This window comes from Saccharopolyspora antibiotica, assembly GCF_047200635.1.
Classification (GTDB): Bacteria; Actinomycetota; Actinomycetes; order Mycobacteriales; family Pseudonocardiaceae; genus Saccharopolyspora_C.
Map to the genome: position 1 here is coordinate 1 of NZ_JBJZOI010000016.1, position 56,218 is coordinate 56,218.

At 72.6% G+C, this 56,218-nt stretch carries 53 protein-coding genes and 1 tRNA gene (1 of these 54 cut by a window edge); 19 read left to right on the plus strand and 35 right to left on the minus strand.

Translation table 11 applies throughout. The features are described 5' to 3' along the window. The 5 genes from ACL03H_RS14780 to ACL03H_RS14800 form a co-directional block, all read right to left on the minus strand. Window positions 1-691: Hsp70 family protein (locus ACL03H_RS14780; protein ID WP_412811798.1), on the minus strand; the 691-nt coding region annotated here is incomplete at its 3' end. Between the two features lie 195 nt (window positions 692-886). Next, window positions 887-1,657, minus strand: a complete 771-nt coding sequence (locus tag ACL03H_RS14785) for a DUF4097 family beta strand repeat-containing protein (protein WP_412811799.1) — start codon at window positions 1,655-1,657, stop codon at window positions 887-889. An 80-nt stretch (window positions 1,658-1,737) separates the two neighbouring features. Then, window positions 1,738-2,325 (minus strand): TetR/AcrR family transcriptional regulator, encoded by a 588-nt coding sequence (locus ACL03H_RS14790; RefSeq protein WP_412811915.1) that lies wholly within the window; start codon window positions 2,323-2,325, stop codon window positions 1,738-1,740. Then, a complete protein-coding gene (locus ACL03H_RS14795) occupies window positions 2,322-2,645 on the minus strand; it encodes a DMT family transporter (protein ID WP_412811800.1) in 324 nt (107 codons plus the stop codon). Before ACL03H_RS14795 ends, ACL03H_RS14790 begins: the two co-directional genes overlap by 4 nt. Before the next feature lie 85 nt (window positions 2,646-2,730). Further along, entirely contained in the window at window positions 2,731-3,171 is a 441-nt protein-coding gene (locus tag ACL03H_RS14800; RefSeq protein ID WP_412811801.1) for a DUF1707 SHOCT-like domain-containing protein, read from the minus strand. Between the two features lie 438 nt (window positions 3,172-3,609). On the opposite strand from ACL03H_RS14800, the gene ACL03H_RS14805 reads away from it, so the two are divergent. Beyond that, window positions 3,610-5,946: a (Fe-S)-binding protein gene (locus ACL03H_RS14805; protein ID WP_412811802.1), complete on the plus strand. Its 2,337-nt coding sequence runs from the start codon at window positions 3,610-3,612 to the stop codon at window positions 5,944-5,946. A 68-nt stretch (window positions 5,947-6,014) separates the two neighbouring features. Here ACL03H_RS14805 and ACL03H_RS14810 read toward each other — a convergent pair whose 3' ends face one another. From ACL03H_RS14810 to dcd, 4 genes are all read right to left on the minus strand, one after another. Next, complete coding sequence (locus ACL03H_RS14810; protein ID WP_412811803.1) at window positions 6,015-6,425, minus strand: MerR family transcriptional regulator; 411 nt, start codon at window positions 6,423-6,425, stop codon at window positions 6,015-6,017. 80 nt (window positions 6,426-6,505) lie between these two features. Beyond that, on the minus strand, window positions 6,506-6,745 hold the full coding sequence (locus ACL03H_RS14815; protein WP_412811804.1) for a hypothetical protein: 240 nt from the start codon (window positions 6,743-6,745) through the stop codon (window positions 6,506-6,508). A gap of 335 nt (window positions 6,746-7,080) precedes the next feature. Continuing rightward, complete coding sequence (locus ACL03H_RS14820) at window positions 7,081-8,481, minus strand: sugar porter family MFS transporter (RefSeq protein WP_412811805.1); 1,401 nt, start codon at window positions 8,479-8,481, stop codon at window positions 7,081-7,083. Window positions 8,482-8,717: 236 nt separating this feature from the next. Next, window positions 8,718-9,302: a dCTP deaminase gene (gene dcd / locus ACL03H_RS14825; protein ID WP_412811806.1), complete on the minus strand. Its 585-nt coding sequence runs from the start codon at window positions 9,300-9,302 to the stop codon at window positions 8,718-8,720. 77 nt (window positions 9,303-9,379) lie between these two features. On the opposite strand from dcd, the gene ACL03H_RS14830 reads away from it, so the two are divergent. After that, a tRNA-Gly gene (locus ACL03H_RS14830) sits at window positions 9,380-9,450 on the plus strand. 70 nt (window positions 9,451-9,520) lie between these two features. Here ACL03H_RS14830 and ACL03H_RS14835 read toward each other — a convergent pair. From ACL03H_RS14835 to ACL03H_RS14855, 5 genes are all read right to left on the minus strand, one after another. Further along, on the minus strand, window positions 9,521-10,099 hold the full coding sequence (locus ACL03H_RS14835; RefSeq protein WP_412811807.1) for a flavoprotein: 579 nt from the start codon (window positions 10,097-10,099) through the stop codon (window positions 9,521-9,523). 24 nt (window positions 10,100-10,123) lie between these two features. After that, window positions 10,124-10,729 (minus strand): HdeD family acid-resistance protein, encoded by a 606-nt coding sequence (locus tag ACL03H_RS14840; RefSeq protein WP_412811808.1) that lies wholly within the window; start codon window positions 10,727-10,729, stop codon window positions 10,124-10,126. Window positions 10,730-10,833: 104 nt separating this feature from the next. Beyond that, entirely contained in the window at window positions 10,834-12,165 is a 1,332-nt protein-coding gene (locus tag ACL03H_RS14845) for an amidohydrolase family protein (RefSeq protein WP_412811809.1), read from the minus strand. Between the two features lie 153 nt (window positions 12,166-12,318). Beyond that, window positions 12,319-12,978: a response regulator transcription factor gene (locus ACL03H_RS14850; RefSeq protein WP_412811916.1), complete on the minus strand. Its 660-nt coding sequence runs from the start codon at window positions 12,976-12,978 to the stop codon at window positions 12,319-12,321. A 31-nt stretch (window positions 12,979-13,009) separates the two neighbouring features. After that, window positions 13,010-14,734, minus strand: a complete 1,725-nt coding sequence (locus ACL03H_RS14855) for a sensor histidine kinase (protein ID WP_412811810.1) — start codon at window positions 14,732-14,734, stop codon at window positions 13,010-13,012. 169 nt (window positions 14,735-14,903) lie between these two features. Between ACL03H_RS14855 and ACL03H_RS14860 the strand changes: the two genes are divergently transcribed. Next, window positions 14,904-15,641, plus strand: coding sequence for an ATP-binding cassette domain-containing protein (locus ACL03H_RS14860; RefSeq protein ID WP_412811811.1), 738 nt, complete (start codon window positions 14,904-14,906; stop codon window positions 15,639-15,641). Between the two features lie 215 nt (window positions 15,642-15,856). Here ACL03H_RS14860 and trmB read toward each other — a convergent pair whose 3' ends face one another. After that, a complete protein-coding gene (trmB, locus tag ACL03H_RS14865) occupies window positions 15,857-16,501 on the minus strand; it encodes a tRNA (guanosine(46)-N7)-methyltransferase TrmB (protein ID WP_412811917.1) in 645 nt (214 codons plus the stop codon). A gap of 105 nt (window positions 16,502-16,606) precedes the next feature. Further along, window positions 16,607-17,176 carry a hypothetical protein gene (locus ACL03H_RS14870; RefSeq protein WP_412811812.1) on the minus strand — a complete coding sequence of 190 codons (570 nt, stop codon included), beginning with the start codon at window positions 17,174-17,176 and terminating at the stop codon, window positions 16,607-16,609. 219 nt (window positions 17,177-17,395) lie between these two features. On the opposite strand from ACL03H_RS14870, the gene ACL03H_RS14875 reads away from it, so the two are divergent. Continuing rightward, window positions 17,396-17,860, plus strand: a complete 465-nt coding sequence (locus ACL03H_RS14875) for a universal stress protein (RefSeq protein WP_412811813.1) — start codon at window positions 17,396-17,398, stop codon at window positions 17,858-17,860. Between the two features lie 597 nt (window positions 17,861-18,457). On the opposite strand, the gene ACL03H_RS14880 is transcribed toward ACL03H_RS14875, so the two are convergent. From ACL03H_RS14880 to ACL03H_RS14895, 4 genes are all read right to left on the minus strand, one after another. Continuing rightward, entirely contained in the window at window positions 18,458-19,189 is a 732-nt protein-coding gene (locus tag ACL03H_RS14880; protein WP_412811814.1) for a hypothetical protein, read from the minus strand. Further along, on the minus strand, window positions 19,186-20,136 hold the full coding sequence (locus tag ACL03H_RS14885) for an ABC transporter ATP-binding protein (RefSeq protein WP_412811815.1): 951 nt from the start codon (window positions 20,134-20,136) through the stop codon (window positions 19,186-19,188). The genes ACL03H_RS14880 and ACL03H_RS14885 overlap by 4 nt, the downstream gene beginning before the upstream one ends. A gap of 245 nt (window positions 20,137-20,381) precedes the next feature. Beyond that, window positions 20,382-21,182 (minus strand): HAD family hydrolase, encoded by an 801-nt coding sequence (locus ACL03H_RS14890; RefSeq protein WP_412811816.1) that lies wholly within the window; start codon window positions 21,180-21,182, stop codon window positions 20,382-20,384. 59 nt (window positions 21,183-21,241) lie between these two features. Next, on the minus strand, window positions 21,242-21,643 hold the full coding sequence (locus ACL03H_RS14895) for a hypothetical protein (protein ID WP_412811817.1): 402 nt from the start codon (window positions 21,641-21,643) through the stop codon (window positions 21,242-21,244). A gap of 152 nt (window positions 21,644-21,795) precedes the next feature. Between ACL03H_RS14895 and ACL03H_RS14900 the strand changes: the two genes are divergently transcribed. The 6 genes from ACL03H_RS14900 (at window position 21,796) to ACL03H_RS14925 (ending at window position 29,272) form a co-directional block, all read left to right on the plus strand. Continuing rightward, entirely contained in the window at window positions 21,796-23,373 is a 1,578-nt protein-coding gene (locus tag ACL03H_RS14900; protein WP_412811818.1) for a dynamin family protein, read from the plus strand. Window positions 23,374-23,401: 28 nt separating this feature from the next. Next, window positions 23,402-23,848, plus strand: a complete 447-nt coding sequence (gene grpE, locus ACL03H_RS14905) for a nucleotide exchange factor GrpE (RefSeq protein WP_412811819.1) — start codon at window positions 23,402-23,404, stop codon at window positions 23,846-23,848. A 194-nt stretch (window positions 23,849-24,042) separates the two neighbouring features. Continuing rightward, the gene (locus ACL03H_RS14910; protein ID WP_412811820.1) at window positions 24,043-25,911 is read left to right on the plus strand and encodes a dynamin family protein; all 1,869 of its coding nucleotides are present in this window, start codon (window positions 24,043-24,045) and stop codon (window positions 25,909-25,911) included. Between the two features lie 85 nt (window positions 25,912-25,996). Continuing rightward, complete coding sequence (locus ACL03H_RS14915; protein WP_412811821.1) at window positions 25,997-26,716, plus strand: DUF6802 family protein; 720 nt, start codon at window positions 25,997-25,999, stop codon at window positions 26,714-26,716. A gap of 412 nt (window positions 26,717-27,128) precedes the next feature. Next, window positions 27,129-28,949 carry a phosphoenolpyruvate carboxykinase (GTP) gene (locus ACL03H_RS14920; RefSeq protein ID WP_412811822.1) on the plus strand — a complete coding sequence of 607 codons (1,821 nt, stop codon included), beginning with the start codon at window positions 27,129-27,131 and terminating at the stop codon, window positions 28,947-28,949. A 152-nt stretch (window positions 28,950-29,101) separates the two neighbouring features. After that, window positions 29,102-29,272 (plus strand): hypothetical protein, encoded by a 171-nt coding sequence (locus ACL03H_RS14925; RefSeq protein ID WP_412811823.1) that lies wholly within the window; start codon window positions 29,102-29,104, stop codon window positions 29,270-29,272. A 75-nt stretch (window positions 29,273-29,347) separates the two neighbouring features. Here the strand turns inward: ACL03H_RS14925 and ACL03H_RS14930 are convergent, their stop codons facing one another. Genes ACL03H_RS14930 through ACL03H_RS14940 form a run of 3 tightly spaced genes read right to left on the minus strand, consistent with a single transcriptional unit; the run spans window position 29,348 to window position 32,369 of the window. Next, complete coding sequence (locus tag ACL03H_RS14930) at window positions 29,348-30,166, minus strand: carbohydrate ABC transporter permease (RefSeq protein ID WP_412811824.1); 819 nt, start codon at window positions 30,164-30,166, stop codon at window positions 29,348-29,350. Continuing rightward, window positions 30,163-31,050 carry a carbohydrate ABC transporter permease gene (locus ACL03H_RS14935; protein WP_412811825.1) on the minus strand — a complete coding sequence of 296 codons (888 nt, stop codon included), beginning with the start codon at window positions 31,048-31,050 and terminating at the stop codon, window positions 30,163-30,165. The genes ACL03H_RS14930 and ACL03H_RS14935 overlap by 4 nt, the downstream gene beginning before the upstream one ends. Beyond that, on the minus strand, window positions 31,050-32,369 hold the full coding sequence (locus tag ACL03H_RS14940; protein WP_412811826.1) for an extracellular solute-binding protein: 1,320 nt from the start codon (window positions 32,367-32,369) through the stop codon (window positions 31,050-31,052). Before ACL03H_RS14940 ends, ACL03H_RS14935 begins: the two co-directional genes overlap by 1 nt. 190 nt (window positions 32,370-32,559) lie before the next feature. Between ACL03H_RS14940 and ACL03H_RS14945 the strand changes: the two genes are divergently transcribed. Next, on the plus strand, window positions 32,560-33,774 hold the full coding sequence (locus ACL03H_RS14945) for an ROK family transcriptional regulator (RefSeq protein WP_412811827.1): 1,215 nt from the start codon (window positions 32,560-32,562) through the stop codon (window positions 33,772-33,774). Window positions 33,775-33,859: 85 nt separating this feature from the next. Here the strand turns inward: ACL03H_RS14945 and ACL03H_RS14950 are convergent, their stop codons facing one another. The 5 genes from ACL03H_RS14950 to ACL03H_RS14970 form a co-directional block, all read right to left on the minus strand. Beyond that, complete coding sequence (locus ACL03H_RS14950; RefSeq protein WP_412811828.1) at window positions 33,860-34,807, minus strand: SGNH/GDSL hydrolase family protein; 948 nt, start codon at window positions 34,805-34,807, stop codon at window positions 33,860-33,862. Between the two features lie 137 nt (window positions 34,808-34,944). Next, window positions 34,945-37,221 (minus strand): polymer-forming cytoskeletal protein, encoded by a 2,277-nt coding sequence (locus ACL03H_RS14955; RefSeq protein ID WP_412811829.1) that lies wholly within the window; start codon window positions 37,219-37,221, stop codon window positions 34,945-34,947. Window positions 37,222-37,429: 208 nt separating this feature from the next. Next, window positions 37,430-38,188 (minus strand): amino acid ABC transporter ATP-binding protein, encoded by a 759-nt coding sequence (locus ACL03H_RS14960; RefSeq protein WP_412811830.1) that lies wholly within the window; start codon window positions 38,186-38,188, stop codon window positions 37,430-37,432. A gap of 50 nt (window positions 38,189-38,238) precedes the next feature. Next, the gene (locus tag ACL03H_RS14965; RefSeq protein WP_412811918.1) at window positions 38,239-39,030 is read right to left on the minus strand and encodes an amino acid ABC transporter permease; all 792 of its coding nucleotides are present in this window, start codon (window positions 39,028-39,030) and stop codon (window positions 38,239-38,241) included. A 172-nt stretch (window positions 39,031-39,202) separates the two neighbouring features. Then, on the minus strand, window positions 39,203-40,027 hold the full coding sequence (locus tag ACL03H_RS14970; RefSeq protein ID WP_412811831.1) for a basic amino acid ABC transporter substrate-binding protein: 825 nt from the start codon (window positions 40,025-40,027) through the stop codon (window positions 39,203-39,205). A gap of 547 nt (window positions 40,028-40,574) precedes the next feature. Between ACL03H_RS14970 and ACL03H_RS14975 the strand changes: the two genes are divergently transcribed. Next, window positions 40,575-40,751: a PspC domain-containing protein gene (locus ACL03H_RS14975; RefSeq protein WP_412811832.1), complete on the plus strand. Its 177-nt coding sequence runs from the start codon at window positions 40,575-40,577 to the stop codon at window positions 40,749-40,751. A gap of 46 nt (window positions 40,752-40,797) precedes the next feature. Here ACL03H_RS14975 and ACL03H_RS14980 read toward each other — a convergent pair whose 3' ends face one another. Together ACL03H_RS14980 and ACL03H_RS14985 are read right to left on the minus strand one after the other, a co-directional pair. After that, window positions 40,798-42,219, minus strand: a complete 1,422-nt coding sequence (locus ACL03H_RS14980) for a M20/M25/M40 family metallo-hydrolase (protein WP_412811833.1) — start codon at window positions 42,217-42,219, stop codon at window positions 40,798-40,800. Between the two features lie 23 nt (window positions 42,220-42,242). Then, the gene (locus tag ACL03H_RS14985; RefSeq protein WP_412811834.1) at window positions 42,243-42,908 is read right to left on the minus strand and encodes a GOLPH3/VPS74 family protein; all 666 of its coding nucleotides are present in this window, start codon (window positions 42,906-42,908) and stop codon (window positions 42,243-42,245) included. Window positions 42,909-43,287: 379 nt separating this feature from the next. Between ACL03H_RS14985 and pdhA the strand changes: the two genes are divergently transcribed. From pdhA to ACL03H_RS15000, 3 genes are read left to right on the plus strand one after another with little or no spacing between them, the layout of a single operon-like run. Then, window positions 43,288-44,514 (plus strand): pyruvate dehydrogenase (acetyl-transferring) E1 component subunit alpha, encoded by a 1,227-nt coding sequence (pdhA, locus tag ACL03H_RS14990; RefSeq protein WP_412811835.1) that lies wholly within the window; start codon window positions 43,288-43,290, stop codon window positions 44,512-44,514. Continuing rightward, the gene (locus ACL03H_RS14995; protein WP_412811836.1) at window positions 44,514-45,545 is read left to right on the plus strand and encodes an alpha-ketoacid dehydrogenase subunit beta; all 1,032 of its coding nucleotides are present in this window, start codon (window positions 44,514-44,516) and stop codon (window positions 45,543-45,545) included. Before pdhA ends, ACL03H_RS14995 begins: the two co-directional genes overlap by 1 nt. A gap of 10 nt (window positions 45,546-45,555) precedes the next feature. After that, a complete protein-coding gene (locus tag ACL03H_RS15000; protein WP_412811837.1) occupies window positions 45,556-46,950 on the plus strand; it encodes a dihydrolipoamide acetyltransferase family protein in 1,395 nt (464 codons plus the stop codon). A 92-nt stretch (window positions 46,951-47,042) separates the two neighbouring features. Here ACL03H_RS15000 and ACL03H_RS15005 read toward each other — a convergent pair whose 3' ends face one another. Continuing rightward, window positions 47,043-47,237 (minus strand): hypothetical protein, encoded by a 195-nt coding sequence (locus ACL03H_RS15005; protein ID WP_412811838.1) that lies wholly within the window; start codon window positions 47,235-47,237, stop codon window positions 47,043-47,045. A 467-nt stretch (window positions 47,238-47,704) separates the two neighbouring features. Between ACL03H_RS15005 and ACL03H_RS15010 the strand changes: the two genes are divergently transcribed. After that, a complete protein-coding gene (locus ACL03H_RS15010; protein WP_412811839.1) occupies window positions 47,705-48,262 on the plus strand; it encodes a DUF4232 domain-containing protein in 558 nt (185 codons plus the stop codon). Between the two features lie 66 nt (window positions 48,263-48,328). Here ACL03H_RS15010 and ACL03H_RS15015 read toward each other — a convergent pair whose 3' ends face one another. Both ACL03H_RS15015 and ACL03H_RS15020 read right to left on the minus strand, forming a co-directional pair. After that, a complete protein-coding gene (locus tag ACL03H_RS15015; RefSeq protein ID WP_412811840.1) occupies window positions 48,329-49,540 on the minus strand; it encodes an acyl-CoA dehydrogenase family protein in 1,212 nt (403 codons plus the stop codon). A 128-nt stretch (window positions 49,541-49,668) separates the two neighbouring features. Further along, a complete protein-coding gene (locus ACL03H_RS15020; protein ID WP_412811841.1) occupies window positions 49,669-50,220 on the minus strand; it encodes an SCP2 sterol-binding domain-containing protein in 552 nt (183 codons plus the stop codon). A gap of 174 nt (window positions 50,221-50,394) precedes the next feature. Between ACL03H_RS15020 and ACL03H_RS15025 the strand changes: the two genes are divergently transcribed. Then, complete coding sequence (locus ACL03H_RS15025; protein WP_412811842.1) at window positions 50,395-51,102, plus strand: TetR/AcrR family transcriptional regulator; 708 nt, start codon at window positions 50,395-50,397, stop codon at window positions 51,100-51,102. A gap of 130 nt (window positions 51,103-51,232) precedes the next feature. Here ACL03H_RS15025 and ACL03H_RS15030 read toward each other — a convergent pair whose 3' ends face one another. Then, on the minus strand, window positions 51,233-52,078 hold the full coding sequence (locus ACL03H_RS15030) for a MaoC family dehydratase (RefSeq protein ID WP_412811843.1): 846 nt from the start codon (window positions 52,076-52,078) through the stop codon (window positions 51,233-51,235). After that, on the minus strand, window positions 52,075-53,412 hold the full coding sequence (locus ACL03H_RS15035; protein WP_412811844.1) for a 3-oxoacyl-ACP reductase: 1,338 nt from the start codon (window positions 53,410-53,412) through the stop codon (window positions 52,075-52,077). Before ACL03H_RS15035 ends, ACL03H_RS15030 begins: the two co-directional genes overlap by 4 nt. 212 nt (window positions 53,413-53,624) lie before the next feature. On the opposite strand from ACL03H_RS15035, the gene ACL03H_RS15040 reads away from it, so the two are divergent. Next, window positions 53,625-54,902: an acetyl-CoA C-acetyltransferase gene (locus tag ACL03H_RS15040; RefSeq protein WP_412811845.1), complete on the plus strand. Its 1,278-nt coding sequence runs from the start codon at window positions 53,625-53,627 to the stop codon at window positions 54,900-54,902. 300 nt (window positions 54,903-55,202) lie between these two features. Beyond that, window positions 55,203-56,218, plus strand: partial view of an NHL domain-containing thioredoxin family protein gene (locus tag ACL03H_RS15045; protein ID WP_412811846.1) — the 5' portion only. Its footprint extends 913 nt past the window's final position; 1,016 of the gene's 1,929 nt are visible here — the first part of the coding sequence; it begins with the start codon at window positions 55,203-55,205; the stop codon falls past the right edge of the window.

Below are 56,218 nucleotides of genomic sequence, written 5' to 3' on the forward strand. Positions count from 1 at the left end.
AGGCCATCTTGTCCTTGGTCAGATCGATGCCGTTGGAGTTCTTGAACTTCTCGACCAGCCAGTCGACGATCCGCTCGTCCCAGTCGTCGCCGCCCAGGTGGTTGTCACCGCTGGTGGCGCGGACCTCGACGACGCCCTCCCCGATCTCCAGCAGGGACACGTCGAACGTGCCGCCACCGAGGTCGAAGACCAGGATCGTCTGCTCCTTCTCGCCCTTGTCGAGGCCGTAGGCCAGCGCCGCGGCCGTCGGCTCGTTGACGATGCGCAGCACGTTGAGGCCCGCGATCTGGCCGGCCTCCTTGGTGGCCTGCCGCTGGGCGTCCTCGAAGTAGGCCGGAACGGTGATCACCGCGTCGGTGACGTCGTCACCCAGGTACGCCTCGGCGTCGCGCTTGAGCTTCATCAGCACCCGGGCGCTGATCTCCTGCGGCGTGTACGCCTTGTCGTCGATCGTGGTCTTCCAGTCGGTGCCCATGTGGCGCTTGACCGACCGGATGGTGCGATCGACGTTGGTGACCGCCTGGTTCTTCGCGGGTTGCCCGGTGAGGATCTCGCCGTTCTTCGCGAAGGCGACGATGGACGGCGTCGTCCGCGAGCCCTCGGAGTTGGCGATGACCGTCGATTCACCGCCCTCGAGGACGGAAACGACGGAGTTGGTCGTCCCCAGGTCGATGCCGACCGCTCGCGCCATGGATGGTTCCTCCTGCTCCTGCTCTTGCGCCCAGGACCCGATAGTCCGTTGAGCCTTGCCGACTCAAGTTTTACGCGACGGCTCCGCGGCCGTCAAACCGGGTTGAGCGCGGTCCGCTCAATGTTTCTGCCTGGACAACGCCTGAGCAGCGCGGAGAGTTCCCGAGCGAGGCCCGGTGATCGGGCGAGCGAGGCCTCAGCGGGCCTCGACCTCGATGGACCCGGTGCCGGTCCGCAGGTCCAGGAGGCGGGGCGAGGACGGATCGGTGGTCACCTCGACGTCCCGCGAGCCGGTCCCGGTCGCGGCCCGCACGCGGTAGCCCCCGTCCGGCACCCGCAGCTCGACGCCACCGGTACCGGTCTCGGCCCGGACCTCGCGGGGCGCGGTGAGCTCCAGCTCGACGGACCCGGCCCGGGTGCGGGCCGCGACCACCTGGCCGCCCAGGTCCTCGCCGGAGATGCCACCGCTGCCCGTGGCCACGTCGACGTCGCCGCCGAGGCCGCGCAGCTCGATGCCGCCGCTGGTCCCGCGCACCCGCACCGGGCCCGCCACGTCCTCGACGCGCACCGCCCCGGCGGAGACCCGCACCGCCACGGAGGCCATTCCGATCACGTCCAGCTCACCGGCCGAGCTCTCGCCCAGCACGGGGACCGGCTCGGGCAGGGTGATCGCGTAGTCGATCGAGCAGCCGTCGCCGCAGCCGGGCAGCACGAGGGCGCCGCCCTCCAGCCGGTGCCGAGGCCCGTCGCCCTCCCCGCCGCGGATCCGCTCGCGCACCTCGGCCCGCGCGCCCGGCCGGTGCTCGACCTCGACCTTCCCGACGGCCCCGGCGAGCCGGACCTCCGCGACGGCGGGCAGCGCCGTCACCTCGGATCGCTCGCCCCGCTCGCCCCAGGTCCAGCTCACGATCGTCCCGGCTGCCAGCAGGCAGGCCGCTCCGGCGACCGCCAACCCCGTGCGCACCATGTCGTCCCCCTAGCTCGGCACCGCTCCCGCACGGTAGCGGCAGCTCCCGACCGGGGGACCCAGGACGTCGCAGGCGCCGCTCAGCCGTCGTCCGCGAGCACCGGCCGGAGCAGGTGGCGCAGCGCGGGCTCGAAGTCGTCGGCTCCCGGCGGGTGCTCGGCGATGAGGGCCTGCAGCAGCAGCCCGTCGATCGCGGCGAGCACCGCCTTGATCGCGGCCGGGTCGACGTCGACGGCCCGGTCGACCTCGCCGGTGGCGATCTCGAACCAGCGCCGCGCGGCCGGGCGCAGCGCGGGCCTGCGGGCGGCGAGCAGGTAGAGCTCGTACTCGGCGATGGTCCGGGCCCGCCGCTCGTCGATCATCATCGCCAGGTTCTCGGCGATCGTCCGGACCCAGGCGCGCCCCTCCGGCGGGGTGCGCTCGCGCATCCGCGCGATGTCCCCGACGAGCAGGTCCGCGCTCTCCACCAGCGTCGCCACCAGCAGCTCGTCGATGCCCGCGAAGTAGTAGGCGATCGAGGCCGGGGGCACCCCCGCCTCGCGCGCGATGGCGCGGTGGCTGACCCCGGCCACCCCGTCGCGCTCGACGACGCGGAGCGCGGCGTCCAGGATCGCGCGGCGCCGCCGCTCGCCCTTGAGCCGCCGGCCGTCGGCGCGCTCGGGGCTCAGTGCGCACCGCCGAGCTGCAGCGCGATGACCCCGCCGATGACCAGCGCGAGCCCGCCGACCTGCACCGCGGTGATGCTCTCGTCGAGGAACACCGCGCCGATGAGCGCGATGAGCGCAACCCCGGCACCGGACCAGATCGCGTAGACCACGCCGACCGGCAGCCCCATCTTGAGCACCACGCCTAGCGCGGCGAACGCGGCGCCGTAGCCGAGCACGACCAGCACCGACGGCAGCGGCCTGCTGAAGCCCTCGGAGAACTTGAGCGAGACGGTGCCCACCACTTCGGAGCAGATCGCCAGCGCCAGCATCAGGTACACCACCCGGGCCTCCCGACCAGAAAGCTGAACGAATGTTCTGGTTGTTTCAGCCAGGCTACCCCCGGGGCGCGCGGCCCCGTCGGGCCGTTCAGCCCTCCAGCTCGCGCTTCTCGTCCTTCTCGTCCTTCTCGTCGTCCCCGAACATGGTCTGCGCGCCGAGCACGACGGCCCAGATGCCCATCGGGAGGATCGGGAAGAAGAAGATCGGACCGCCGCTCACGATCGAGATCACCAGCCAGATCCCGACCAGCATGAACGAGACCTGCGCCCACTCCCGCCACTCCTTGCCCAGCCGAGGCGCGCGGGACCGCTTCGCGACGGGCGCGCCCGCGGGCTCCGCGGCGGCGGGCAGGTCAGCGGTGAGGGGCACCAGGTCGGCGCGGGTGACGGCCGCGTAGGCGTTCCGCACCCGCTCGTCGTACTCGACCAGGCCCAATCGCCCTTCGTCGAAGGCGACCCGCAGCCGTCCGGCGACCTGTTCGCGGTCGGCGTCGGACGCGCGCAGCTCGACGCGGTCGGCGTCGTCCATCGTCTCTCCCCAGGTTCGATGCGGTGGCGACCAGCCGATCGTCGGTCATCCGGGGCTCTGAGAGTACGCGCCGAGCACCCGCCGGCGGCACCGTTCGATCACGAGGGCCGGTCTCCGGCGGTAAGTGGTGAACATCGCACCGCTCCACACCTCCGGTGGCGGCGGCGACCGCGCCGCCGGGCCCCGGGCGGCGGCCCGCGCCCAGCAGCGACGACCCGCGGCCGCGCGCCGACGACCCGCGCCCCGGCGCCTGGTCGCGGCGCCCCCGAAGGAAAGCTGCGCGATCGCCCAACTAGTTTTTCGGCAGGGGGTTGCGCAGAATCACCCCCTGTTCCCACCACTGCCCCGTTCCTGCCACGGGGAGCCCCGCTGGTTACCGATCGGTAATAAGGCGTACGCTCCTCAAACGGACAAACCCCGAACATGGAGGCCGCGAGCATGGGTGCTCTGCAGCTCGTCCTGGGCCTGATCTGCCTGGCCGTCACGGCCGTCGCGGTGGTCATGGTCGTCAGGACCGTGCGGCGGATGATCTCGTCCATCCGTCTCGGACAACCGGACCCGACGAGACGCGGCCCGTTCGGGGCCCGGTTCGGGAACATGCTCAAGGAGGTCCTCGGGCACACCAAGATGCTCAAGTGGGGCCACGTCGGCGTGGCGCACTGGTTCGTCATGGTCGGCTTCGGCGGACTGAGCCTGAGCGTGCTGGAGGCCTACTTCGAGGTCTTCGTCCCCACCTTCGAGACACCGCTGCTGAGCTGGTTCGGCCCGTGGAACCTCATCGTCGAGCTGCTCGGCATCACCACCGTGCTCGGCGGGTTCTGGCTGATCGGCGTGCGCCAGCTGAACCACCCGCGCCGCGCGGGCCGGCTCTCCCGGTTCGAGGGCTCGAACTTCGGGCAGGCCTACTTCGTCGAGGCGGTCGTGGTCCTGGAGGGCTTCGGCATCATGGGGCTGCGGGCGTTCAAGCAGGCCTCCGGGCTGTTCGAGGCGCCGCTCTGGTCCTCCCCGCTGACCTACGCGCTCGGCGGGATCCTGCCGTCGAGCACCGCCGCCATCTCGATCTTCGCCGGGTTCAAGATCCTGTCCGCGATGATCTGGGTGATCGTGATCGCCTCGAACATCACGATGGGCGTGGCCTGGCACCGGTTCACCGCGTTCTTCAACATCTACTTCAAGCGCGAGATCGGCGACGGGCGGGCGCTCGGCGCGCTGCAGCCGATGATGTCCGGCGGCAAGGAGCTCGACTTCGAGGAGGCCGATCCCGACGAGGACGTGTTCGGCGTCGGGAAGGTCGAGGACTTCACGTGGAAGGGCTGGCTGGACTTCACGACCTGCACCGAGTGCGGTCGCTGCCAGTCCCAGTGCCCCGCGTGGAACACCGCGAAGCCGCTGTCGCCGAAGCTGCTGATCACCTCGCTGCGCGACCACGCGCACGCCAAGGCCCCCTACCTGCTGGCCGGTGGCCGCAAGGACATGGCCGGGGACGAGGTCGGCATCACCGGTGACGGCGCCGAGGAGAAGCTCGCGGGCATCGACGCCCTGGCCCTCGCCGAGTCGGAGCGCCCGCTGATCGGCGGCCCCGAGGAGATGGGGGTCATCGACCCCGAGGTGCTGTGGGCCTGCACCTCCTGCGGCGCCTGCGTCGAGCAGTGCCCGGTGGACATCGAGCACGTGGACCACATCGTCGACATGCGCCGCTACCAGGTGCTGATCGAGTCGAACTTCCCCACCGAGCTGGGCGGGATGTTCAAGAACCTGGAGAACAAGGGCAACCCCTGGGGCCAGAACTCGAAGGACCGGCTGGCCTGGACCGAGGACCTGGACTTCGAGGTCCCGGTGTTCGACGGGGAGCTCGCCGAGGACACCGAGTACGTGTTCTGGGTCGGCTGCGCCGGCGCCTTCGAGGACCGCGCGAAGAAGACCACCCGCGCCGTGGCCGAGCTGCTGCACATGGCCGGGGTGAACTACACCGTCCTCGGCGGCGAGGAGACCTGCACCGGCGACCCGGCGCGGCGCGCGGGCAACGAGTTCCTGTTCCAGATGCTCGCCCAGCAGAACGTCGAGGTGCTGAACTCGGTGTTCGAGGGCCGCGAGCCGGGCAAGCGCAAGATCGTCGCGACCTGCGCGCACTGCTTCAACAGCCTCGCCAACGAGTACTCGCAGCTCGGCGGCCACTTCGAGGTCGTGCACCACACCCAGCTGCTGAACAAGCTGGTCCGCGAGAAGCGCCTCACCCCGGTGGCCCCGGTCGCCGAGGACGTCACCTACCACGACCCCTGCTACCTGGGGCGGCACAACAAGGTCTACACGCCGCCGCGCGACCTGGTCGGCGCCTCGGGCGCGAACTTCCGCGAGATGCCGCGGCACGGCGACCGCTCGATGTGCTGCGGCGCGGGCGGGGCCCGCATGTGGATGGAGGAGCGCACCGGCAAGCGCATCAACGTCGAGCGCGTGGACGAGGCGCTGGGCACCGCGCCCCAGAAGATCGCCACCGGCTGCCCGTTCTGCCGCGTGATGCTCAACGACGGCCTCACCGCCCGCCAGAACGAAGGGGCGGCTTCGGAGGACGTCGAGGTCGTGGACGTGGCGCAGCTGCTGCTGTCCTCGGTCAAGCGCGGCGGCGACGGCGCCTCCGCCCCGGTCGCCGACAGCTCCGCGGACACCGGTGGTGCTGAAACCGGTGGCGAAGCCGAAGCCAACGGCAAGGCCGACGTCCCCACCGACGCCGAGCCGACCGGCACCCCCCTCCCGGACCAGGACAAGTCCGAGAACTGACCCGCACCGAGCACAAGGGGCAGGCCCGCGATGGGCCTGCCCCTTCTCGTCTCAGCACCGCCCGAAGTTCACATCGCCCGCAACGCGGCCGTCGATTCCACCAGCCCGTCGCGCCCCGACCTGCTGTCGATCTCCCCGGCCTCCAGCAGCCCGACCGGGAACGGACGCGAGACGTTGAGCATCTCCGCCGCCTGCTGCGTGGTCAGCTCGGCGTGGGACGGCACGACGGACACGCCGGTACCCGCTGCCCTGTGGGCGAGCGCGCGGGCCAGCAGTTCGACAGCGCCACGGGGGACGATCAACGTTTCGCCCCCGTCGTCCTCCACGACGAGCGGGATGCGGCGCTGGTCCTGATGCCTGCCGAGGTAACCCTTGATCCGTTGCAGCGCCTCGTCGGCGACGGCCGCATCGGCCCCGTCAGGTCGGATCGGGTCGAGCGCCGAACAGTCCGGACCCCACGCAGTCCGCGACGAACGCAACACCCGAACCGAGCAGGAGGGGCAGGCCCGCACCGGGCCTGCCCCTCCTGGTTTCCCACCGCCCCCGCGGGGGCGCGTCGTCAGTGAGCGACCTTGATCGCGACGAAGTCGCTGACCGACATGCCCTTGTGCCAGCCCGCCTTGTGGTTGCCGTTGCCGACGCCGTTGCCGTTCACCCCGCTGAGGTGCACCCCGACGTTGCTGCCGTCCTGGTTGTTGGTGACGTACCCGTCGGCGAGCGCCGCGGGGGCGGCGAGGGCGCTCATGCCGAGCATGATCCCGGCGGTGGCTGCGGTCTTCGCGAACTTCGAGAGCTGCATGACTACCTCTCCGTCGTCCTGTCGGTGCGGCGTCGAACTGCGTCGATCGCCGAGATCAGTCCTACGGGGTGAAGGTCGACTCAGCTCGCCCCAGCGGCCAATGCCACCCGTCCCGGTGGCGCTTAATCGCGAGAACAGGCGGACTTCACCACCGCTGCCCACGTGGCGTAATCACGCCGACCCGAGTCGCGGGCATCCGGCTTGGCGACGCCGGCGAAGGGTCCGGGCCCGCCGAGCCCGCCCCGCCGGACGGGGGTGGCAGGCGGGGCGGGGCCGGACGCGCGAAGGCGCCCCGGGCCAACGACCCGGGGCGCCTTCGAGGACGGGGAGCGGGATCAGCTGCCCATCTCCTCCAGGGAGCGGCCGTTGGTCTCCTTGAGGTAGCGCAGCACGAAGACCAGCGAGATCAGCGCGAACAGGGCGTACATGAAGTACGTGGCGGGCAGGTTCCAGTCCCGCATGCTCGGGAAGCTGACCGTCACCAGCCAGTTCGCCACCCAGTTCGTCATGGTGCCGACCGCCAGCGCGGCAGCGCGGATGCGCGGCGGGAACATCTCGCCGAGCAGCACCCACATCACCACGCCCCAGGACGAGGCGAAGAACAGCACGAACGCGCTCGCCGAGATCAGCGCGACCACGCCCCAGCCCGGGGGCAGCACCGCGTCCTCACCGACGACCTGGGCGAAGCTGAACGCCCAGCCGGTGACGGCCAGCGAGACGGCCATGCCGATGGAGCCGATGACCAGCAGCGGCTTGCGCCCGATCCTGTCGACCAGCGCGATGGCGATGAAGGTGCCGACGATGTTCACGATCGAGGTGAACAGGCTCAGCAGCAGGGAGCTGCTCTCCTCGATGCCGACGGACTGCCACAGCGAGGACGAGTAGTAGAAGATCACGTTGATGCCGACGAACTGCTGCAACGCCGCGATCGCCATGCCGACCCAGACGATCGGCAGCACGCCGAAGCGGCCGCGCAGCTCGGACAGCCGCGGCTTGTGCTCGCCCAGCGCGGCCCGGATGTTGGCGATCTTCGCGTCCACGTCCCCGGGCTCGATCCGCGCGAGCACCCCGCGCGCCTCGTCGTCCCGCCCGGCCGCGACCAGGTAGCGGGGCGACTCCGGGATCATCGAGGAGACGACCAGGTAGACCAGCGCGGGGACCGCGGCCACCGCGAGCATCCACTGCCAGGCCTGCATCGGCCCCAGCTCGGCCGAGGCGCTACCGCCCGCCGCCGCCGCGAGTCCGTAGTTGACCAGCTGGGACAACGCGATGCCCAGCACGATCGCCAGCTGCTGCAGGGAGGTGAGCCTGCCCCGGTACTCGGCGGGCGCGACCTCCGCGATGTAGGCGGGGGCGATCACCGAGGCGATGCCGATGGCGATGCCGCCGACGATCCGCCAGATCGCCAGGTCCCAGATGGCGAACGGGAGGGCCGACCCGATGGCGCTGATGACGAACAGCACCGCGGCCAGCTGCATGACCCGGATCCGGCCGATGCGATCGGCCAGGCCGCCGGCGATGGCCGCGCCGACCGCCGACCCCAGCAGCGCCGAGGAGACGACCAGTCCGGTCATGGCCGATCCGACCTGGAAGTGGTCCTGGATGGCGTCGACACCGCCGTTGATCACTGACGTGTCGTAGCCGAAGAGGAAACCGCCGAGCGCCGCCGCGCTCGCGATCATCACTACGTGCCCCAGGTGACCCGTCCGGGCACCGGGCGACTGCGTTACCGACATCGGAGTTCTCCTGTGCCCGCTCGCCGGTCTGCCTCCTTGCACACCTGGGGAGAGCGCCGGGCCCCGGGGAACTCTAGGGTCTGAACCACTTCTTTCTTCCACGATTCAGGGTGAGGATGCTCACCGTGGTGACTGAATCGTTCACGTGGTAAACGATCGCGCACGCAGCACCCCTGAACAGGGGCGATCCCGTCAAACCGGCCGATCGACGGAGAGCGCTCGGCCGCGGGCGGGAGTCAGTCGCGGCGCGTCTCGACGCGCTGGAAGTTCAGGTGCGCGCGCGACGGGGTCGGCCCGCGCTGGCCCTGGTAGCGGGATCCCGCGCGGGTGGTGCCGTACGGGTGCTCGGCGGGACTGGAGAGCCGGAACAGGCACAGCTGGCCGATCTTCATGCCCGGCCACAGCGTGATCGGCAGGTTGGCCACGTTGGACAGCTCCAGCGTGATGTGCCCGGTGAACCCGGGGTCGATGAAGCCCGCGGTCGAGTGCGTGAGCAGCCCGAGCCGCCCCAGCGAGGACTTGCCCTCCAGCCGGCCGGCCAGGTCCTCGGGCAGCCGCACGCACTCGTAGGTGGACCCGAGCACGAACTCGCCCGGGTGCAGGACGAACGGGTCGTCCCCGGTGACCTCGACGGCAGAGGTGAGCTCGTCCTGCTGCTGGGCGGGGTCGATGTGGGTGTACTTCGAGTTGTCGAAGACCCGGAAGAACCGGTCCAGCCGCACGTCGATGCTCGACGGCTGGATCATGGCGACGTCGAACGGATCGAGTTCGAGTCGGCCCTCGTCGAGCTCTTTGCGCAGGTCCCGGTCACTCAGCAGCACGAGCACAGCGTATCGGGAGGACCCCGGGCGATCTTCGTCCCCCGCCGTGTTAGAGTTGGCTCGCCGGAGACGGCGCTGCGGATGTAGTTCAATGGTAGAACATCAGCTTCCCAAGCTGAATACGCGGGTTCGATTCCCGTCATCCGCTCAGTTCACGAAGGCCCAGGTCAGAAGCGCATCGCTTCGCCTGGGCCTTCGTCGTTCCCGGGGCCCGAAGATCAGTCCGAAGTGGACTCGCGCGGCGGGACCAGGGTGTCGAGGTGATCGAGGACTCGGGTCCAGGGGATCGCGTCGCCGAGCGTGGTGCGGGGTTCGCGCAGCGGCCACCAGTGATCGCCGGTGAGCAGGTGCACGCCCGCCTCGGCGAGCGCCGCCGCGTGCCACTTCCAGGCCGGGTGGCGGACGTGCGCGGCGTTGATGGTGGGGAACACGACCACGGGGGCGCGCTGCTCGCCGACCGCCTCGACCGCCGTGGTGAGCGCCTGGCTGTCGCCGAGGCCGAGGGCGAGCTTGGCGACCGTGTTCGCCGTGGCGGGGCACAGCAGGAAGCAGTCGATCTCCGGGTGCGGGCTCGGCTCGGCCGGGGTGCGCGGCGCGGTGCGGCAGGGGAGCCCGGTGAGCTCGGCGATCCGGTCGAGCTCACCGAGCGGTCCCAGCCACTCCCCGGCCGAGGGGGTCAGGGTCACCGCGACCCGCCAGCCGCGTGCCACGGCGGGTTCCACCAGCCGGGTGCGCAGGTGCTCCGTGCCCCCCGCGGCCGAGGCGATCAGACCCAGGGTGCGTCGCTCGTCGATCATCGAGCCATCATGGCCGATCCGAGGTCAGGCCGGTGCGGCTCCCATCGGGGGCGTCGAGGTGGCCGCCTCGGCGCGCGGCCGGGCGACCAGCGCGCGGCCCGCGGTGAGCACGCCGTAGAGGACCAACCAGATCCCGAGCAGGAGCACCCCGAGGATCAGGCCCAGACCCGGGAACGCCAGCAGGGCCACGCCCGCCACGATGGCGAGCACCCCGGTTCCGACGGCCCAGCCGCGCGCCCCCACCTCCGGGTGGGTGATCGCGTGGAAGGTCTCCACGACACCGCTCACCGTCCAGAACAGGCCCAGCGCCACCGGAAGCACGAAGGCGCTCTGCACCGGGTAGCGCAGCACCACGACACCGGCCAGGATGCCCAGCACCGCGAGCACGATCCTGGCCGCGAGGCCCTGCTCCCCGGACGCCAGCGCGCTGCCGAACCAGAAGACCCCGCCGATCACCAGCTGCACGCCCAGGACGAGGGCGATGAACAGCAGCGTCGCTCCGGGCCAGAGCAGCACCGCGAGACCGGCCAGCAACGAGAGCACCCCGTAGGCCAGCATCCAGACCCAGGAACCGCCCACCTTCCCCAGCGATTCGTGGACCGCGTTCGGACTCGCCGTCGACCAGGCCATCGAACTCACCCCCTGAGAACGCCAACGGGCTCACCGTGCCTCCGCCGCCGCACCCCGCCCAGGGGACAAGGTCCCGCCCGGGACCCGTCGCTCGATCCCGGAGCTCAGCCCCGGACGTGCTGGGCGGCGGTGCGGGCCGCGGCCTGCACCGCGCGGCGGTCCACCCGGGTGGGCTCGCGGTCGCGCAGCACCTCCTCGCCCGCCACCCAGACGTCGCGCACGCAGCGCGATCCCGCCGCCCACACCAGGTTCGCCAGCAGCTGCTCGTCGGAGGTGTCCAGGCCGGTGGCGAACGCGGGGTTGTCCACGTCGAGGTGCACGACGTCGGCCCAGCGGCCGGGCTCCAGGGCGCCGATGTCGGAGCGCTGCATCGCCGCCGCACCGCCGCGGGTGGCCGCGAGCAGCGCGCGCGGCGCGGCCAGCGCGGTGGCGTCCCCCGTCGACAGCCGGGCGAACATGCCCGCGAGCTGCACCTCCTCCCAGAGGTCCAGGTCGTCGTTGCTGGACGGTCCGTCCGTGCCCAGGCCCACCGGGATCCCGGCGGCGAGCATGTCGACGAGCCGGGCGGTGCCGGAGGCGAGCTTCGCGTTCGAACCGGGGCAGTGCGCGACACCGGTCCCGCGCGCGGCGAACAGCTCGATGTCCGCGTCGGACAGGTGCACGCAGTGCGCGGCCAGCACCCGCCCGTCCAGCACGCCCAGCGAGTCCAGCAGCGCGGGCACCGAGCCGTGCGCCTCGCGCTGCGCCAGGTCCTCGTCGGCGGCCTCCGCCACGTGCGTCTGCACCAGCGCACCGCGCTCCCGCGCCGATTCCCCGATGGTGCGCAGCGCCTCCGGCGGCAGCGTGTAGGCGGAGTGCGCGCCGTAGCCGAGCTCGACCCGGTCGGCGGGCCCGAAGCGCAGGCCGTCCGCGTCGATCCAGCGGTCGATGTCGGCGACCACGGTCTTCCAGGAACCCATGCCCTCCAGGCCAGGCGCGGCGATCACGGCCGGGCCCAGCGCCACCCGGGAACCGACGGCCAGCACCGCTTCCGCGACCGCCTCGCCGGAGAAGTACATCTCGGCGCTGGTGGTGATCCCCGCGCGCAGCATCTCGACCGCGCCCAGCTCCATCCCGGCGCGGATGTCGGCGGGCCGCAGCCGCGCCTCCGCGGGCCAGATCACCTCGCGCAGCCAGCGCAGCAGCGGCAGGTCGCCGCCCATGCCGCGCAGCAGCGTCATCGGGCTGTGCGCGTGCGTGTTGACCAGGCCGGGCAGCAGGATGCCGCTGCACTCGCGGACCTCGGTGCCCTGCCCGCGCGGCGGCGCCCCCTCGCGCGGGCCGCAGTAGCTGATCCGGCCCCGCTCGTCGACGTCCACGACGGCGTCGCGGAGGACGGTGCAGTCGGGATCGCAGGGAACGACGATCGGGGCGTGCAGGCGCAGTGCGGTCGACATGCGCGCATTCTGCCGCAACTCCGCGCCGGCCCGGCACTCCGGTGATCTCCGCTCGGGCTGCTCAGCGCCGCACCGCCGGCCGCGAAACCACCGCGCGGGGTCGGCCCGCGAGACCACCGCCGCGCCCGCGCGCGGCGGGCCGGAGCGGCGACGTCAGTCCTCCATGAGGCCGCTCCGCCAAGCCCAGGAAGCGGTCTCCACCCGGTTCCTGGCGCCGATCTTGGTCTGGGCCGCGGCCAGGTGCGTCTTCACCGTGGACAGCGACATGAACAGCTCCGTGCCGATCTCCACGTTGGTCAGCCCGCGCGCGGTCGCCCGCACCACGTCCAGCTCCCGCTCGGTGAGCTCGTCGCGCGGCGGCTGCACGGTGCGGCGCGGGCGCTCCGGCGGCTTCGCGAAGTGCTTGAGCAGCCGCACCGTGATCTGCGGCGAGACCAGCGCGTCACCGCGCGTGGCGGCGTGGATGGCCTCGATCAGCAGCGCCGGGCCCGCGTCCTTGAGCAGGAAGCCGCTGGCCCCGTTCGCCAGCGCGGACGCCACGTAGTCGTCGAGGTCGAAGGTGGTCACGACGACCACCTTGATCGGGTTCGCGACGTCCGGCCCGGCGAGCTGCTTGGTCGCCTCCAGGCCGTCGAGCCCGGGCATCCGGATGTCCATCAGGCACACGTCCGGTCGCAGCTCCCTGGCGCGCCGCACCGCGTCGAGCCCGTTGGCGACGTCGGCGACGACCTCGATGCCGTCCTGCGACTCCAGGATCATCCGGAAGCCCGCCCGCACCATCTCCTGATCGTCGGCGATCAGCACCCGGATCATCGCCATCTCCTCCTCGTCGTGGCCCACGCGCTCAGCCCTGCTCGCGCTCGGCCAGCGGCAGCCAGGCGTCGACGCGCCACCCGGCGCGCTCGGCGGGCCCCGCGCTGAACCGGCCGCCGAGCAGCTCGATGCGCTCGCGCATCCCGACGAGACCGTATCCTCCGGAGCCCCCCACCGGTGCGGTGCGCCCACCGGAGCCGTTGTCCGCGACGCGGATGTGCAGGCGTTCCTGCGGGGAGCGCACCGTCACGACGATCTCGGTGGCGTCCGGGGCGTGCTTGCCCGCGTTCGTCAGGGATTCCTGGACCAGCCGCAGCGCCGAGCGGGCGACCTCCTGCGGGATCTCCTGGTCCAGCTCCAGGCGCAGGCTCACCTCGGGCCCCGCGCCCTCGACGAGGGCGGTGAGGTCCGCGGTGAGATCGGTGGTGGCCTGCTCGGTGGCGCCGCTGGTGCCCGCCGGCTCGGCGCCCCGCATGCTCGCGACGAGGCGGCGCATCGCCACCAGCGCCTCGGTGCCGCTGGTGGCGATCCGCTCCATCGCCTCGGCCGCGGCCTCCGGCTTCCGCGCGGCCACCAGCTGCGCGGCCTGCGCCTGCACGACGATCCCGGTGACGTGGTGGGCGACGACGTCGTGCAGCTCCCGCGCCAGCGCCAGCCGCTCCGCCTGCTGGGCCTGCTCCACGGCGCTGCGCACCGTCCGGCTCCGCTCCCCGTCGCGGGCCCGGAAGTACAGCCCCGACCCGACCGACAGGGCCAGCAGCAACCCGCCGAGCGCGAGGAGCTGAGCGATCGAGCCCAGGTCCGGGATCCGCGTGGTCCCGCGGATCAGCACCATCGCGAACAGGGTGGCGGCGACCAGGGCGGCGCCGCCGAGCGCGGCGTTGCGGGTCGTGGCGTGCCGGACCAGGTAGGCCAGCACCAGCATCCCCGCGCCGGTGGCCGTGACCGGCACGCCGGGCAGCACCCCGGAATCGACGTCCGCACCGCCGACCAGCTGCACGCCGACGCCGGTGCAGACCAGCGCGGTCGCGGCCAGCAGCGCCGACTCCAGCGGCCGCTTCGGCGCCAGCACCGCCAGCCCGCAGAGCACCACCGAGCCCAGCAGCAGCACGATCTCACCCGGCTCGGCTCCCGCCAGCCCGGAGCTGATCTCCAGGAAGAGCAGCACCACCAGCCCGGCGATCACCGGCCACTGCTTGCGGAACAGCTCCACCAGCGGGGTCCGGGCCGCCTTGAGCTGCCAGCCGCGCAGGTAGGTGCCGGTGCCCATCGCCAGCAGCAGCTGCAACATCCCGAACGCGACGACCTGCGAACCGGATCCCGCGATCGGGCCGCGCAACCCCAGCGACACCAGGCAGGCCAGCACCAGCGCTCCGGTCACGGGCAACGCCTTCAGCGGGGGCAGCCGCCGGTGCGCGAACAGCACCAGCAGCACGCCCGCGGCGTTCTCCGTGGGCAGGATCGAGCCGAGTCCCAGCGAGTGCGGCTCCACGTCGACGAGCCGGGCCAGCGCGCTGGAGACCAGCAGCACCCCGGCCGCCGCCACCCCGCACAGCGCCGGGTGCACGCGGCCGCGGACGGCCAGCAGCGCGAGCAGCGCGGCGCCCGGGGCGAGGACGAGGTCTCGGGGATCGCGCGCCAGCACGGCGATGTCGGCGCAGCACAGCAGCGCCATCAGCGCGGCCAGCACCCAGGGCGCCCGCGCGAGACGACCGAGTCGCTGCGCCGACGTGGGGGTCGTCGGGCGGGAACTCACGGCAGGACCCTAATCCCAGGACGCTCGCCGACGGCTTGGCCGAACGGTCCGAAACCCCGGCCGATCGGTCGACGAGACCTGTCCACGAGCGGGAAGCGCCGGGACGGGCCCGCGCGGGAACGTTCTCGCCGAGGCCGGTGCGATGACCGGCGGTCGAGAGGAGACGGCAGTGTTCGAGGCGCCCACCCCGCTCAACGCCCCCGAGCCGATCCACCTGTCCCGCGCGGACGGCCCGCGCCCGATCCGCCTCCCCACCCCCGCGCCCGCCCCGGTGCCGCTGCTGGAGGCGCGGCGGGTGACGGTGCCCCCCGAGGTGCTCGACGCGGACTTCGCGCTGCCCCGAGGCGGGGTCGCGGAGCTGCGGGGCCCGAGCGGGGCGGCGCGGACCGCCCTGCTGCGGGTGCTCGCCGGGCTGCGGCGCCCGGAGTGCGGCGAGGTGCTGCTCGACGGCGTGCGCCTCGACCTGCTCGACGACCACGAGCTGCGCGAGCTGCGCCGCCGCGAGTTCGGCTTCGTGCTCGGCGACGCGATGCTGGTGCCCGAGCTCACCGCGGCCGAGAACTGCGCGTTGCCGCAGATGCTGGCCGGGGCCGAGCGGGCCGAGGCGATGGTGCGGGCGGTGGCGGTGCTGCGCGACTTCGGCCTGAGCGGGCTGCGGGACCGGTTCCCCGGGCAGCTCTCGGCGGCCCACCAGCAGCTGCTGACCGTGGCGCGGGCGGTCGCGCACCGGCCGAAGGTGCTGTTCGCCGACGTTCCGGACCTCTCCGGACCGGCGATCGCCGAGCTGCTCGACGCCGCGCGGCACGAGGGAATCGCCGTGGTCCTCACGACCGCCCTGCCCGCCCTGCCCGGCCGCGCCCCGCTCCCGCTGGAGATCACCGGCCGGGCCCTCGAACTGGCCGCCTGACCCGCTCCGGCCGGACGGCCCGGGAGCGCGGGCCGATCGGCTGATGCCGGCCGAGGGCTCCGCGTCGGAAACTGACCGCACGACTCGACGACCAGGAGGTGTTCCACGTGCTCATCGCGACCTTCACCACCCTCGGAATCATCGCCGCGGTGGCGGTGCTGCTGCTGATGGCGCTCAGCTCGCTGCTCCCCGCCGACGCCCCGCGGGGCCGCTAGTCAGCGGCGCTCGAAGAGGAGGTCGTGGATCCCCCGGCCTTCCTCGTGAGCGCGGCTCTCGAACTTCGTGACCGGCCGCCAGTCCGGGCGCGGCGCCCAGCCGCCGGGCTGGTCCGCGTACCGGTTGCGCAGCTCCGGTACGGCCGAGCAGACCGCCATCATCTGCTCGGCGTAGTTCTCCCAGTCCGTCGCCAGGTGCAGGTAACCGCCGGGAGCGAGGCGGGAGGCGATGAGCTCGACCGTCCCCTGCTGCACGAGGCGCCGCTTGTGGTGGCGCTTCTTCGGCCACGGGTCCGGGAAGAAGATCCGCACCCCGGCCAGCGAACCCGGCACCACGTGCTCGCGCAGCAGCACGACCGCGTCCCCGCGCAGCAACCGGAGGTTCGACAGCTCCAGGTGCTCCGCGCGCAGCAGCAGCTGGGCCAGGCCCGGCTTGTAGACCTCGACCGCGAGGTGGTCGACCTCGGGATCAGCGGCCGCCAGCCGCGCCGTCGTCTCGCCCATGCCGGACCCGATCTCCAGGACCAGCGGGGCGCGGCGCCCGAACCAGGCCGCGGCGTCCAGCGGCCCCTCGGGCAGCGCGTCCACCGAGTCGCCCAGCTCGGACCAGTGCCGATCCCACGCCCGCTGCTGGCCCGCGGTCATCCGCTCACCGCGCTGGACGTAGCTCACGATCGTGCGGCGGTGCTGGATCTGCTGGTCAGAAGTGCTCACGGGATGCCAGTATCGCAAACCCGCCGGGCCGGGCGGCTACCAGGATTCGACGACCGGCAACGCGGCGAGCAGACCGGCCGGACCGCTCAGCGGCAGCGGCTGCGGCGGGCCGTCGGTGTAGGCCGCGACCACCTGGATCCAGCCGGGGTGCTGGTCGGTGAGCGTCACCGTGGTCGGCGCCTGGCGGGTGCCGCGCTCGGAGGGGGCGTACTCCCAGTACCCGGTCTCGCCCGTCGCCGCCCAGGGCACGAAGACCCAGCCGCCGCGCTCGTGCAGCAGCCGGTGCACGTCGTCCTCCAGCGCGAAGCCCTCGGCGCGGGAGCTCAGCTCGCCGCGGTCCACGGCGCGCAGCCACCACGGGGCGGGCAGCCTGCTGGTCGAGCCGTGCAGCTTGCGGTAGAGGTCGAGCACCTTCTGCTCGGGCGCCGTGCAGATCCAGCTGCGGCGCAGCGAAGCGGGGGAGGTGGCCCAGGCGACCGTCGGATGCGCCTCGGTCGCCAGCGACCACTCCAGGCGAGGAACCGCCTCCACGTGGACGTCGTACTGGTTGCGCCGGTTCAGCGGCGAATCGCGCCGCTCCGGCGAGCACTCGGTCGATCGCACCATGCCCACCCATCTGCCGTGTGAGTCGCGCGGACCGCGACGGCGGTCTGGCGGCGCGTCCACCTCAGCGACGTTGGTGATCGGAACACGCGTCCTTGCCTATGCATTATCACAGGGAATCAATCGCGTGAAGCTTCTCGACCCCAGCTGTGAACCATCACATATCGGACTCGTTCGAGTGGCCGAGTCGACAGCCCTCCGCGAACGCGGTGAAGTGGAGCAGTGGAACAGGCGGTGCAGCGGGTGGAGCTCGACGGCGGGGTCGCCGTGGGGCTGGACGGCTCGCCGTCCTCGCTGCGGGCGCTGGACGCGGCCGCGCACGAGGCGGCGCTGCGCGGCGAGGTGTTGCACGTGGTGCGGGCGTGGAGCCTGCGCACCGCGCCGCGTCCGCCGGGCTTCCCGGCCGGAGCGGTGCCGAGCATGGACGCCTACCAGGCCTCGGTGGACGAGTCGACCGCCGAGATCGTGCGCCAGCGCCTCGGCGAGCCGCCTCCGGTCCCCGTGCGGCGGCACGTGGTCCACTCGCCATCCCCCCAGGCGCTGCTCTCCGCCTCCCGGGGAGCGGACCTGCTGGTGGTGGGGCACCGGGGCCGGGGCGGCTTCGCGGGCCTCCTCCTCGGCTCGGTGGCCGAGCAGTGCGTCCGCCACGCCTCCTGTCCCACCCTGGTGGTCCGCCCGACGATCTGAGCGGGGCGCGCGCCGCGGACACGTCGACCACCGGCAGCCGATCAGTCGGTCCTCAGCGGTCGATCAGTTGATGTCTCGCCCCGAGCGACTGGAGCCGCCGCGGTCGCTCAGCCGCTTCCGCGCGACGACACCGATTTCGCCGCGCGGGTCACCCGCGAGCGACGGATCCCGCGGCGCGAGGACCGTTGAAGATCCGGCACCGGCACCGGCGAACGAATCGATCGAAGACGGAAGCGGAAAGCACAGGGCCCGGGCCATCCCCCGAATGACAGCCCGGGCCCTCCCCCGTCCGACCGCCGGCGCCCCCGAGCGCTTCGCAGTCGGTCGATTCTGTTGTGCAGCCGCTCGACGCACCCGGGGGCGCGTCGACCGTGCCGGTGGGTGTCGAGCCAGGCCCAGCACCCAGGTCTCGGATCCGCCGCCACGTCCCCTGATTCCGGCCGGTGCACCCCTGAATCCCGATGGGGTGGAGCGCTGGAGCGGGTGGAACGTCGATCACGGCTCGATCTTGCCGAGATCCTATCTGCCGGGGTGATCAGCCTCTCGGGCGGGAGGGTTAACGCCGGTTCACCCGCGCCGCCGACCTGCGCCGCTGGATCAGGCGTCTTGCCGGTTCACCGCGACCGCGGCGATGCCGAGCACGGCGAAGGCCACCAGGGCGAAGTACCCCAGCGAGGCCCACGCGCCCAGCGGCGCGCCCTGCAGGGCGACCTCGGGGTCGAGGAACCGGGCGCCGACGGTGAACGGCATCCACTGTTGCAGCTCGGAGCCGATGTTGGGCACGATCGCGACGAGCGACTCCAGCAGCAGCGCCCAGATCACCAGCAGCGTGAGCGCCCCGGCGGACTGGCGCACCAGCGCACCGACACCCACGGCGAGGACCGCGGCGAGCGCGTAGTACGGCCCGACGCCCGCGAGCTGGCGCCACTGCTCGCCGGTGCTGAGCACGAGTTCCGGTCCGGGCGCGATCAGCTGGGCGACGCCCCAGGAACCGAAGGCGGCGAGCTCGCCGATCACCAGCGCGAGGACGGCGACGACGGCGGCCTTGGCCAGCAGCACGGCGGGCCGGTTCGGCACGGCCTGGAAGGTGGTGCGGATGGTGCCGAAGCGGTACTCCGTCGTCACGGTCAGGGCCGCGAGCACGAGCACCACCACCAGCCCGAACTGCTGGCCCGCGAGCGCCTGGCCGAGCGAGAGACCGCTCTCGTCGCCGATGGCGGAGGCGAACGCGGCGGCGAAACCGATGGTCAGCGCGAGTGCGGCGAACGAGCACCACAGCGGTGAACGGGTGGAGAACAGCTTGATGCGTTCCACGGCGAGCAGGGTCATCGGAGGTCCCCTCCAGTCGCGGCGAACTCGCCGCCGAAGTCGGTCTGGTACTGCACTGCCTGGCTGGTGAGCTGCATGAACGCCTCTTCCAGCGAACCCTGCTGGGGGGCCAGCTCGTGCAGCACGATCTGATGCCCGGCCGCGAACTCGCCGATCTGCGCGCTGTCGGCTCCGGCGAGCACCAGGGTGTCGGGTGCCGCCGGGTCGGCGGGGGCGACGGTGTGGCCGCCCGCGGTGAGCAGTTCGCGCAGGCGCCCGGCCTGCGGGGAGCGGACCTTGAGCGAGCCGGTGCCCGCGCCCGCGACGAACTCCTCGGTGCTGCACTGGGCGATGAGCTCGCCCTTGCCGACGACGACGAGCTGCTCGGCGGTCAGCGACATCTCGGACAGCAGGTGGCTGGAGACGAACACGGTCCGGCCCTCGTCGGCCAGCCGGCGCATGAACCGGCGGATCCAGTGGATGCCTTCCGGGTCGAGGCCGTTGACCGGCTCGTCGAACAGCAGGATCTTCGGGTCGCCGAGCAGGGCGGCGGCGATGCCGAGGCGCTGCGACATGCCCAGCGAGAACCCGCCCGCCCGCCGCTTCGCGACCTCGGAGAGGCCGACCATCTCCAGCACCTCGTCGACCCGGCGGACGGGGATCCGGTTGGAGCGCGCCAGCCAGCGCAGGTGGGCGTGCGCGGAGCGGTTCGGGTGCACCCACTTCGCGTCGATCAGCGCGCCCACGGTGCGGAGCGGATCGGTGAGCTCGTGGTACTGCTGCCCGTCGACCCGCACCGAGCCGGAGGTGGGCCGGTCCAGCCCGAGGATCATCCGCATCGTGGTCGACTTGCCCGCGCCGTTGGGCCCGAGGAAACCGGTGACGGTGCCGGGCTTCGCGGTGAACGACAGGTCGTTGACGGCGAGCGTCGATCCGTATCGCTTGGTGAGGCCGATCGCCTCGATCATGGTCTCTCCCCTGTGCCGTGCGCCCTCGGCGGTGGTCCGAGCGCTGAGGAGAACTCTGCCGCACGGGGCGGGGCCGCCACCTCGGCCTTCCGGCCACCGTCCGGCCACCGGGGGACCGTCGTTCGCCGGCCGGACCTAGTTCTCCCGGCCAGGTCCGGGTAGGCGGAAGGTCGTACGTCGCGGCGCCGCCCAGCGGTTCCGGCGCGGGCGGGAGGCCGGACCGACTCCCTCGGTCCGGCAGGCGATCAGCCGAACCAGCGGGCGAGGGCGTGGACGATGCCGTCCTCGGTGACGGTGCCGGTGACCTCGATCGCGGCGGCGTGGACCTCCGCCGGGGCCTGGCCCATGGCGACGCCGTGGGCGGCCCAGGCCAGCATCTGCACGTCGTTCGTGCCGTCCCCGGCGGCGAAGGTGTCCTCGGCGGCCACGCCGAGCTCGGTGCGCAGCTTCTCCAGCGCGCTGCCCTTGGTCACCCCGTCCGGAACGACGGTCACCCAGGGCTCGTAGTGATCGATCGTGGTGGTGCAGCCGGGCAGCTCCACCCCGGCCAGCGCCTCGGCGACCGCGTGCGGTTCGCGATCCTCCCAGTTGGCGATCAGCCGGGGGACCGGTGCGGAGACGAGCTCGTCGAGGTCGGTGAGCCGTTGCGGGCCGTGCAGCTGGTGTTCGCGGAAGGGACTGGTGACGAGGCTGCCGGTGCCGAGCTGCTCGGCGGCGAAGATCGCCCCGGGCAGCAGCGCGGCGAGTCGCGCGTGCACCGGCGCGGGGTCGAAGGTCTCCACCGCGAGCGCCTCTCCGGTGGCCGCGTCCAGGGTCACCGCCCCGTTCGAGCACAGCGCGACGCCGCTGCCGAGCCCCAGCTCCGCCAGCACGGGCACGGTGCCGAACATGCTCCGCCCGGTGGCGATGACGACGTGCGCCCCGGACTCCGCGACGCGGCGCACCGCCGCGCGCACCGGCGTCGAGATCGTCTGGGTCTGCGGGTCGAGCAGCGTCCCGTCCACGTCGAGCGCGACGAGGCGGGGGATCCATCCGGGAGCGGGCACGGCGACCAGGCTAGCCGTCCGCCGTGCCGCGATCAGCACTCGCCGATCAGCGCTCCGGATCAGGCGGGGCCGGAGCGGGCGTCCGCGTCGAGCTGCTCGCTGGTGCGCGCGGTGAGCTCCTCCTGCAGCGTCTTCTCCCGCTGCTTGGTGCGCAGCCGGGCCAGCAGCCAGACCGTGATCCCGTGCGCGGCGGCCAGCACCAGCAGCAGCACGCCGGTCCTGGTGATCAGCGCGATGAGCGGATCACCAGGGCCCGTCGGGACGGTGGACAGCAGGGCCACCACGCCGAGCGCGGTGAGGTGGAAGAGCACGGTGACGAGCTGGTTCACCGAGTCGGCGACCGCGCCGTCGGGGTAGGCCGCGGCCAGGTAGGTGCTTCCACCGCGGCGCAGCAGCCAGCCGTCGAGGAAGACCAGCGCGACGCCGATGACCAGGAATGCGAGGACGTGTCCGGTTCCCACGGGTATCACCGGTTCCGTTGTCGGGGGATGCGCTGCGCGCATGTTCGTGCACGCTCCGGATTCCCGCCGAGATCGTCGGGCAAACCGGCGTTCGGCCGGCGCGTCCTCCTGTCGTGGCAGGATGGCGGCGATCACGTGGCTAGGAGGCAGGGGTGACGGCGCCGGGCGAGCAGCACCAGCAGACCTGGGCGGGTCCGCTGTCGGCCTCGGTGGCCCGGCTGTGCGCCGGGTTGCGCCCGCAGGTCTGCGAGGCCACCGCCGCCGGGTTCGACGAGGTGCTGCGCCGGCTGTCCGCGCCGTTGCAGGTGGCGGTCGCGGGACGCATCAAGTCGGGCAAGTCCACGCTGGTCAACGCGCTGATCGGGCGCCGGGTCGCCCCCACGGACGTCGGCGAGTGCACCCGGCTGGTGACCCGCTTCCAGTACGGCACGGTGGACCGCGTCGAGGTCGTCTTCCGCGACGGGACGCAGCAGGCGGTGCCGTTCGACGCCGACGGCGGCATCCCGGCCGATCTGGGCGTGGAGCTGGAGCGCGTCTCGCACCTGGAGGCGTACCTGACGAACGCGGTGCTGCGCGATCTCACGGTGATCGACACCCCCGGGCTCGGTTCGCTCGACGCGGCTTCGGTGGCGCGGACCGAGCAGCTGCTCGGGACCCGCGAGGCGGCGTCCGGCGAGCCGGGGGACGACGACCTGGACCCGGTCTCGCACCGGGCGGTGTCCGGGGCGGAGGCCGTGGTCTACGTGGTGACGCAGGCGGTGCGCGCCGACGATCAGCAGGCGCTGGAGGCGTTCGCGGCGGCGACCGCGAGCCGGGACGCCGGCCCGGTGAACGCGATCGCGGTGCTGAACAAGGCCGACACCGTGGAACCGGACTCGGTCCCGGGGGCGGGCGGCGAGGTGTGGCGGGCGGCGAGCGCGCTGGCCGCCGAGCAGGCGGCGCTGCTCGGCCCTCGGGTCGCCGACGTGCTGCCGGTGATCGGGTTGCTCGCGGAGACCGCGGAGACCGGCGGCTTCACCACCGCCGACGCCGAGGTGCTGCGCGCGCTGGCCGAGCTGGACGACACCGCGCGGCAGACGATGCTGATGTCCGCGGACCTGTTCACCGGCTGGGAGTGCGAGATCCCCGAGCGGGACCGGGAGCGGCTGCTGGAGCGGCTGGACCTCTACGGGGTGCGGCACGCGCTGGCGGCGCTGGACGAGGACCCGGGGATCACGGCGGGCGCGCTGCGGCGGGTGCTGCGCGACCGCAGCGGGCTGGCCGAGGTGCTGGGCAGGCTGGAGGCGGTGTTCCGCGCCCGCACCGACGGCATCAAGGCGGCGGCCGCGCTGGCCTCGGTGACGGCGCTCGCGCAGGCCTCCGGCGATGCGGGCGAGCGGCAGCGGGCGCACGACGCGATCGAGGTGCTGCTGACCCGCCCGGAGGCGCACCAGCTGCGGCTGCTGGAGGCGTTGACGCTGGTCAGCTCAGGTTCGGTGGCGCTACCGGAGGACCTCGCGGCGGAGGTGTTGCGGATCGGCGGGAGCACCGATCCGGGCGTCCAGCTGGGCCTGGCGGGCCGGCCGCCGCACGAGCTCGTGCAGTACGCGCTGGAGCGGGCGGGCTGGTGGCGCTCGTTCGCCTCGTTCGGTGCGACGCCCGCGCAGAGCCGGGTCGCGTTCGTGGTGCACCGGGCGTACTTCCTGATCTGGCAGCAGCTCAACCCCGGGCAGGTCCGGGTCACGGGCTGAGGTCCCGGCGAGCGGAGAGGACGCGGGGGTGCGGGGCTGGCTTCGAGGACGAGCGTCACCTGATCGTGGAACCACCCGGCAGGACGGCGCGTCCGACGCCCCGGACGCCGAACCGGGAACCGAGTCGGGAGCTGACATGACCGCGATGCGCATCGACCCGCTCGAACAGGCCCGCGCCGAGCGCGCCGAGCTGATCAGGTTGTGCCTGTACGCGCTGGACCGGGCCCGCAGCAGCGGCGTGGTGGAGCGGATCGCCGACGGCCTCGGCGACGTCGGCGTGCGGCGGCTGAGCCCGGACGGGTTGCCCTTCGACCCCGCGCAGCACGAGGCGGGCGGCACGGTGCCCACGGACGACCCCGCGCTGGACGGGCTCATCGCCGAGACCGAGGTGCTCGGCTTCGCCGACCGCGACCAGGTGCTGCGGGCGCCGGTCGTCACCGTCTACCAGGCGCGTCGCGGTCCCGCCGGGAACTGATCCCGCGCCGATCGAGTGAGCCCCGGCCGGCGCCGGCGGCGGGACGTGCGGCAATCGGGGCACCGGGTGGTCGGGTCGGGTGGACCGCTCCCGAGGAGGGTCGCGGGCCGGGAGGCGCCTAGTAGATTCACAGCGCCGCCGCGGCCGCCCGGTCGCGCGGCTCCCGCGTCCGACCCACCCCCAGGAGCGTGCGCATGACTTCGGCCGGCCCTGCCGCGGCGGTGCCCGTGGCGGCCACCGCCCTGCCCCAGCAGGTCAAGCAGACCAGGGACAAGCTGTTCGCCCTGCTGCGGGAGGTGGATCCGGAGTCGGCGAACTGGGCGGACGAGGTCCGGCGCTCGCGACCCCGGGTGCCGAGCGTGGTGGTGGTCGGCGAGACCAACCGGGGCAAGAGCTCCCTGGTGAACGCCCTCCTCGACCACCCGGGCCTGTCCCCGGTGGACGCCGCCGTGGCGACCTCCACCTACCTGGAGTTCCGGCACGGCGAGCGCTGGCGCGGCGTCGCGCGCTACCCGGCCGACGCCGCGGAGGTGGAGTTCGAGGTCGACGCGCTGCCCGCGTGGGCCTCGGTGCGCGAGACCCCGCCCGCCGAGGGCCTGCCGCCGCGCCACCTGCTGATCGAGGCCCCGCTCGACCCGCTCGCCGCGCTGACCGTGGTGGACACCCCGGGCGTGGGCGGGCTCGATTCGATCCACGGCGAGCTCGCGGCCGAGGCCGCCTCCGCCGCGACCGCGCTGCTGTTCGTCGCCGACGCCTCCGCCCCGTTCACCCGGGGTGAGCTGGACTTCCTGCACCGGGCGGCGGACCGGGTCGAGACGGTGGTGTTCGCGCTGGCCAAGATCGACCAGCACCGCGGCTGGCGGCAGGTGCTGGAGGAGAACCGCGCGCTGCTGGCCGAGCACGCGCCGCGCTTCGCCCAGGTGCCGATCCACCCGGTCTCGGCGCGGATGCGCGAGCTCGCCGCGCGGGCGCCGAGCGAGCAGGCCGCGGCGATGCTGCGGGAGCGCTCCGGGGTCACCGAGCTGCGCTCCGCTCTGGAGCAGCTCGTCGGCGGGCGGGCCGCGATGCTGGGCGAGGCCAACACGATGCGCGCGCTGTCCACGGTGCTCGGCGAGCTGTCGGTGCGCCTGTCCGGCGAGCAGCGCGCGCTCACCGCCGGTCAGGCCGAGGCCGAGGCGCTGCGCGCCCGCCGCGACGAGCTCGCCGCCGCCCGGCGCTCCTCCACCCGCGGCTGGCAGCTCAAGCTGCGCGGGGAGATCCAGCGCACCCGGGTCGAGGTCAGCCACGAGGTCACCCGGCAGATGCGCGAGGTGCAGAGCTGGTTCCGCCGCGCCATCGACACCGCCGAGCGGGACGCGCTCAGCGCGCTGCCGTACCAGGTGGACACCGCGCTGCAGATGGTGTCCTCCAGGGTGTCCGGGCTGCTGTCGGCCCGGCTGGCGAAGGTCGCCGAGGTCTCGCTGGCGGAGTTGTTCTCCGCCGAGGAGCTGGACGTGATCCGCTCCCAGTTCGCGCGCGGCGCCCAGTCGCCGATCGCGCTGCGGCCGCCGGAGAAGCGGGCGCCGACGGCCGAGGACAAGCTGCTGGTGTTCATGGGGATCTCCGGCGGGCTCGGCGTGGGCCGGGCGGCGGCGATGCCGCTGGCCGGGATCGGCGTGGGCGTGCTGAACCCGGTGGTGCTGCCGGTGACGATCGTGCTCGGGCTCGGCGCGGGCTGGTGGATGGCGCGCACCCGCAAGCACGCGGCCGACAAGCAGCACCTCAAGCAGTGGCTCACCGAGGCCATCGCGGACGCCCGCTCGGCCCTGGACCAGCTGGTGTCCGAACAGCTCATCGAGGCGGAGCAGCAGCTCTCGCTCGCGCTGGACGACGCGCTCGGCAAGCGCATCGAGGCGATCGAGGCGGAGCTGCGCGAGGTCGACCAGGCGCTGAAGATGGACGCCGCCGAGCGCAGCCGCCGGTTGCGGACCGCCGAGCAGCGGCTGGCGGAGACCCGCAGCGGGCGGGACCGCGCGGAGCACCTGCTCGGCGCGATCCGCGGGCTGCGCGACCGCGCGGAGTGACCTGATCGCCCGATCCGTTACCGGCGGGGAACCGCCCGGATCTACGCTGCGTCCAAGGCCTCGACCGCGGGGCGGGTGTCCGGAAGTGGGGTCGGAGATGTACATCGAGGAGACGGGCGCGGGCGACGGCGACATCAAGGTCACCGTCGAAGGCGTGGAGTACACGGCCGAGGCGAACTACGACCTCGACGGCGACGGCGTGGACGACGCGGTCACCGTGCTCACCGACGACGGCCACGTCTCCTACGCGGACGAGGACGCCGACGGCGAGGCCGACGTGATGCGCACCGTGGACGCCAGCGGTGCGGTCGTCGGCCAGGCCCGCTTCGACCCGGCCAGCGGCGACTGGATCGCCGAGGACCCCGAGCAGTACCCCGGGGAGGGGGATCCCCGGCAGCGCGGCGGCGAGCGGATGGTGATCGACACCCCGGACGGCGAGCAGCGGATCGGACCGGCCACCGAGGACACCGACGAGGACGGGTTCGCGGACACGGCGGTGGTGACCACGGAGAACGGGACGGTGCTGGTGACCGACGTGGACGGGGACGGCTCCGCGGACCAGCTGGTGGAGATCGGCAACACCGGCGAGGTGACCATCACCCACCACACCGGGTCCGGGGAGTGGACCGTGGTGGAGCAGGGGCACCTGGACCAGCGGGGGCAGTACACCCCGGCCGCGAACCCGGTGGCGGGCGCGACCGACGACGCCACCTGGACCTTCGACGAACCGGCGGCCGGCGCCAGGCCCGACGTCTCCCAGCAGGCCCCGAGCACCTGCTCGGACTCCGACGCGGCCTGGAGCTGACCGTCCGGAACCGGATTCCGCCCGCACGGGGGAGATTCCGGCCCCCGCCGGGTGTTCCGCGGTGACGCTTCGCGGCCCCGCTGAGGACGTCCGGCGGACGGGTCGGCGTCACCCCTCGTTCGCGCAGCTGTCCGGTTCGCCGGAAAATCTTGGTCGCCAGCACGCCCGTGCGCTCGAATTTTCGTCTAGACCTCTGCTTCGCGGCGGTTCTGAATCGATCCCCTTATCGTTCCTGTGAGAGAACCGACACAGCTGATCTCCATGGCGGGCGCCCGGCACCGTTAGCCTCGGTGCATCCCTTTTCGCTTCGCCCGTTCTCCGGGCGGGGCGGAGCATTCTCTGAAGAAGCCGGTGGCACCGCCGCCATCGGACAGATTCCGGGCTGTGGCGCCCAGTCAGGAGACGCGAAGCGATGACCGCCTTGACCATCCCAGGTCTCGACCAGGCACCGACCGAGCACGCACGCCTGCTGTCGTGGGTGCGCGAGGTCGCCGAGCTGACCACGCCCGACCAGGTGGTGTGGTGCGACGGTTCGCAGCAGGAGTGGACCCGGCTGACCGACGCGCTGGTGGACGCGGGCACCTTCACCCGGCTGGAGAAGAAGCCCAACTCGTTCTGGGCCGCCTCCGACCCGAGCGACGTGGCGCGCGTCGAGGAGCGCACCTTCATCTGCTCCCGGGAGCGCAAGGACGCGGGCGTCACCAACAACTGGATGCAGCCCGACGAGATGAAAGCGATCATGACCGAGCTCTACCGGGGCTCGATGCGCGGTCGCACCATGTACGTCATCCCGTTCTGCATGGGTCCGCTGGAGGCCGAGCAGCCGAAGCTGGGCGTCGAGATCACCGACAGCGCCTACGTGGTGACCTCGATGCACATCATGACCCGGATGGGCGCGAAGGTCCTGGAGAAGCTGGGCACCGACGGCGAGTTCGTACCGGCGCTGCACTCGGTCGGCGCGCCGCTGGAGCCGGGGCAGCAGGACGTCGCCTGGCCCTGCAACGACACGAAGTACATCACCCACTTCCCCGAGGAGCGGATGATCTGGAGCTTCGGCTCCGGCTACGGCGGCAACGCGCTGCTCGGCAAGAAGTGCTACTCGCTGCGGATCGCCTCCGCGATGGGCCGCGACGAGGGCTGGCTCGCCGAGCACATGCTGATCCTCAAGCTGACCTCCCCGGCGGGCGAGGTGCACTACGTCGCCGCCGCGTTCCCCTCCTCGTGCGGCAAGACGAACCTCGCGATGCTGCAGCCGACCATCCCGGGCTGGAAGGCCGAGACCCTCGGTGACGACATCGCCTGGATGCGCTTCGGCGAGGACGGCAGGCTCTACGCGGTGAACCCGGAGGCCGGATTCTTCGGCGTCGCCCCCGGCACCGACGAGAACACCAACCCGAACGCGATGCGCACCATCGAGCAGGGCAACACGCTGTTCACCAACGTGGCGCTCACCGACGACAAGGACATCTGGTGGGAGGGCATGGGCGAGGCGCCCGCGCACCTCACCGACTGGAAGCAGCGGGACTGGACGCCGGAGTCGGCCGAGAAGGCCGCCCACCCGAACTCGCGCTACTGCACGCCGATGTCGCAGTGCCCGATCCTGGCCGACGAGTGGGACGACCCGCGCGGCGTGCCGATCTCGGCGATCCTGTTCGGCGGCCGCCGCAAGACGACGGTCCCGCTGGTGAACGAGGCGTTCGACTGGCAGCACGGCGTGTTCATGGGCGCCACCATGTCCTCGGAGACGACCGCCGCCGCCGCCGGCCAGGTCGGCGTGGTCCGCCGCGACCCGATGGCGATGCTGCCGTTCCTCGGCTACAACGTCGGCGACTACTTCCAGCACTGGGTGAACATGGGGAAGTCCGCCGACGCCTCGAAGCTGCCCCGGATCTTCTACGTGAACTGGTTCCGCCGCGACGAGTCCGGCAAGAAGATCGTGTGGCCCGGCTTCGGCGAGAACTCCCGCGTGCTCAAGTGGGTCATCGAGCGGATCGAGGGCAGCGCGGCCGCCGAGGACACCCCGATCGGCCGGGTGCCCGCCGCCGACCAGATCGACCTCTCCGGGCTGGACACCCCGCGCGCGGACGTCGAGACCGCGCTGCACGTGGACGTCGAGGAGTGGAAGGCCGAGATCCCGCTGATCGAGGAGTGGTTCGCCACCATCGGTGACGACCTGCCCAGCTCGATCTCGGACGAGTTCGAGGCCCTCAAGCAGCGCCTCGGTGTCGCCTGACGCACCACAGCACCGAATAAGGGCCGCCCGCGGGGAGTCCCCGCGGGCGGCCCTTCTTCGCGCCTCCCGCGCGGAAATCCGACTCCGGAGCGGAACCGGGCGGGTACCCCGCGCGTCCAACGGGAGAAGTGATCGAGAGGAGGAGGTGTGTCATGGCAGGTGCGGCGCTGCTGGTGCTGGCGGCTTTCGCGATCGTGGCGGTTCTGCTCGCACCGGACCGGCAGGAGGACGACGAGGTCAGGATTCCCACCCCGCGCGGAGCTGACGAGCCCGGTCCGGCTCGTCCCGGTCCGGCGCGGGAGAAGGAGAGGGAAACCGCGTGATGCACGACGGTCCGGACGACACGGGTCGACGAGCGGCGTGAGGCAGGTCCTCCGCCGCTCGTTCCGCGTCCGGGGTCACTTCATGGCGCCGGTGAGCGCGAAGGCGCCGCCGAGCGACCGGGAGACCAGCAGGTAGAGCGCGATCACGGGCGCGGTGTAGAGGATCGAGTAGGCCGCCAGCTGCCCGTAGGCGATCAACCCGCCCTGCCCGAAGAACGCGAACACCCCCACCGAGGCGGGCTGCTTGGCCGGATCCAGCAGCAGCACGAACGGCACGAAGAAGTTCCCCCAGGCGTTGATGAAGGTGAAGATCCCGACCACGCCCATCCCGGGGACGATCAGCGGCAGCACCACCGAGCGCAGCGCCTGCATCGCCGAGGCGCCGTCCACCCAGGCGGCCTCCTCCAGGCTGATCGGGACGCCGTCCATGAAGTTCTTCGTCATCCAGATCGCCACCGGCAGCGAGGTCGCCGCCAGGAACAGCGTGGTGCCCAGCATGGAGTCGACCAGGTCCAGCCGCACGAACATGCTGTAGACCGGCACCATCACGGCCGTGATGGGCAGTCCCGTGGCGAACAGCACGGTGTAGAGGAACGGCCGCCGGAACCGCAGCCGGTAGCGGGAGAGCGGGTAGGCGCACAGCACGGCGGCGAGCACGGAGAGGGCCGCCGCCCCACCGGAGAGCAGCAGCCCGTTCCGCAGCGGACGGATGCTCGTCTCCCACTCCAGCACCTGCCCGAAGTTCTCCAGCGTGAACCGGCCCGGCACCGCGGCCGCCAGCGGCGCCTCCGCGTCGAAAGCGGCGGTGAGCAGCCACAGCAGCGGCGCCAGGAACAGCAGCGCGATGCCCGCGAGCACCGCGCCGACCAGCCTCGACGCGGCCCGGCGGCTCACACCTCCTCCCGCAGCGTGCGCGCGTAGACGACGGCGAACAGCGCGCCGACTCCCAGCAGCACCAGCGAGATGGCGGCGCCGTAGCCGATCTCGTCCAGCTCGAACGCCTCGTCGTACATCAGCAGCGGCAGGGTCTGCGTCGCCGCACCCGGCCCTCCGGCCGTGAGCACGTAGATCAACGTGAACACCCCCAGCGTCTGCAAGGTCACCAGCATCAGGTTGGTCAGCACCGAGCGCCGGATCACCGGCAGCGTCACGTGCCAGAAGCGGCGCAGCGCGCCCGCGCCGTCCACCTCGGCCGCCTCGGAGAGCTCGGTCGGCACCTCGGACAGCGCCGCCTGGTAGACCAGCATCGAGAACGCCGTGCCGCGCCAGACGTTCCCGATGATCACCGCGAGCAGCGGGGCGCTGTAGAGCCAGTCCTGCTCGCCCAGGCCGACGGCGCTGAACACCGCGTTGAGCGTGCCCTCCGGGTTCAGGAAGGCGTAGAGGGCGAACGCCGCCACCAGCTCCGGCAGCACCCACGCGGACACCACCGCGACCCCGACCCCGCCGCGCAGGTACCTGTTGCGGTGCCGGGTGAGCACCGCGATCAGCAGGCCCAGCCCGTTCTGCCCGATCACCGCGGAGCCGAGGGTGAACACCACCGTCACCCAGGCCGAGTGCCAGGTGGCCGGGTCCGCCGCCAGGCGGCGGAAGTTCTCCAGCCCCACGAACCGCGGATCCGTGGCCGCCGCCCCGGTCAGCGCCGCATCGGTGAACGACACGTAGCCGCTCCACAGGATCGGCCCCGCCACGAACAGCCCGAGCAGCAGCACCGCGGGCGCCATCGGCAACAACCACCGCGCCACCGCCACCCGCCGCGCGGGGACCGCGGCCACCATCAGCCGCTCCGGACCTGGTCCGGCCCGACGATCCGGCGCACCTGCTCGGCCCACCGGTCCGAGACCTCCGCCGGGTCGGCGCCGTTGACCACCTCCAGCACCGACTGCTGGATCTCCTCGGAGACCTTCGGGTACTCCGGCAGCGTCGGCCGGAAGTGCGTCTCCTCCAGCAGCCCCAGCCAGAACGCGGCCAGCGGGTTCGCCGCGGTGAGCCGCGGATCGGCGGCGGAATCCTCCCGGGAGGGCAGGTTGCCGGAGGACAGCGCGTACTCGGTGATGTTGTCCCGGCTCATCGCCAGCTTGACGAACTCGAAGGCGTCGTCCTGCTTCTCGCCGGAGGCGCTCAACGCGAGCGTCCAGCCCCCGGACATCGACACCGTGCCCGGCCCCTCCTTGGTCGGCATCGGCGCGGCCGCCATCGTCGACGACCAGTCCCGCCAGCCCGCGGCCTCCCACTGGCCGGAGGCGAAGCTGCCGTCCAGCCGCATCGCCACCCTGCCCTGCCGGGTGAGGTCGTCGCGGAGCTTCTTGTCGTACTGCGCGTCGGCGATCTGCGCCCGGCTCTGGGTGAGCCCCTCACCGACCGCGGTGGACAGGAACTCCAGCGCCTCGGTCATGCCGCGGCTCGGCGCGATCCACTCGCCGTCGTGCAGGGTGCCGGTCTCGGTGCCGTAGAGCAGCATCTCGACCGTCTGCATGCTCACGGCCTCGCCCTCGGCCTTGCCCAGCGGCAGGTCCAGGCCGATCACGTCGGGGAACCGCTGCGTGACCTGGCGCGCGGCGGCGAGCACGTCGTCCCAGCCGCGCGGCTCCCAGTCGGCGGGCAGCCCGGCGCGGACGAACAGGTCGCGGTTGAACCAGATTCCCCGGGAATCGGTGTCCAGCGGAACCCCGTAGGTGCGCCCGTCCGCGGCCCGCCCGGCCTGCTTGGTGGTGTCGATGAACCGGTCCCAGTCGGGCCAGGCCGCGAGCCGCTCGTCCAGCGGCGCCAGGTATCCCGCCTCGACGTCGGAGTTGATGGTGAAGCTGTCCTCGTAGAGCACGTCCGGCGCGGTGGACGCCGAGCGCATTCGCAGCTGGAGCTTCGAGAGGTACTCGCCCTCGGGAGCGACCACCGGATCGAGCCGGACCCGCTTGCCGGGGTGCGCCTGCTCGTACTGCTGCTTGACCCGCTGCATCAGGGCGTCGACCTGGGTCGAGTTCCCGTAGCGGTGGTAGCTCACGCTGATCGTGGCCGGATCGTCGGCCGGTCCGCCGCCGCACCCCGAGGCGACCAGCGCGGCGGTGATCAGCAGGACGGGTAATCGCCAGCGGCGCATCGTTCCTCCCGGGGCGGAACTCGGCTCGGAGCGGTGGCGGCCGTTCCGGTGGGAGCGGCCGGACTTCGATGAGCTGCGCGATCTCCTGACCCGCTCGGCGCTTGCGCCCGATGTGAGATCAGGATCACACTGCACCGTAATTCCATTCGATGAAGCAAGTCAACGACACGAGCACCTCGGGAGCCCCCGGATGCGGCAGGAGTTCTGGCAGGGCACCAACCTCCCCAAGGTCGGGGGGTTCAACCGAGCGGTCGTGCTGGACGCGATCCGCTCGAACGGCGGCGTCAGCCGCGTCGAGCTCGCCCGCAGGACCGGGCTCACCGCGCAGACGATGTCGAACATCGTCCGGGCGCTGATGGCCGACGGCCTCGTCACCGAGGACGGGCACGCGCCCTCCACCGGCGGCAAGCGCCGCGTGATGCTGCGGGTGGTGCCCGACGCCTACCAGTCCGTCGGCCTGCACCTCGACCCGGAGCGGATCACCGGCGTGCTGCTGGACCTGGACGGCCGGGTTCGGTTGCGCAGCACCCGGCGGGTCGCCGAGGGCGCCTCCCCGGAGGCCGTGGTCGGCGCGCTCACCCGCACCGTGCAGCACCTGGTGCGCCGCGCCGAGGCCGCGGCCGGGCAGGTGCTCGGCGTCGGGCTGGCGGTGCCGGGACCGCTCGACGAGGCGCGGCGCCGGGTGTTCAGCCCGCCGAACCTGCCGGGGTGGGCGGAGGTCCCGCTCGCGGACCTCGTGGAGGAGCGCGCGGGGCTGCCGGTGGTGATGGACAACGACGCGACGGCCGCCGCGATCGGCGAGCGCTGGGCGGGCGGGACGGAGCGCGCGGGCTCGTTCGTCTACGTCTACCTGGGATCCGGGGTCGGGCTGGGCGTGGTGCTCGGCGACCAGGTGCACCGGGGGGCCAGCGGGAACGCGGGCGAGATCGGGCACCTGCCGACCGGAACCGGCAAGGACTGCCCGTGCGGCAAGCGGGGCTGCCTGGAGGCCTACTGCTCGATGCGGGCGGTCGTCGCGGAGTGGGCCGCCGCCGGGGGAGAGGGGGGTGGGGCCCCGGTGTCCGACGTGTACCAGCGGATCTGCCGGGACGCCGCGCGCGGCGACACCGGCGCGGCGCGGTTGCTGCGGCAGGCGGCGGGGCGGCTGGGACAGGCGCTGGCGATGGCGGTCAGCGTGCTGGACGTGGACCGGGTGGTGCTCGGCGGTCCCGCGCTGCGGCACGCGGGCGAGATCATCCGGGAGCGGGTGCGCAAGGCGCTGCACGGCCAGGTGCGGGCGCTGCGGGCCCGCCCGGTGGAGGTGCACTCCGCGCTCATCGGGGAGGACGCGGGTGCGGTCGGCGCGGCCTCCCTGGTGCTCGACCACACCTACTCGCCGCGCCTGGCGACGCTGCTGGGCGGCTGAGCACCGCTCGTGGGCGACCCGCGCGGGAGCCGCGCCGGCACCGCTCCCGCCGGGGACGGCGATGGCCGCCCCCGGCGACGCGGGCTCACAGCTCGGCGCGGCTCTCCTGCTGGACGGTCTCGGCGACCGCACCGCCGAAGGCGGCCATGCCGCGGGCGTTCGGGTGCATCGGCGCGGCGGCCGAGGTCGGCACCACGCCCTCCAGGTACTTCTCCCGCGGGGCGGCGCAGACGTCGTGGCCCTCGCTGATCGCGCCGATGTCGACGAAGTCCGCGTCGTGCGCCCGCGCCCGCTCCCGCAGCAGATCGCTCAGCGCGTCCACCGCGGACTGCAGGTAGTCGCCGTCGCGGCCCCAGATCGGCTCCTTCGGGTAGCACCCTCCGGGCCGGATGTAGGTGGCGTAGCCCGCGACCACGATCCGGGCTCCCGGCGCGCGCTCGGCGATGCCCTCCAGCGCTCCGTCCAGGTCGTCGGCGATGGCGGCGACCCGCTCGGCGAGGACGTCCCGGCCGCCCTGGGTGAGTTCGTCCGCGCAGGACTTCCCGAGCGGCTCGGGGAAGGGGTTGAGGCAGCTCACCGCCTCGCGGACCAAGTTGACGTCGTTGCCGCCGATGGTGACGGTGACCAGGTCGGTGTCCGCGCTGAGCGCGTCGAACTGCGGCGGCAGGAATCCGTGCTGGCGACCGGTGAAGTCCTCGATCTTCGCCCCGGAGCAGGTGACGTCGGTGAGCTTCGCGCCGAGCGCCTCGGCCGCGATCCGCGGGTAGTTGCGGGTGGAGCGCTGGCAGGCGAGGTTCGGGTCCGGATCCGGGATGAGCGGCCCGGCGGCGGCGGAATCGCCGAGCGCGACGTAGTTCAGGGGTTCCGCGGCCTCGGCGACCGGGGACAGCGCGCAGACCCCCGCCAGCGCGAGCGCCGCGGCGCCCCGGCGGAGCGCGCGAACGTCCACATCGGACTTCGCGGGGCGTCGTCGACGGCCGGGACGAGCGGGCGGGATGTCCACGGAGACCTCCGGGGCAGGCGTTCGGATCACCTTGATCTAGCACATCCGGAGGCCCCCGCCCGCCGCCGCTCGAGCGAAACCCCCGATGATCACCACTTCAGGTGAAGCCGTCGGCGGCCGCCGATCGCGCCGGTGGCGGAGCCGCCGAGCGCGATCGCGGCAGCGGGTCAGCGCTCCTCGCGGCGGAGGGCTCGGGTGATGCCGGCGGCGACGGTGGTCGCCAGCACCCAGCCCACCGCGATGAGCACGACGGTGATCCACTGCGAGTGCCCGTCGGCCCGCCACATCACGTCGTGGCCGAGGTTGATGATGGGGACGAGCTGGTCGACGGTGTAGAGGAACGGGTTCCAGACCGGGTGGTCCTCCTCGTTGATCGGCTGCAGCTCGTGCGCGGAGAACCACGCCGAGCCCGCCGCGGCGAACGCCAGCAGCCACAGCAGCGCGCGCAGCGGCCGGTAGCCGTAGGCGACGGTGCTGCGCTGCAACAGGCTCCACAACCGCACCGGCGGCCGCAGCAGCACCGGCGAGGCCCCGGCGAGCGCCTGGTAGCGGCGGCGCTGCTTCTCGATGAGCACCGTCACCGCGTGCTCCTCGTTGCCGTTGTTGCGGAACACCGTCGCGAGCTGGTCGTAGGGCCCCGGCTGGTAGCGCCCGGAGGTGGCCCGCAGCCACACCAGCCGTTCCCGCACCCGCGCGCCGTCGGTGGGCTCGATCGGGTGGCTGAGGTTGTAGTAGGTGAAGTCCTCCACGTCGACCCCGCCCTGGGCGTCCCAGGTCTTCGCGTTGTCCGCGAGCAGCTCGCACTGCGCCTGCCGCAGCACCACCCGGCCCAGCGGCGGCTCGGCGGGCAGCAGGCTCAGCTCCTGCGCCACGAGCCCGAAGGCGTTGAAGGCGTTGGTGGAGCTGCCGTCGCCGAGCACGCAGCCCCAGAAGTTCGCCTGCCTGCCGATGACCGCGCGCCGCAGCTGGACCTCGCCCTCGGCGCGGAACGGCCGGGTCCCCTCGGCGCACACCAGGTCCCGCCCGATGCTCGCCGCCCGCAGGTCCAGCGAGGACTTGTAGGCGTTGCGGTGCCGGTGCCAGGCGGGCTTGAGCAGCTGCGCGGCGCGCAGGTCCACGTTGGCGCCGATCGTGGCGCCCTGCAGCTGCAAGGTCCCGGAGATGTCGGCCTCGCGGCAGTCGAAGTTGCTGCCCACCTGGATCCGGTTGGCCTGCAGGGTGTCCGTGCGCGGCCCCACCAGCACAGCCCCGGTGAGCTGGAAGCTCCCGTGCACGTTCACGTCGACCATCCGCATCTGCCCGTGCAGCAGGGAGTTCGCGGCCTCCAGGTTCCCCAGGATCTCGGTGCCGTCCAGGTGCACCGCGCGCATCGGCTTCTCCACCGAGGCCGAGGGGGAGCGCGACCAGCTCAGGTCGATGTTCGCCCCGGCCATCCGCAGATCGCCGCCGATCTTGCTGCTGACCAGGCGGATCGTCCCACCGCTGTGGAAGTTCTGGTCCAGCTGCACGTCGCCGCGCACCTCGCCGCGGTCCAGCAGCAGGCTGCTGATCGGGTCGTCGTGCTGGGATTCGCCGCGCTTGGGCGGGGCCACGCCGGGTTCGAGCACCGCGTCCCGCAGCCGCAGGTCGCCCTCGATGTGCGCGCTGGGCAGGTAGAGCAGCCCGGCGACGGTGAACGGGGCGCCGCTGATCGGGTCCACGTCCCCGCGCAGGCTGCCGCCGATCTGGATCCCGTTGGCGTTGATGGCGTTGCGGCCGCGGTTGCGCAGCGCCCCGCCGGAGAAGTTGAGGTTGCCGCCGATCTTCGCGCCGGGGATCCGCACCTCGCCGGAGACCTTCACCCGCAGCCCCAGCAGCGCCCCGGCGATCTCCAGCCGGTCCGCGTAGATGGCGCGCCCGCCGGGGTTGCGCAGCTCGGAGTCGTTGAGCAGCAGCGAACCGCCGAGCTGGGCGTCGGCCAGGTCCACGATGCCGCCGACGCTCGTGCAGCCGCGCAGCACCGTGTCGTGGTTGGTGCGCAGGTTCCGCCCGTTGAGCCCGGGGAACCGGCAGTTCAGCAGCACCAGCCCGGCGAGGGTCGCCTGGCGCAGATCGGGGCGCATGTCGAAGCGGCAGCGCACGAACTCCAGCAGGTACGGCAGTTCCGCCGCCCGCAGGTCCAGCCTGCCGGTGATCACGGCGTCCTCGACGCGCACCACGGGCTGCTGCCCGCCGCGGCGCCAGAACGCCCGCCAGCCCTGCTCGTCCGGGGATTCCACGAGCTTGCGGGTCAGGTACTCCCCGCGGATCTCGCGCTCCGGGTCGAACATGTCGGCGTGCACGTCGAGCGGGACCACCGGTCCCTCGGGTCTGCGGCCCCACGCCCTGCCCTGCCCGAGCAAGTCGTCCAGCCGCTGCTCGGCAGCGGTCGGAGCCCCGATGTTGTCCCACGGCCTGTTCGGCACGATCCAGCCCCCGACATCGTTCCGGCGAACTCCACGCAGCGTAGTAGATCAACTACCGCTGACAGCTCAGACGCCTGAGATCAGCTTGGGGTTGCGACAAGCTCAACCGACGCCGCGGAGAGGACGGGTGCCCCCGAGGGGCGAAGTACCGCCAGCATCGGGGATCGCGCTCCTGGGCGGGTCGTTCTCGGGGAAACGCGGGAGAACTTCAGTCGTTCGGGCCCGCGTGGGTGGGGTTCAGCACCCGGGACAGGAACACGCGGGTGCGCTCCTCGGCGGGGTTGCCGATGACGTCGGCGGGCGCGCCCTGCTCGACGACGAAACCGCCGTCCATGAACAGCACGCGGTCGGCGACCTCCCGGGCGAACTGCATCTCGTGCGTGACCACGAGCATCGTCATGCCCTCGTCGGCGAGCTGGCGCATCACGCCGAGCACGTCGCCGACGAGCTCCGGGTCCAGAGCGGACGTGGGCTCGTCGAACAGCATCACGTTCGGGTTCATCGACAGGGCGCGCGCGATCGCGACCCGCTGCTGCTGGCCGCCGGAGAGCTGCGCGGGCATCGCCGCGGCCTTCTCCGCGAGCCCCACCCGGTCCAGGTTCTCCCGCGCCACCCGCTCGGCCTCGGCCCGGCCGCGGCCCAGCACCTTGCGCTGCGCCACGGTCAGGTTCGCCAGCACGTCCAAGTGCGAGAACAGGTTGAAGCCCTGGAACACCATGCCGATGTGCCTGCGCGCCGCGTCCAGGTCGGTGTCCGGGTCGGTCACCTCCACGCCGTCCACCCGGATCGCCCCGGCGGTCGGCTGCTCCAGCAGGTTCACGCAGCGCAGCAGCGTCGACTTCCCCGAGCCCGAGGGGCCGATCACGCACACCACCTCGCCGCGCGCCACGGTCAGGTCGATGCCGCGCAGCACCTGCAACGAGCCGAACGCCTTGTCCAGCCCGGAAATCTCGATCATCGCGCTCATCCGGAGTTCCTCATCGCGTCGGTCGGGTTCGGCGTCGCTCGGGTTCGGCGTCATTCGCTGCGGGAGAGGCCGCCGCCGTAGCGGCGCTCCAGCCCGCTGGACAACCGCGAGAGCGGGATCGTGATGATCAGGTAGCAGAGCCCGGCGAGCAGGATCGGCGTGAGCGACTGGTACTGGTTCAGCGCGCCGCGGCCGAACTTCGACAGCTCGTACTGCTCCGCGGACAGGCCCAGCAGGTAGATCAGCGAGGAGTCCTTGGTGAGCAGGATCAGCTCGTTGGTCAGCGGCGGCAGGATGATCCGGAACGCCTGCGGCATCACCACGGTGATCATGGTGCGGGCCGGGGACATGCCCAGCGAGCGCGCGGCCTCCACCTGACCCTTGGGCACCGCCTGCACACCGGCCCGGATCGTCTCGGCCATGTAGGCGGCGCCGACCAGGCCGAGGCTGAGCATCACGGTGGAGTAGATGTCGAAGACGAGCTGGAACGCGATCGGCACGCCGTAGCCGAGCGCGATGAACACCAGCAGCGCGGGCACGCCGCGGAAGAACTCGATGTAGGCGGTCGCGATCCACCGGTACGGCCCCACCGAGGACAGCCGCATCAGCGCGAGGACCACGCCCAGCGCGAGGCCGAAGACGAAGCCCAGCACCGTGTAGACGAGGGTGTTCAGCAGGGCCGTGGTGATGATCCGCGGGAACTGCTCGGCGGCGACCTCGACGTTGAAGAAGGCGTCGGCGATCTTGGGCCAGTCCGCGAGCAGCGCGGCCAGCAGCGCCACCACCACGAGGACCGCGTACTGCACCGCGCGGATCACGCGGGTGCGCTGCCGCTTGCTCATCCGCCGCTTCGCGGGTGGTGCGGTGTCCGTTGCGGCCATGCGTCGACTCTCCCGGGCGGTGCTGGTCGTTCAGGTCGGGTGGGGCGTTCGGGGGCGGCGGCGCGGGGCCGGGCGCGCGCGTCCGACGCGCCGGGGCCGGGAGCCCGTCGGCTCCCGGCCCCGGCGCGCGAGATCACTGACCGGGGGTCTCGCCGGACTGCTCGGGGGCCTTGCCGAACCACTTCTGGTAGATCCGGTCGTACTCGCCGGACTCGCGGGCCTTGCGCAGCGAGTCGTTGACCTTCTGCACGAGCTGCGCGTTGCCCTTCTGGATGCCGATGCCGTAGGCCTCGCCGGTGGCGTACTCGGCGGTGACCTTCGTGTCCGGGTTCTTCTTGGCGAAGTCCAGCACCACGCCGTTGTCGTTGATGGCGGCGTCGACCTTGCCGGTCTGCACCGCGTTCGCCATCAGCGCGACGTCCTCGAACTGGACGACCTCGTAGCCGTGCTCGGCCTCGTGCTGCTTCGCGTACTCCTCGCCCGTGGTGCCGAGCTGCACCCCGAGCTTCTTGCCGCGCAGCTCGGGGAGGTCCTGGTAGGGCGTCTTCGCGTTCACCAGCAACGCCTGCTTGGCGTCGAAGTAGGGCTCGGAGAAGTCCATGTTCTGCTCGCGCGTGTCGGTGATCGTCATCGCGGCGGCCGCCACGTCGCACTTGCGGGTGTTGAGCGCCTCACCGGACTGGATGCCCTCGAAGGGCGTGTCGAAGAGCTTCTGCTCCAGTTGCAGGTCGCGCGCCACCAGGTCCACGAGCTCCACGTCGAAGCCGACGTGCTCGCCGTCCTCGTCGAACTGGAACGGCGGGTACGGCATGTGCGTGCAGGTCGTGAGCTTGCCGGCCTCGACGAACTGCAACTCGCCGTCGCCGCTGACCGGAGCGATGGACTGCGCGCAGCCCGCCGCGGTCAGCGCCAGCGCGGGCAGCAGGGCGAGGGCTCTCCAGGTGGTCCGACGCGCCACGATGTCACTCCTAGTAGGTGAGTACGCGAGTGCTGAGATGGTGCCACCCGATCGGGGTCAAGTACCGGCTCTCGATGTTGCGAAGGTGTCAATTTTTTCCCGCGACACGGCCGGACCCCTCGTCGAGTCCCCCAGCACGGCTCCGCCCGATCCGCGCGAGACCTGCACCGGAAGCGCCGTCCACACCTACCGGGCCGAGCCGAGGCTCAGTTTCACGGGCTGGCAGCCGCCGGTCAACAACCTGTTCACCATTCCGCTTGGTTTCGGGATGCGAAACACGCCCGCCGCATCCGTCCCGCTCTGGACTGTTCGTCCCAGTGCGCTGGTCCGCTCGGCCGGAGACCGTCGAATGACCGAGCGTGTTCGTCGGCGTCCGTTGGAGTGACGTGGCCGGGGTCTCGGGGCGAGCCTCCCGATCGCCGGAACCCCGGCCGCTGCTCGGCCTCGGCCGCGACCCCGAGACCGGCTCCGGGCCGCCCCCGATGTCGTACCGGTCGCCGAGCGGGGACGATGGAACGTGACACGAGAAGCAAGAGGAGAGGCACTGATGAACCTGACCCGCCCGCAGCACGGGAAGCGGATCGCCGGAGTGTGCGCGGGGATCGCCGACCGCTTCGGACTCGGCAGGGGGCTGGTGCGCTTCCTGTTCATCCTGTCCTGCCTGCTGCCCGGCCCCCAGTTCGTGATCTACATCATCCTCTGGGTGCTCATCCCCAAGAGCTGACGCCCGGCGCCCCTCCTCCTGGCGCGGAGGAGGGGCGCGAGCGCCGTCAGCGGCGGGTGTGCGCGTCCAGCGCGTACGCGATCGCCGTCGTGATCTTCGAGGCGAACTCCAGGTGCAGCGATTCGTCCGGGACGTGCGCGTTGCTGCCCGGCCCGAGCGCACCCGTGACCACGAACTGCGCCGCCGGGTAGGCGTTCTGCAGCAGTCCCATCAGCGGGATCGAGCCGCCCAGGCCCATCGTCGCCCACGGCGCGCCGAACACCTCCTCGCTCACCGCGTCCAGCGCACCGACCAGCCACGGCTCCGGGTCCGGTGCGTTCCAGCCCGCCGCGCCGTCGGAGATCGGGAAGGTGACCTCCGCGCCGTAGGGCACGTCGGCCGACAGCGCCTCGCGCAGCGCGGCCAGCGCCACCTGCGGGTCCGTCGTCGGGGGGATCCGCACGCTCAGCGCGAGCGTGGTGAACGGGCGCAGCACGTTGCCCGCGTCCGGCAGCGCGGGCAGTCCCTCCGCGCCGATCACCGAGACCGTCGGGCGCCAGGTGTTGTTCAGCGCCAGCTCCACCTCGTCCTCGGAGACCCAGCGCATCCCCTCCCGCGCGGGCACCGAGTCCCGGATCACCCCGGGCACCGCCGCGACCGCGGCCCGCGCCTCCGCGACCCGGTTCGCCGGGATCTCCGCGTTCAGCTCCGGCAGCAGCACCTCGCCGGTGGCCGAGTCCTCGATCCGGTCCAGCAGGGCGCGCAGCACCCGGAACGAGCTGGGCACGATGCCGCTGGCCGTGCCGGAGTGCTGCCCGCCGTCGAGCACCCGCACCCGCACTCCGACCCGCACGTCCCCGCGCAGCGAGGTCGTCAGCCACAGGCGCTGGTAGTCCGCCGCACCGGAGTCCAGGCACACCACCAGCGACACGGAGCCGAGCCGGTCCGCGAGATGTTCCAGGTAGGCGGCCATGTCCGGGCTGCCGGACTCCTCACCGGTCTCCAGCAGCAGCACGCAGCGCGCGTGCGCGCCGCCGTGCGCGCGGACCGCCTCGATGGCGGTGATCGCCGCGTAGGGCGCGTAGCCGTCGTCGACGCTGCCCCGGCCGTAGAGCCTCCCGTCGCGGACCACCGGGGTCCACGGGTCCAGGCCCTCCGACCAGCCGCCCACCGGGGGCTGCTTGTCGAGGTGCCCGTAGAGCAGCACCGCGTCGTCCTGGTCCGCGTCCGGCCCGGATGCGGGCACGTCCACCAGCAGCAGCGGGGTGCGCCCCTCCAGCCGGACCACCTCCAGCCGCGCGCCGGGGAGCTCCCGGGCGGCGATCCACGCCCGCACGTGCTCGATCGCCGCGTCCAGCTGCCCGGCCGACGTCCAGTCCGGGTCGTACGCGGGCGAGACCGCAGGGATCCGGACCAGCTCGGAGAGGCTGGGCAGGACGGAGTCCTCCCACGCCCGGTCGATGTCTGCGCGCACAGCGGAACGGTCCATGCGGCGATCGTATGCGCCCGCCGTCAGCGGCCCCCCGCGCCCGCCGCGGCCGCGGCGGTCACCACCGGCACGGCGGTGACGGCGGCGAGCCGACGGCGGACCGCCTCGCCGAGCCCCTCGCCCTTCGCGAGGGACGCCAGCGCGGCCCGCTCGTCCCGGTCGCAGCCCAGCGAGCGCGCGATCCCGGCCACGTGCACCAGGGCGCACAGCACCACCGTCCGGACGTCCTCCGGTGCCCGGCGCCCGCCCGCCCGCACCCGCTCGACGAGCGCCTCCCGCGCGGGCGGAACGGGGTGGAAGCGGTCATCGGGGATGAAGCCGAGCAGCCGGTACGGCTCCCGGCGCAGCGCCCCCTGGCGCACCAGCAGCTCGCGGTGCGCGCGGAAGCGGCCGAGCCGACGGGTCAGCAGGCCGGTGAGCTCCACCGGCCGCCCCCTCGGCCCGGCCCGGCGCACCAGCAGCCCGAGCAGCTCGTCGGCCCAGTCGATCCCGGTGCCGCGCGGGTCCAGGACGGCGACCCTGGTGCCGGTCAGCTCCACCCGGTCGCGCAGCGCGAGCTCGCCGAGCTCGGCGGCCGCGATGAGCAGGTCCGGCCGGCCGGGGGCGGGCCTCCCGTCGGCCCGGTGCAGCAGCAGCGCGAGCTCGTCCGGCAGGGTCACGGGCGGCGGAAAGTCGTGAAATCCGCTCATGCCGCACAGTGTGCCGCCCCGGCTCCCCGGAACTGGCGAGTTTCCGCAGCTCTCGAACGACGATCAGCCGCAATATCGGTACGGCGATCTTCCGAAAAGCGTTAGTCGGAACCCCGTTGCTTTGATGACCTGCGATTTTAGGCTCCTGCGGCGGAGGCTACGGTGCTCCGAGGACGATCTCCGGAGCGCATCATCCGGTGATCATTCCTGTGGCAGGGCTCACTGAATCGGCGGTAAGCGTGCCAGGATGGCGGAGAGCGATCCGAGCCGCTCCGGTCGAACACCCGCACGGCCCCAACCCCGGCCGGCGGTTCCCGGCCGGAGTTGCCGGACCCGGTCGTCACGAGCGGCCGATCCGGCATGACACGAGGAGATCCGCATGTCCCCGGAACACTGGACACGACCGGTTCCACCGGAGCACGGCACCACCGCCGATCCCCCTGCCGCTACCGCAGCGAAACCCACACGGGAGCAGGTGATCGCCGGTTTGCGCGCGACGAGCGAAGGAGGAGCCGACCTCGTTCAGCTCCTCACCCCTGAAGGCGAGCGGGTGCACCATCCCGACTTCGACCTCGACCTGACCGAAGCGCAGCTGCGCGACCTGTACCGGGACATGGTGCTGGTCCGCCGCTTCGACCGGGAGGGCAACGCCCTGCAGCGCCAGGGCCAGCTCGGCATCTGGGTGCCGCTGCTCGGCCAGGAGGCCGCGCAGGTCGGCGCGGGCCGGGCGCTGCGCAGGTCGGACATGGCCTTCCCCAGCTACCGCGAGCACGGCGTGGCCTGGTGCCGCGGTCTGGACCCGACGGAGCTGCTCGGCATCTTCCGCGGGACCGACCACGGCAGCTGGGACCCGATCAGCACCGGGTTCCACCTCTACACGATCGTCATCGGCAACCAGGCGCTCAACGCCGCCGGGTACGCGATGGGCCAGAAGTTCGACGGCAAGGTCGGCGACGACGACGGCGAAGCGACCATGGTGTTCTTCGGCGACGGCGCGACCAGCCAGGGCGACGTGCACGAGGCGATGGTCTGGGGCTCCGTCTACGACGCGCCGCTGGTGCTGTTCTGCCAGAACAACCAGTGGGCGATCTCCGAACCGCTGGAACGCCAGACCAGGGTGCCGCTGTACCAGCGCGCCGCCGGGTACGGGTTCCCCGGCATCCGCGTCGACGGCAACGACGTGCTCGCCAGCCTCGCCGTCTCGCGCTGGGCGCTGGAGGAGTGCCGGCACGGCAACGGACCGGTGCTGGTCGAGGCGTTCACCTACCGGATGGACGCGCACACCACCACCGACGACCCCACGCGCTACCGGCTCGCCGACGAGCTGGAGGCCTGGAAGCTCAAGGACCCCATCGAACGGCTCCGCGTGCACCTGGTTCGCGAGCAGGGGGCCGATCAGGACTTCTTCGACGACGTGCAGGCCGAGTCCGACGAGCTGGCCGCGCGGTTCCGGGAGTTCTGCTTCGCCATGCCCGAGCCCGACCCCTCCCGGATCTTCTCCGAGGTCTACGCCGAGGCCAGCCCCGTGGTCGCCGCGCAGCGCGAGGAGCTGCTCGGCCACCTCGACGGCTTCGCCGACCACCCCGTGCAGGGAGGTGTGCACTGATGGCCGCACCCGCGATGGAACGGACCGCTGCCACCGGCGGCGAGCGACCGTCCGCCACCCAGACCGTGACGATGGCCAAGGGGCTCAACCTGGGCCTGCGCGCCGCGCTCGAAGCGGACCCGAAGGTGCTCGTCATGGGCGAGGACGTCGGCAAGCTCGGCGGCGTGTTCCGGGTGACCGACGGGTTGCAGAAGGACTTCGGCGAGCACCGCGTGCTGGACACGCCGCTGGCCGAGTCCGGGATCATCGGCACCGCGGTGGGCCTCGCGATCCGCGGCTACCGGCCGGTGTGCGAGATCCAGTTCGACGGGTTCATCTTCCCCGGCTACGACCAGATCGTCTCCCAGCTGGCCAAGCTGCGGTTCCGCAGCCAGGGCAAGGTGCCGATGCCCGTCGTGGTGCGGGTGCCCTTCGGCGGCGGCATCGGCGCCGTCGAACACCACTCGGAATCCCCCGAGTCGTTGTTCGCGCACGTCGCCGGGCTCAAGGTCGTCGCCTGCTCCAACCCGGTGGACGCGCACTGGATGCTGCGCCAGGCCATCGAGTGCGACGACCCGGTGCTGTTCTTCGAGCCGAAGCGGCGCTACTACGAGAAGGCCGAGCTGAACTCGGAGGCGCAGCCGCCTCCGCTGTTCAGCTCGCGGGTGGTGCGGCCGGGCACGGCCGCGACGATCGCGACCTACGGCCCGACGGTGACGACCTGCCTGGCCGCGGCCGGGGCCGCCGCCGAGGAGGGGACCGAGCTGGAGGTCATCGACCTGCGCTCGCTGTCCCCGCTGGACCTGGAACCGGTATTCGAGTCGGTGCGCCGGACCGGACGGCTGGTGCTGGCCAGCGAGGCGCCGCCGGAGTCGTCGGTCACCTCGGAGATCGCCGCCCGGGTGCAGCAGGAGTGCTTCTACTCCCTGGAGGCGCCGGTGCTGCGGGTGACGGGCTTCGACGTGCCCTACCCCCCGGCGAAGCTGGAGAAGCACTTCCTGCCGGACCTCGATCGCGTGCTCGACGTCGTCGACCGCGCGCTGGCGTACTGAGGGAGCACCGATGCCACAACTGAAGCACTTCCCGCTCCCCGACGTCGGGGAAGGGCTCACCGAAGCCGAGATCCTCGGCTGGCGGGTGCAGCCAGGCGACGACGTCGAGGTCAACCAGATCTTCGTCGAGATCGAGACCGCGAAGGCGGCGGTGGAGCTGCCGTGCGCCTACGCGGGCAAGGTCGTGGAGCTGTTCGCGGAGGCCGGGCAGACGGTGGAGGTCGGCAAGCCGATCATCTCCATCGACCTGGACCCGGACGGCACCGCACCCAGCGACACCAGCCCCGCTCCGGAGCCGGCCGCCGCGGCGGCGGAGTCCGGGAGCACCGCGAACCTGGTGGGTTACGGCCCGCAGGCGACCAGCTCGAAGCGCCGTCCGCGCAAGGGCCGCGGGACGGCCCCGGCGGCGGACGTCTCCCAGCAGGCGGTGCAGGAGGCGCTGTCGGGTTCGGCCGCACCCATCCCGCCGCCGACCGAGCCGGTCGTGTCGGCCGTCCCCACCCAGGCCGTTCCGGAGCGGGCCCCGGCGGCCGCGCCGCGCGGGGCGGTGCCGCTGGCCAAGCCTCCGGTGCGCAAGCTCGCCAAGGACCTCGGCGTGGACCTGCGGACCCTCACCGGGTCCGGGGCGGGCGGGGTGATCACCCGCCAGGACGTGCAGAGCGCCTCCGCACCCGCCCCCCAGGCGGCCCCGGCGGCGCCGAGCGGCGCGCGGGAGCGGCGGGTGCCGATCAAGGGCGTGCGCAAGGCGACCGCGCAGGCGATGGTGCGCAGCGCGTTCACCGCCCCGCACGTCACGGAGTTCCTCACCGTCGACGTCACGCCGATGATGGAGCTGCGCCAGCGGCTCAAGTCGCACCCCGAGTTCCAGGGCGTCAAGGTCACGCCGCTGGCGTTCGCCGCGAAGGCGCTGTGCCTGGCGGTGCGCCGGACCCCGGACGTGAACGCGACCTGGGACGAGGACGCGGGCGAGATCGTCTACAAGGACTACGTGCACCTGGGCATCGCGGCGGCCACGCCGCGCGGCCTGGTGGTGCCCAAGGTCCGGGACGCGGACGGGATGTCGCTGCGGGAGCTGGCGGCGGCGCTGGAGTCGCTCACCGCGACCGCGCGGGAGGGCCGGACGACCCCGGGTGACATGGCCGACGGCACGATCACGATCACGAACGTGGGCGTGTTCGGCGTCGACACCGGTACCCCGATCCTCAACCCGGGCGAGTCCGCGATCCTCGCGTTCGGCGCGATCCGCGACATGCCGTGGGTGGTGGACGGGCAGGTGGTCCCGCGCAAGGTGTGCCAGCTGGCGCTGAGCTTCGACCACCGGGTCGTGGACGGCGAGCAGGGCTCGCGGTTCTTGGCCGATGTCGGGGCGCTGCTGGCGGACCCGAGCATGGCGATCACGTACTGATCACCCGCTGAACGGCGACGGCCGGGGTGGGCGCTCTCGCGTCCGCCCCGGCCGTCGTGCTGCTCCAGCTCCCCCGCCCCCGGGCAGCGGGCTCAGGCCTCCTTGCGGCGGCGTCCGCCGCGGGAGCTCGCCTTCGCGGGGGCCGCGGCGGCGCCGTCGGACTCGGCGGAACCGCCGCCGAAGTCGAAGCTGTGCGAGTCGAACTCGTGCACCTCGATGTCCGGCAGACCGCCGAGCTCCTCGTTCAGCTCGCCGAAGATCGGCGTACCTGGATCGGGCTTGTTCACCGCTTCGCCCTCCCGTTTCGTTCTCGAAGCCGTGTTGCTGAGGTGGGTTCGGTGCCGAGCGGCACCGGGGTCGTGGCGCGATCGGCGCTCCCGCCGAACCAGCCCGGCAGAGCCCACGCGCGCACCGTGCCGATCAAACGCGAACTGGTCCGCCAGCCTCGCGCTCACAAACCGATATTCATTCCTTCGGGTGAGCCCATCATGCCTCGCGCCGCAGCGCGGGACGGCACACCCCTGGAACTTGCCACGCCCCCGTCCAACATCGGCCCCGACCCGCGCATTCCGCCGCGTGGGATTCGCCACGCGGATCCCACCTGCTCCGACGCGCCCGCACCGGGAAACCGACCGGAAAACGAGTGGTTCGCGTCACATCGACTCAACGTGAGGGCGCCGTCAGGCATCACCCGAATGTGCGGCCGTCAGGGTCGCGGCGCCGAGAAGCGGGGCCGCCCGGCCGCACCGAGGAGATGAGACCGATGTTCCACGGCAAGCGCACCAAGATCGCAACCACCGCTGGTATCGCCGCCACCGCCGGTTCCGCTCTGCTGGCCGGGATCGCGCTCGCCGGCAGCGCGCAAGCCATGCCGAGCGACCACCCCGACTTCGACCAGCGCTGCACGCCCGACCAGGTCGAGGTCACCATCGGACCGCTCGACCACGCGATGATGCACGAGGGCGGCGACGTGCGGTTCACCGCCAAGCCGGGGCAGAGCTGCCTGCTCGGCGGCTCGCCGACGATGAGCTTCCTGGACTCGCGGGGCCAGCCGCTCGACATCCCGGGCGAGCACCCGCGCGGCGACGCCGAGACCCACCGGATCGACGAGTCGCACCCGGCCAGCGCCTCGTTCCGCTACCAGGTGACGGACCCGAACACCGGCGACAGCATCCCCGGAGCGACGCCGAGCGCCGTCGAGATCGCGTTCCCCGGCATCTCGGGCGTCTACAGCGTCACCGTTCCCTGGAACGGCGCCACGGTCCCGGGCCCCGTCTCGATCAGCAACGTCGCACCGGCCCCCCAGGCCTGACGCCGCCGAGCCGGCCCGGCGGCCCGAGCGCCCGCCGGGCCACGCACCCCGAGCCGCCGTGCCCGGTCACTGGATGTGGCGGCCCGAGATGGCGCGGGCGACGACGAGCTGCTGGATCTGCTCGGTGCCCTCGAAGATGTCGTAGATCTTCGCGTCGCGGTGCAGGCGCTCGACCGGGAACTCCCGGGTGTAGCCGTTGCCGCCGAGGATCTGGATGGCTCGCTCGGTCGCCCAGGTGGCGACGCGCCCGGCCTTGAGCTTCGACATCGAACCCTCGCCCGCGGTGAACGGCTCGTCGTTGCGGCCCATCCACGCCGCGCGCCACACCAGCATCCGCGCCGCGTCGATCTCCATGCGCATGTCGGCGAGGGTGAAGGCGATCGACTGGTTGTCGATGATCGGGCGACCGAAGGTCTCGCGCTCCTTGGCGTACTCCAGGGCGTGCTCGTAGGCGGCGCGGGCGATGCCGAGGGCCTGCGCGCCGACGGTGGGGCGGGAGAGCTCGAAGGTCTTCATCGCAGCCTGCCCGCTGGCCTTGCCGCCCTCCCGGGCGCGGGCGAGCTTCTCGTCCAGCTTCTCCTTGCCGCCGAGCAGGCAGCTGCCGGGCACCCGCACGTCGTCCAGGAACACGTCCGCCGTGTGCGAGGCGCGCAACCCGTGCTTCTTGATCTTGCTCGGCGACTCCAGCCCCTTCGTGCCGGGCGGGACGATGAAGGCGGCCTGCCCGCGCGATCCGAGCGAGGAGTCCACGACCGCCTGCACCACGTGCACGTTCGCGATGCCGCCGTTGGTCGCCCACGCCTTCTGGCCGTTGAGCACCCACTCGTCGTTGGCCTCGTCGTAGACGGCGCGGGTGCGCATCGCCGAGACGTCCGAGCCCGCGGCCGGTTCCGAGGAGCAGAACGCGCCGACCCGCGGCTCGTTCTCGTCGCCGTAGCACTGCGGCACCCACTCGGCCATCTGGTCCGGGGTGCCGGCGGCGAAGATGCCCGCGACCGCCAGCGTGGTGCCGAAGATCGCCATGCCGATGCCGCCGTCGCCCCAGAACAGCTCCTCGTTGGCGATCGGGAGCGAGAGCCCGGTGTCATCCGCCCAGAAGGTCGCGAGGGTCTCGAAGCCGTAGAGCCCGACCTTCGCGGCCTCCTGGATGATCGGCCACGGCGTCTCCTCGCGCTCGTCCCACTCGGCCGCGGCCGGGCGGATGACCTTCTCCGCGAAGCCGTGCACCCAATCGCGCAGGTCGCGGTGTTCTTCGCTCAGGTCCAGGGAGAAGCTCATCTGATTCCTTCTGATTCGTGGCGAGGTGCGGCGCCGGGACCGGCCCGGCGGTGGCCCGGAGGCCGGCGGGCGGGCACCGCGACGACCCCCGGCGCCGCGAGTCCCACCCGCCCATCCCGGAGCCCCGGTCAGGCCTTCGGGATCTGGAAGAGCTTGGTGAGCCCGGCGGCGAAGCCGACGTCCCCCGCCACCTTGAGCTTTCCGGTCATGAACTGCACCGGGGCGGAGGCGTTGCCGGAGACGAGCTTGAGGAACTCCACCGGCCCGATCATGATCGTCACGCGCGGGTCCTCGTGCCGGGGCTCCTTGTGCACCGTGCAGGTGCCGCCGGAGAGCACGGACTCGTAGCGCACGGTGTCGTGCTCGTCGGTGCCGATGCGCCAGCGGACCACGGCCTCGGTGGAGCGGGCCTTGTCCGACTTGTAGTGCTCGCTCATCCTCCGGAACACTTCGTCGAGCACCTGGACGCGCAGCTCGGGGCGGGCCATGACGGCCTCGACCTGCTGGGCCGAGGCGCGCGAGATCAGCTGGGCGAACTGCTCGGGGCGCAGCGCGCTGAGGTCAGCGGTCCCGGCGGCGGCCTGACCGGACGCGGCCTCCAGCAGCGCGACGAACTCCTCCTCGCCGATCTTCTTCGGGTCGGCGGCGGCGAGCGCGCTGATCGGATCCGTCTGAGACATGAAGACCTCCCCTTACCTACTCGCAAGTAATACTACGTTCCAGTAGGTTGGGCGGGCAAGGCGTCCCGGTGATCGCCCTGCTCTAGCCTGTCCCGCAGATCACAGCACGCCCCGCTCCGCCGCGAAGGCCGACCCGCGAGGTCACCGCGGCGCGGCGAGGAACCAGGAGGTGGGATGCGGTCCGACCCGGACGATCACGAGGCGAGCCCGCGGCCCAGGAGCAGGCGGCTACCGCGCTCCGTGCGGGAGCGCCAGATCCTCGACGCCGCCGTCGAGGTCTACGCCGCGCGCGGCTTCCACCTCGCGTCGATGGACGAGATCTCCGAAGTCGCCGGCATCTCCAAACCCATGATCTACGCCTACCTCGGCTCGAAGGAAGAGCTGTTCGTGGCGTGCATCCAGCGCGAGGCGACCCGCCTCATCGAGGCGATCGGCACTGCCGTGGACCCCGAGGTCAGCCCGGACGAGCAGCTCTGGCGGGGGCTGCGGGTCTTCTTCGACTACGTGCAGCGCAACCGCGCGAGCTGGACGCTGCTGCACCGGCAGGCCCCGGCGGGCGGCGAGCCCTTCGCCACGGAGTTCGGGCAGTGGCGGGAGCGCGCGATGGCGCTCATCGCCGCGCTGCTGGCCCGCGCCACCGAGACCGCGGCCCAGCCGATGCCGGTGCAGCGGATGGAGCCGTTCGCGGCGGCGCTGGTCGGCTCCGCCGAATCGCTGCTGGACTGGTGGGTCGAGCACCCCGAGCACACCGCGGACGGGCTGGCGATGCGGTTGATGAACCTCGCCTGGATGGGCTTCGGCGATCTCGTCGAGGGCCGCTCCTGGTCCCCGGCACCGCGGGAGGACCCCGCTCCCGGGGGCACCACCGAGCAGCAGGGCTGACCCGCCCGGGCAGCGGTGGAGCCACCGAGTCCCCGGTCCGCGCGGGGGAGAGCGCGGTGGGGACGGCCCCCGGCCGCCCCCACCACCCGGATCCGCCGCTCAGCGCGGATCCGGCCCGCCTTCCCTCGGGTCAGCGCAGCCGCCCCAGCAGGTGCGGCGCACCGGAACGGGAGTGCACCGCGAACGAGGTCCCCGCACCGGGGCCGCCGAGCTCGGTGAACTCGACCGTCGACGGCAGCAGCAGCGGCTTCACGAAGTCCACGTCGACGGTGTAGGACTCCGGCAGCCCGCTCTCCAACGCGGCCAGCGCCCGCGCCTTCGTCCACATCCCGTGCGCGATCGCGCGCGGGAACCCGAAGGCCTTCGCCGCCAGCGCGCGCAGGTGGATCGGGTTGCGGTCCCCGGAGACCGCCGCGTAGCGGCGCCCCTGGTCGGCCGGCACCCGCCAGCGGGCGGTGGCCGCGCCGGGCTCGACCTCGGCGACCCGCTCGGCGCGCGGGGCGGAGTCGTCGGACCGGCCGCGCCGCAGGTAGGTGCTGGTCTCGCGCCAGACCACCTCGCCGTCGACCTCGGTCTCGGTGATGACGTCGAGCTGACTGCCCTTGGCGTGCGGACGCAGGTTCGCCACCCGCACCCGCTGGGTGAGCACGTCGGTCACCAGCAGCGGGCGGTGCACGGTGGTGCTGTTCGCCACGTGCACCAGCCCCACCAGCGGGAACGGGAATCCCGGATCGGTCATCAACCGCACCGACAGCCCGAAGGAGAGCACGTGCGGGTAGGTCGCGGGCAGCACGTCGCGCAGCCCGAAACCGCAGACCCGGTCGTACTCGGCGAGGTGCGCGCGGTCGACGGCGAGGTCGCGGCGGACGTACTCGGTCCCGGGCAGCTCACCGCCGCGCCGGACCGGACCGGCGAGGACGGCCTTGGCGTAGAGCGCGGAGAGGTTCGGCGCCGCGTCGAGTTCGGTGCTCATCACGCCCCCAGCAGGCTCTGGCCGCAGACCCGGACCACGTTGCCGTTCACGCCCGCCGAGCCCGGGTTGGCGTACCAGGCGATGGTCTCGGCGACGTCGACCGGCAGCCCGCCCTGCGAGAGGCTGCTCATCCGGCGACCCGCCTCCCGGATGAGCAGCGGAACGGCGGCGGTCATCTTGGTCTCGATGAAGCCGGGGGCGACGGCGTTGATGGTGGCGCCGCGCCGGGCGGCCAGCGGCGCGAGCCCCTGCACCAGGCCGATCACCCCGGCCTTGGAGGTCGCGTAGTTGGACTGGCCGACGTTGCCCGCGATGCCGCTGATCGAAGCGACGCCGATGAGCCTGCCGCCCCGGCGCAGCGGGGAGCCCTCCGCGAGCAGCGCCTCGTTGATCCGCTCCTGGGCGGTGAGGTTCACCGCGAGCACCGAGCCCCAACGCCCCTCGTCCATCCGGCCGAGGGTCTTGTCCCGGGTGATGCCCGCGTTGTGCACGACGACGTCGAGCCCGTCGTGGCGCTCGGTGACGTGCTCGACGAGGCGCCGCGGGGCGTCCTCGGCGGTGATGTCGAGCTGCAGGGCGGAGCCGCCGATGCGGTTCGCGACGTTCGCCAGGTCGGCGCCCTGCGCCGGGACGTCGAGGCAGATGACGTGCGCGCCGTCGCGGGCCAGGGTCTCGGCGATGGACTCGCCGATGCCCCGGGAGGCGCCGGTGACCAGGGCGACCTCGTCCCGCAGCGGCCGGTCCCGGTCCACCTCGGGCACCTCGGCGCGGCCCACCCGCACGACCTGCGCGGAGACGAACGCCGACTTCGCGGACAGCAGGAACTCCAGCGTGGAGCCGAGGGAGCCCTCGGCGCCCTCGGAGGCGTAGACGAGCTGGGCGGTGGCACCCCGCTTGAGCTCCTTGCCGACGGTGCGCACGAAGCCCTCCAGCGAGCGCTGGGCGACCCGCTCGGCCACGTCGGTGGTCTCCTCCGGCGGAGTGCCGAGCACGAGCACCCGGCCGCAGGTGTCGACCTGGCGGATCACCGGGGCGAAGAAGGCGCGCAGCTGCTCCAGCTGAGCGCTGGAGGTGATGCCGGTGGCGTCGAAGATCAGCGCCGAGAAGCGGGCGTCCGCCGCGGCCTCGGTGCGGACCTCGGCCCCGGCGGCGCGCAGCACGCCCGTGATCGCTTCGCCGAGCCGGGAGCCCTCCGCCGCCCCGCTGAGCACCGGTCCGGCCACCACCGGGTCGCCGGGCCGGAAGCGGCGCAGCGGTGCGGGGGTGGGCAGGCCGAGGCGCCTGGCGAGACCCCGGCCGAATCCGGTCGAGGTGAACTGCTGGTACCGGTCGGACATGAGTGCTCCCGGAGTGGTCGGGCGGACTGTGCGGTGAGGCGGGCTCGACGCCCAACCTACCCGCGGGTAGGTTAGGGCCTCGTCGGGGTCGGCACCAGGCCCCGCGCGGCCCGGGCCCGCGCGAGGCGGCCACCCGGCCGCACCACCACCGCCCGCGGCCCCGGACCAGCAGCAAGCACCGGACCACCGGTCCCGTCTCCAAGGAGTCCCGCATGGCCACCACTCGGCGCGTCGCGATCGTCGGCGGCAACCGGATCCCGTTCGCCCGGTCCGGCGGCCCCTACGCCCGGGCCTCGAACCAGGACATGCTCATCGCCGCGCTGGACGGGTTGATCGCCCGCTTCGGGCTGCGGGGCGAGCGGATCGGCGAGGTCGTCGCGGGCGCGGTGCTCAAGCACAGCAGGGACTTCAACCTGGCCCGGGAGGCAGTGCTCGGCTCGCGCCTGGACCCCCGCACCCCGGCGCACGACGTGCAGCTGGCCTGCGCGACCGGGCTGGAGGCGGTGACCTCGGTCGCGAACAAGATCGCGCTCGGGCAGCTGGACTCGGGCATCGCGGGCGGCGTGGACTCCGCCAGCGACGCGCCGATCGCGCTCAACGACGACCTGCGCCGGGTGCTGCTCGCGGCGAACCACGCCAAGAGCACCGGCGGCAAGCTCAGGGCGCTGCTCGGCGCCCGCCCGCAGCACGTGGTGCCGGACATCCCGGAGAACTCCGAACCGCGCACCGGCCTGTCCATGGGCGAGCACGCCGCGCGCACCGCGCTGGCCTGGGGCATCAGCCGGGAGGCCCAGGACGAGCTGGCCGCCCGCAGCCATCAGCGCCTGGCGGCCGCCTACGAGCGCGGATTCTTCGACGACCTGCTCACCCCGTTCCAGGGCCAGCAGCGGGACCAGAACCTGCGCCCGGACAGCAGCGCGGAGAAGCTCGGCGCGCTCAAGCCGGTGTTCGGCGGCGGCGAGGGCGCGACGATGACGGCGGGCAACTCGACGCCGCTCAGCGACGGCGCGTCGGCGGTGCTGCTGGCCAGCGAGGAGTGGGCGGCGGCGCACAAGCTGCCGGTGCTGGCCCACCTGAGCGACATCGTGCCCGCCGCCGTGGACCACGTCAGCGGGGACGAGGGCCTGCTGATGGCGCCGGCCTACGCGGTGCCGAAGCTGCTGGAGCGCTCCGGCCTGGGACTAGGCGACTTCGACTTCTACGAGATCCACGAGGCCTTCGCCTCGCAGGTGCTGGCCACGCTGCGGGCGTGGGAGGACCCGGAGTTCTGCAAGGACCGGCTGGGCCTGGACGCGCCGCTGGGGGAGGTCGACCCGGCGAAGCTGAACGTGAACGGTTCCTCGCTGGCCGCCGGGCACCCGTTCGCCGCCACCGGTGGGCGGATCGTGGCGACGCTGGCGAAGCTGCTCGCCGAGCGCGGCTCCGGCCGCGGGCTGATCTCGATCTGCGCCGCGGGCGGTCAGGGCGTCACGGCGATCCTGGATCGCTGAGCCGGCTCCCGGGGTTTCGGGCGGCGACCGGGTCACCGAACGCGCTGGTCAACAGGCCGAAGACGCCCCGAAGGAGCCTTCCGAGACACCCACGAAGAGGTGATCTGGGTCACGATGAAGCCGAGGTGTAACAACTCGGCAAGCCCCGCCGATATGCCTGATGACCCCGCGATGCTGTCGGACCCCCGACCTGGCAGCACCGCGGGGCCTTCCAATTTCCGGGGCAGTTCTCTCCTGGACCGCAGCAGGATCAAGCACCGCGCGGTCTCCGCTGTTCCCCGCGCACCCGAATTTCCCACGATGCGGGAAGCGCTGCGGCCACCACCTCCCGGCAACGGCCCGCCAGGAACATCGGCCCGCCCGGCCCCGTTGACCCGGCACGTGAACACCGCGTCTCGCACCCGCGTCCGCGCCCCCGAGCTCACCGGGCGGCAGTGGCTGAACACCGGCGGCCAGGAGCTGCTGCTCTCCGACCTGCGCGGCAAGATCGTGCTGCTCGACTTCTGGACGTTCTGCTGCATCAACTGCCTGCACGTGCTCGACGAGCTGCGCCCGCTGGAACGGGAGTTCGCCGCGGAGCTGGTCACCGTCGGGGTGCACTCCCCGAAGTTCGAGCACGAAGCGGACCCGGAAGCGGTGACCGCCGCCGTCGAGCGGTACTCCGTGCACCACCCGGTGCTCGACGACCCGGAGCTGTCGACCTGGCAGAACTACGCCGTGAAGGCCTGGCCCACCCTGGCGGTGATCGACCCCGAGGGCTACCTCGTGCACGTCGCCACCGGTGAGGGCCACCTCGAGGCGCTGCGCGGCGTGCTGCGCGAGCTGGTCGCCGAGCACGAGGCGAAGGGAACGCTGCACCGCGGCGACGGGCCGTACGTGCCGCCGGAACCCGCCTCCGGCACGCTGCGCTTCCCCGCCAAGATCGCGGTCGGACCGGAGGGGCTGCTGGTCTCCGACTCCGCGCACCACTCGCTCGTCGAGTTCGCCCGGGACGGCGAGACCCCGCTGCGGCGCATCGGCAGCGGTGAGCGGGGCGCCGTCGACGCCGGTCCCGAGGAAGCCTCCTTCGCCGAGCCCGGTGGGATCGCGGTGCTGCCCGAGGCCGTCGCCGCCGAGGTCGGTTACGACCTGGTCGTCGCCGACACCGCGAACCACCTGCTGCGCGGCGTGCGGCTCGCGGACGGCCGGGTGACGACCGTGGCGGGCACCGGCGCGCAGTGGCGCGACGGCACCGACTCGGGCCCCGCGCGGGAGGTGCCGCTCACCAGCCCGTGGGACGTGAGCTGGTGGGAGCCCGCGGGCGGCGTGGTGATCGC

Coding starts and splice junctions, on each gene's coding strand:
- ACL03H_RS14785 (WP_412811799.1), bottom strand. CDS start 1,657: ATGGTGCGCACGGGGTTGGCGGTCGCCGGAGCGGCCTGCCTGCTGGCA.
- ACL03H_RS14800 (WP_412811801.1), bottom strand. CDS start 3,171: ATGGACGACGCCGACCGCGTCGAGCTGCGCGCGTCCGACGCCGACCGC.
- ACL03H_RS14805 (WP_412811802.1), top strand. CDS start 3,610: ATGGGTGCTCTGCAGCTCGTCCTGGGCCTGATCTGCCTGGCCGTCACG.
- ACL03H_RS14815 (WP_412811804.1), bottom strand. CDS start 6,745: ATGCAGCTCTCGAAGTTCGCGAAGACCGCAGCCACCGCCGGGATCATG.
- ACL03H_RS14820 (WP_412811805.1), bottom strand. CDS start 8,481: ATGTCGGTAACGCAGTCGCCCGGTGCCCGGACGGGTCACCTGGGGCAC.
- ACL03H_RS14835 (WP_412811807.1), bottom strand. CDS start 10,099: ATGATCGACGAGCGACGCACCCTGGGTCTGATCGCCTCGGCCGCGGGG.
- ACL03H_RS14840 (WP_412811808.1), bottom strand. CDS start 10,729: ATGGCCTGGTCGACGGCGAGTCCGAACGCGGTCCACGAATCGCTGGGG.
- ACL03H_RS14845 (WP_412811809.1), bottom strand. CDS start 12,165: ATGTCGACCGCACTGCGCCTGCACGCCCCGATCGTCGTTCCCTGCGAT.
- ACL03H_RS14850 (WP_412811916.1), bottom strand. CDS start 12,978: ATGATCCGGGTGCTGATCGCCGACGATCAGGAGATGGTGCGGGCGGGC.
- trmB (WP_412811917.1), bottom strand. CDS start 16,501: ATGACCGCGGGCCAGCAGCGGGCGTGGGATCGGCACTGGTCCGAGCTG.
- ACL03H_RS14870 (WP_412811812.1), bottom strand. CDS start 17,176: ATGGTGCGATCGACCGAGTGCTCGCCGGAGCGGCGCGATTCGCCGCTG.
- ACL03H_RS14880 (WP_412811814.1), bottom strand. CDS start 19,189: ATGACCCTGCTCGCCGTGGAACGCATCAAGCTGTTCTCCACCCGTTCA.
- ACL03H_RS14885 (WP_412811815.1), bottom strand. CDS start 20,136: ATGATCGAGGCGATCGGCCTCACCAAGCGATACGGATCGACGCTCGCC.
- ACL03H_RS14910 (WP_412811820.1), top strand. CDS start 24,043: ATGACTTCGGCCGGCCCTGCCGCGGCGGTGCCCGTGGCGGCCACCGCC.
- ACL03H_RS14920 (WP_412811822.1), top strand. CDS start 27,129: ATGACCGCCTTGACCATCCCAGGTCTCGACCAGGCACCGACCGAGCAC.
- ACL03H_RS14925 (WP_412811823.1), top strand. CDS start 29,102: ATGGCAGGTGCGGCGCTGCTGGTGCTGGCGGCTTTCGCGATCGTGGCG.
- ACL03H_RS14935 (WP_412811825.1), bottom strand. CDS start 31,050: ATGGTGGCCGCGGTCCCCGCGCGGCGGGTGGCGGTGGCGCGGTGGTTG.
- ACL03H_RS14940 (WP_412811826.1), bottom strand. CDS start 32,369: ATGCGCCGCTGGCGATTACCCGTCCTGCTGATCACCGCCGCGCTGGTC.
- ACL03H_RS14945 (WP_412811827.1), top strand. CDS start 32,560: ATGCGGCAGGAGTTCTGGCAGGGCACCAACCTCCCCAAGGTCGGGGGG.
- ACL03H_RS14960 (WP_412811830.1), bottom strand. CDS start 38,188: ATGAGCGCGATGATCGAGATTTCCGGGCTGGACAAGGCGTTCGGCTCG.
- ACL03H_RS14965 (WP_412811918.1), bottom strand. CDS start 39,030: ATGAGCAAGCGGCAGCGCACCCGCGTGATCCGCGCGGTGCAGTACGCG.
- ACL03H_RS14975 (WP_412811832.1), top strand. CDS start 40,575: ATGAACCTGACCCGCCCGCAGCACGGGAAGCGGATCGCCGGAGTGTGC.
- ACL03H_RS14980 (WP_412811833.1), bottom strand. CDS start 42,219: ATGGACCGTTCCGCTGTGCGCGCAGACATCGACCGGGCGTGGGAGGAC.
- ACL03H_RS14985 (WP_412811834.1), bottom strand. CDS start 42,908: ATGAGCGGATTTCACGACTTTCCGCCGCCCGTGACCCTGCCGGACGAG.
- pdhA (WP_412811835.1), top strand. CDS start 43,288: ATGTCCCCGGAACACTGGACACGACCGGTTCCACCGGAGCACGGCACC.
- ACL03H_RS14995 (WP_412811836.1), top strand. CDS start 44,514: ATGGCCGCACCCGCGATGGAACGGACCGCTGCCACCGGCGGCGAGCGA.
- ACL03H_RS15000 (WP_412811837.1), top strand. CDS start 45,556: ATGCCACAACTGAAGCACTTCCCGCTCCCCGACGTCGGGGAAGGGCTC.
- ACL03H_RS15010 (WP_412811839.1), top strand. CDS start 47,705: ATGAGACCGATGTTCCACGGCAAGCGCACCAAGATCGCAACCACCGCT.
- ACL03H_RS15015 (WP_412811840.1), bottom strand. CDS start 49,540: ATGAGCTTCTCCCTGGACCTGAGCGAAGAACACCGCGACCTGCGCGAT.
- ACL03H_RS15020 (WP_412811841.1), bottom strand. CDS start 50,220: ATGTCTCAGACGGATCCGATCAGCGCGCTCGCCGCCGCCGACCCGAAG.
- ACL03H_RS15025 (WP_412811842.1), top strand. CDS start 50,395: ATGCGGTCCGACCCGGACGATCACGAGGCGAGCCCGCGGCCCAGGAGC.
- ACL03H_RS15035 (WP_412811844.1), bottom strand. CDS start 53,412: ATGTCCGACCGGTACCAGCAGTTCACCTCGACCGGATTCGGCCGGGGT.
- ACL03H_RS15040 (WP_412811845.1), top strand. CDS start 53,625: ATGGCCACCACTCGGCGCGTCGCGATCGTCGGCGGCAACCGGATCCCG.